Consider the following 55,060-nt stretch of genomic DNA (forward strand, 5'->3'; position numbering starts at 1 on the left):
CGGCATGTGGGGCCTTAGCTCAGCTGGGAGAGCACCTGCTTTGCAAGCAGGGGGTCATCGGTTCGATCCCGATAGGCTCCACCAGATCCGGTTCGATCGCCAAGCCCATTGGGTGGGTTTGGCCGTCCAACCGGACGAGATTTTGACATCGTTCAGAGAGATACAACATCAGTATCGCCGGTCTCCCGAGTAGGGGAAGACCTGGGGTTCGACCCCGCAGGCGATATTGTTCCAAGTCTAGTACAACTGACCGCGACGACCTTCGGGTCATCGCATGGGAATGTACATGCTTCTGACATGGGAAAGAGCCTTGCTCTTTCCGGATCAGATCAAGCGCGAAAAGGGCGTTTGGTGGATGCCTAGGCAGCAAGAGGCGATGAAGGACGTGATACCCTGCGTTAAGCCATGGGGAGCCGGGAATGGGCTTCGATCCATGGATGTCCGAATGGGGAAACCCACCTGACATTCTGCTATTGTTATCCTTCGGATATGAATAGTGGGGTGAGACAGGTATCATTACCCTGAATACATAGGGGTTTTGAAGCGAACCCGGGGAACTGAAACATCTAAGTACCCGGAGGAAAGGAAATCAACAGAGACTCCGCTAGTAGTGGCGAGCGAACGCGGACCAGCCGATCTCCGAAGAGTGACTGGAATGGCCTGGAAAGGCCAGCCACAGCGGGTGACAGCCCCGTACAGGAAGCTCCAGGAGACATATCAAGTAGGGCGGGACACGTGAAATCCTGTCTGAAGATCGGGGGACCACCCCCGAAGGCTAAGTACTCCTTGCTGACCGATAGCGAACCAGTACCGTGAGGGAAAGGTGAAAAGCACCCCGACGAGGGGAGTGAAACAGTACCTGAAACCGGACGCCTACAAGCAGTCGGAGGGTCCATGAGACCTGACGGCGTACCTTTTGTATAATGGGTCAACGACTTGGTCTCACGAGCAAGCTTAAGCCGGTAGGTGGAGGCGCAGCGAAAGCGAGTCTTAAAAGGGCGTCGAGTTCGTGGGATCAGACCCGAAACCAGGTGATCTAGCCATGAGCAGGATGAAGTCAGGGTAACACCTGATGGAGGTCCGAACCAACACCCGTTGAAAAGGGTCTGGATGACTTGTGGCTAGGGGTGAAAGGCCAATCAAACCTGGAGATAGCTGGTTCTCCGCGAAAGCTATTTAGGTAGCGCCTCGGACGAATACCTCGGGGGGTAGAGCACTGCATGGATGATGGGGGCCCACAGCCTTACTGAGTCTAAGCAAACTCCGAATACCCGAGAGTACTATCCGGGAGACACACGGCGGGTGCTAACGTCCGTCGTGAAGAGGGAAACAACCCTGACCTGCAGCTAAGGCCCCCAATTCGTGGCTAAGTGGGAAAGCATGTGGGACGGCCAAAACAACCAGGAGGTTGGCTTAGAAGCAGCCATCCTTTAAAGATAGCGTAACAGCTCACTGGTCTAGATAAGCTGTCCTGCGGCGAAGATGTAACGGGGCTCAAGCCACGAGCCGAAGCTCAGGATGCACAGCAATGTGCGTGGTAGCGGAGCGTTCCGTGATATAGCTCCATGTCTCTTCATCCCTCGGATGCGGAGACAAGGAGCTTTCTGTGAAGCCGGGCCGTAAGGCATCCGGTGGAGAGATCGGAAGCGAGAATGTTGACATGAGTAGCGACAAACAGGGTGAGAGACCCTGTCGCCGAAAGTCCAAGGGTTCCTGCTTAAAGCTAATCTGAGCAGGGTAAGCCGGCCCCTAAGGCGAGGCCGAAAGGCGTAGTCGATGGGAACCAGGTTAATATTCCTGGGCCAGGAGGATGTGACGGATCGCAGGTGTAGTTCGGTCTTATCGGATTGACCGGGCTGCTGAGCGGTCCCTGGAAATAGCCCTCCATCAGACCGTACCCCAAACCGACACAGGTGGACTGGTAGAGAATACCAAGGCGCTTGAGAGAACCACATCAAAGGAACTCGGCAAAATGCCTCCGTAAGTTCGCGAGAAGGAGGCCCCGTCTGTAGGCAACTATGGGCGGGGGGCACAAACCAGGGGGTGGCGACTGTTTACTTAAAACACAGGGCTGTGCGAAGCCGCAAGGCGACGTATACAGTCTGACGCCTGCCCGGTGCTGGAAGGTTAAAAGGAGGAGTGCAAGCTCCGAATTGAAGCCCCAGTAAACGGCGGCCGTAACTATAACGGTCCTAAGGTAGCGAAATTCCTTGTCGGGTAAGTTCCGACCTGCACGAATGGCGTAACGATCTCCCCGCTGTCTCTGATGTGGACTCAGCGAAATTGAACTGTGTGTCAAGATGCACACTTCCCGCGGTTAGACGGAAAGACCCCATGAACCTTTACTATAGCTTCGCACTGGCATCAGGATTGTGATGTGCAGGATAGGTGGTAGGCATCGAAGCGGGGACGCCAGTTCCCGTGGAGCCAACCTTGAGATACCACCCTTCGCCATCTTGATGTCTAACCGCGGCCCGTTATCCGGGTCCGGGACCCTGCGTGGTGGGTAGTTTGACTGGGGCGGTCGCCTCCCCAACAGTAACGGAGGCGCGCGATGGTGGGCTCAGACCGGTCGGAAATCGGTCGTCGAGTGCAATGGCAGAAGCCCGCCTGACTGCAAGACTGACAAGTCGAGCAGAGACGAAAGTCGGCCATAGTGATCCGGTGGTCCCGAGTGGAAGGGCCATCGCTCAACGGATAAAAGGTACTCTGGGGATAACAGGCTGATGATGCCCAAGAGTCCATATCGACGGCATCGTTTGGCACCTCGATGTCGGCTCATCTCATCCTGGGGCTGGAGCAGGTCCCAAGGGTATGGCTGTTCGCCATTTAAAGAGGTACGTGAGCTGGGTTTAGAACGTCGTGAGACAGTTCGGTCCCTATCTGCCGTGGGTGTAGGAGACTTGAGAAGAGTTGCCCCTAGTACGAGAGGACCGGGGTGAACGATCCACTGGTGGACCAGTTGTCGTGCCAACGGCAGTGCTGGGTAGCTATGATCGGACAGGATAACCGCTGAAGGCATCTAAGCGGGAAGCCCCCTTCAAAACAAGGTCTCCCTTGAGGGCCGTGGAAGACCACCACGTCGATAGGCCAGAGGTGTAAGCGCAGCAATGCGTTCAGCTGACTGGTACTAATTGCCCGATAGGCTTGATCTGACCCGGTAACAGCAAGGCTCAATAAGCCAAAGCTCTACCCCAGATCAGAAAGCAATAGACCCGGAACAAGCAAAAGCCTGATGTTGTCGTTTCTTCTCCGGTCTGGTGGCCATAGCACGAGCAAAACACCCGATCCCATCCCGAACTCGGCAGTTAAGTGCCGTCGCGCCAATGGTACTGCGTCTCAAGACGTGGGAGAGTAGGTCGCCGCCAGACCTGAAAAGAAACGAATATCCCTCAAAACGATCAAATCAAAACCGACGCGGGGTGGAGCAGCCCGGTAGCTCGTCAGGCTCATAACCTGAAGGCCGCAGGTTCAAATCCTGCCCCCGCAACCAGACTTTCTAAAAAGATATCAAAGACTTCAAAGCCGAGCATAACGCTCGGCTTTCGTCGTTCCAAATTCTTGTCAACACCTGGTCAACGTTTTACGAGCCCCCCATCGGCGGGGCGGACAAACGCCGCCGGAGCCATCTGTCACTTCGGAAGATCCTCCCGAAACCGGTCCATCTGGTGCATCCGCTCGTGCAGGATCGTCACGATGCCGACGTCCCCGTTCGACAGCCGCCGCCAGTACACGAAATGATGCCCGTGCCGGAAGTAGAAGCCTTCGATCCCGAACTCGGCCGGGATGGGGTGCGACGCGACGCCATGGCTGTCGATCTTGTCGAACGCCGCGAAGAGCTCGGTGATGTAGCGATCCGCCTGTTCCGCGCCCCAGCGGTCGCGCGTGTAGCGGTAGATCTCGTCAAGCCGCAGCGATGCAGCCTCCTGGACGCGGACGGCCACGCTGTCAGCCCTGGTTCCGGGCGATCACCTCGGCCGCCGTCACCGGGCGATAGCTTTCCTCCGGCGCAGCGAAGGCGCGCGTCAGCTCTGCCTTCAGGCGATCAAATGCCTCACGCTCCACCCGTTCCTTGTCGCGCCGGATCAGGTCGCGGACGTATTCGCTGATGTTCTCGTAGGACCCGTTCTCGCCCACGTTCGATGCCACGAACTCGCTCAGCGCGCCGCTGATGCGGACCGTCATCGTCGTGGTCTGGGACATGGGGACCTCCGTCTGTTGTCTTCAAGATACGCAAGAATGAATGCGCAGGCAAGATTGGCTTCGCGTCGCGCGCAGCGCGAGGTTGAGTTGCACGCAGCCGCAGACAGCTTCCTCGCGCCCGGCGCGGTCTCGCATCTGGCCTTGGCCCATCGCCTGTGGCAGCATCGCCGCATGATCGCATTCCGTCCGCTGCCTGATGACCATCCCGACCTCGCGCATTTCCCCTTGCTGCGCGCGGCGCTGCTCACCTTGCGGTACGCGCAAGAGCACGGCGCCATCGGTCTGACGAAATCGAATGCCTTCAAGCGGGTCTTTGTGCATTGGGCGGTCGAGGCCTTCAACTGGCCCGGAAAAAGCGCCGAGGAGATGTTCCGCTACAACAAGGTGATCAACGAATACGAATTCCCGCCGCTCGAAGTGCTGCACGCCCTGCTGACCGGCCTGCGCCTTGGTCGGCATTACAAAGGCGAATTCAAGGTCACCAAGCGCGGGGCAGAGTTGGCGCAGGCTCCGGGGCAGCTCTTCGCCGCGCTGATCCCTCACTATCTCTTCGAGATCGACCATGCCTCCTACGCGCGTTTCGACGAGTGCCCCTTCGGCACATGGGACGTCTGGATGAATGTCATCAATGTCGAGGCGAACCTTGGCACCACCGAGCGCAAGCTCTTTGCCGCCTTTTACGGCGAGGAGCAGGATTGGGACACGCCCGGTTGGCGCGACATGGCCGCCTTCTCCTCGTGCGTGCTGCGTCCGCTTGAATGGGCGGGCCTTCTGATGCAACCGCGTGAGGCGCAGTACGGCGCCACCACGCGCGAGGTCTTCAAGACGCCCCTCTGGCGCGCCGCGCTGAAACTCGACACCGATCAGATGTTGCGGCCGGTTCTGGTGCAGTGACTTTTGCTTGGCCTCGAGGGCAGGGGGCGCCGGTCGGACCTGCAAGACGGGCCTCAGTAATCGGTTTCCAGATAGACCCCGGCACAGTCATAGGCGACGGCGGCGGCCGTGACGCCGGTGTTCAGGAAGAGCCGCGGCGAGAGGAATTGCGTGTTCGCGGGCAAGTCGGCGGTGATCTCCTGTTCGAACACCGCGCCTGACACCTCGTCGACGACGCGCACCCAGACAGAGCTGCCATTCGGCGGCGCTGCGATGAAGAGGGTGAGCACGCCGCCGGTGGCGATGGCGAAGCTCGCCCCCATGTCGGTGAGCGTCGGTGCCCCCGAGGCATCATTCGTCACCATCTGCCAGCGCGTGTGTGTCCCGCGCTGGAAACCGATGCCGATGCAGGTGATAGCAGTGGCGAGCGTCAGGGTGGTTGCGAGAGCGGCCGTTGATCCGTAGAGGCCGAAGAACCCCATGCCGGTCGCCTGCAGGGTCGTGAGCGAAATCCGCGTGACGAAGGTCCAACCGCCCAGGCCCGCCGCGTTGCCGCGCCAGCAGGCCCAGCCTGCGGAGCGCTGGTCGGCGACCGAGTCTGCCACTGCGGCCGAGGTCAGACGCCAGCGCCGCATCGAAGCGGCGAGGTTGGTCGAGGCCAGTGTGGGATGCGAGACGGTGCCGACCGAGGTGAGCGGCAGCCCCTCGGCGGTGATCGTGGTGCTGGTCGAGGGCGACCAGTTGGCGATCCGGTTGACCCCGAAGTGTGGCTGGAGGGGGAAGTCGCGGCCCGAGGGGCGCATGACGTCGATCCATGGGGCGCCTGCGCGGTTACGGGCGTAGACCGACGCTTTGCCAGCGGGCGGCGGGGGCGGGGCAATGGTCAGTCCCGGCAGGACCGTGGGCTGCGGCAGTTCCACCTGGCCGCTGGTGCGGTCGATGCGGATCGCGTCGAAGAAGGCCGCGCCGTCCGGGCTGACCTTGATGCCGAAGTCGTCGTTGCCGAGCAACCCGATCAGCGCCCGCGCCGAAAACCCGGTCTTGAAGGCAAAGGCCGCGTCGTTCGCGGCCGCGGCCTTGTTGACCGTCGCCTCGATCCCGGCGCCTGCGTTGTTCAGAAGCACTGCGGGCGTGTTGACCGAGAGCCGGTTATAGGTGTCCGCCGTCGCTCCGCCGAGTCCGAGCTGTTGCGCGGTAAGGTTTGCCTGGGGCATGCCCACCTGCGTCACGGCGTTGGCGAAGGTGACGGTGGGCGTGTTGATGACGGTCGTGCCGCCCGCGCCAGCCGTGGCCGAGCCAATGTTGACGACCGTGGTCGATCCAGATGCACCTCCGGTCCCGAGGTTCACGGTCTTGGTGACGCCCGTTGTCGTCGCCCCGGTGCCCAACCCATAGGTGGCGGTGCCTGTTGCCGTGCCGATCGAGGCGCTGGCGGCCGACACCGTCACGGTCCCGGACGCTGTAAGCGTGCCCGAGAAGGTCTTGTTGCCGGTGAAGGTCTGGGTACCCGCCAGGATCGCGAGTTCCGACGAGGTGTTCGGCAGTGTGAAGCTGCGCGTCGTCCCGGTGCTGATCCCCGACAGCGAGAAGGTCGCCTTCTTCGTCGGATCGGCATCGTTGACGAGGCTGAAGATGGCATCCGACACATTGCTCGGCTCGCCCACGACCTCCCAGGCGCTGCCGCTCCAGGCGAGGAACAGGCTTTCGGCCGCGACCCAAGTGAGCCAGCCGGGGCGCGGCAAGAGGCGGATCCATGCGCCGTCCACCCAGAAGGCCACATTCAAATCCCACCCGGCCCAAAGGCCGGTCGCGCCGGGGGCCACGAGGTGCCGGTTTCCGTCGGCCGGGCTGGCCGGGGGCGCAGTCCGCGTGCGGTCGAGGACCGAGAGTTGCACCATGGCATCGAGCAGCCGGAGGGCCTCGTTGTGGGTGACATGCTTTTGCGCCTGCGCCGCCAGAAGGTAGGGCAGGCCCAGATGGGTCGTGGTGTCTGACATGGGGATTCCCGTGGGGTGGGATCAGAATTGCAGCGTGACCGCGGCGGGTGTGCCGCGCCCGAGGCGGTTCGAAAGCTGGAAGATGCGGAGCGCCAGTGTCTGGCCGGGCCCGAGCAGCGCGCCCCAGTCGGTGATCTGCTGCGCGGCGGTATAGAGGGCGGAGGTCGTGGTGCTGGTCAGCGTGCGCTTGACGGTCGTCCCGTCGAGGATCTGCACATCGTAGCTTTCCAGGTCTTCGGCCAGCGGCACCTCGACCTGTTCCCAGGCATCGGCGACCAGCGCACGGGACCGCCGCGTCCAGCGGATCGTCAGATCGCCCGGGCTGCGGGCGGTTCGCCACGGCTGCTCGACATGCACCGGCGCGAAGGGCAGGAGGCCCCGCCCGGTCGGGGTGAAGCCCAGCGCGGCGAAGCTGTCGTCGTTGACGGCGCGCGCGGCTGGTCCCACACGCCAGTTCCAAGGCAAGCCAAGGTCAGCCTCGGCAATGGGCTGCGAGGCCAGTGTGGTGTCCAGTACCACCACTCGCGCCCCGGCAGGGGTGGGATTGCCGATGGCATGTTCCGTGCCGCGCTGGCCGCGGAGGAGGCGGGTCAGGCGATAGCGGCCAGGGGCGATAAGCTCTGCAGCCCCCGCCTGGACGATCTCCCAGACGCCCACCGCGGCCTCGATCGCCAGCGCGTTTGCGCCGCCGAAGAGGGCGACGTCGGTGACACTCTCCAGCGTTCCCGAAAGCAGATCGACCACCAGCGCGTTGCCCAGATCGAAGCGCGAGGTCGGCCCCGGAAAGAAATCGAAGGCCAGCGTGCCGATCCGCGCCCGACTGCCGAAGGTCGTCAGGAGGTTGAACCCGTCTGTCGAGGCGCTACGGAACACCGCGATCTCGCCCGGCCATGGGCTGGCATAGGCCGCGATCCAGGGGCGATGCGCCGCAACCTCCTCGCTGATCTGCGGCAGATCCAGCATCACCACCTCGGGCGTGCCGAAGACGACGGGGCTCGCAACATTCGCGGGCCGGGGATCGCCGGGCGGCAGGTCATAAGCAGCGCGGTCCTGGCGCACCGCCTCGACGCCGCGCGCTTCGGCATCGGCGATGGAGGTGAGGCGGAATTCCATCTCGCGGCCGTCATGTGCAAGGCGGATCACATCGGCCGGATCAAGGGCCAGCTTTGACGGCGGCAGGCGGAAGGTGGCGCTTTCCCGGCCGATCCAGGCCTCCATCAGCGCGCGGCGGCACCGGCGTTCGGCCTCCTCGGGCGGGATCGCCATCGGGAAGGACTCGAACGCGATGCGGGTCGTGTCAACGGTGATGCGCCGCGCCTCCACCTGCGCCGCGTCGTAATCCTCGTCTGCGCGGGCGACCTGCCACTTCAGCGCCTGCGGCAGTTCGGTCTCCTGGCCGCGTGTCAACTCGAAGGCCTCGCCCTCGCGGTTGGCAACCAGATCGTCGATAGCCAGCGTGACGACCGAGGCGCGGCCACGCATCACAAACCGGATCACGCCTTCGGTCTCGATGGCGTCGAAGCCGAAATGCCGGGCCAGCGTGGAAATCGATGCACGAGGGCTTTCCAGCGCCCCGATCACATAGCCCTCGACCGCGCCCCAGAGGCCGGAGACATCAATGAGGCTTTCCGCGAGCCCGGCGCGCAGGCAGAGGTTGCGCACAAGCGCGGCGAGCGAGACAGCGCCGAGCCGTCCGGTGAGCCAGTGGCCGAGCCGCCAGTTCGCGCCGTCCGTCCAGACGCCGGTCAGTTCGGGGAAGAACGGATAGGGCCGCGCGTCCCAGGTCCAGGCGGCGCATTCGGGAACATGCACCATGCGGCCGCCATAGACGGGCGAGGTCGGGTTATTGGCCGGAGTTCCCCACCAGAGATAGCTCGCTTCCAGATAGGCGCGCTGGAGCGCGTCATCGCGCCAGCCGCGGGAAAAATGCGGCGTGGCGCTCTCGGACGACTTCGGGTCGAAGAAGACATTGGGCTGGTTCGTGCCGCGGTCGATGGCGGGACAGCCGAGTTCGGTGAACCAGATCGGCTTCGATTGCGGCACCCATGCCGTGGGCGGGCCGCTCTCGATCCCGCTCGGGCGGTTGAGATGCGCGTTCGACCACCAGGCGCGCAGATCCTTGGTGCGGAAGACCCACGGCTTGCCCGCAGCGCCATCGGTGATGGGCGTCCGTAGTTGCGCCGACCAGTCGGCGGCGCTGGCATAGAACCAATCGAAGCCCTCGCCACCGGCGATGTTCGCTTGCAGATAGCCGCGGTCATAGATCGCGGGCCAGCCTTCGATCGCGTCCAGATGCTCGAACCCGTCGCGCCAGTCCGACAGCGGCATGTAATTGTCGATGCCCACGAAATCGATGTTCGCATCCGACCAGAGCGGGTCGAGGTGGAAATAGACATCCCCCGTGCCGTCCTGCGGATGGTGGCCGAAATACTCCGACCAGTCGGCAGCATAGCCGATCTTCGTGCCCGGCCCGAGGATTGTGCGGACGTCGGCCGCGAGGGTCTTGAAGGCCGAGACGGCCGGATAGGCGCTGGCGCCTGAGCGGATCGACGTGAGGCCGCGCATCTCCGAGCCGATCAGGAAGGCATCGACCCCGCCCGCGGCGGCGCAGAGATGCGCGTAATGCAGCACCATCCGGCGCAGGCCCCAATCACCGGGCGAGCCGGTGAAGGTGATGGTCTCGCCCGACACCGCGAACTGTGCCGGGTTGGCCGTGCCGAAGAAGCTTGAGACCTGCGTGGCCGCCGCCGCGGTCTTGTCCACGGTTCCCGCGGAACCTGCGGCCGGGGAGCAGGTAATCCGGCCGCGCCAGGGGAAACTCGGCTGACCGAGCGTCGCGGCGTTGTCGGAATAGGGATCGGGCAGTGTGTTGCCAGGCGGCACATCCATCAGCAGGAAGGGATAGAAGGTGACGCGCAGCCCGCGCGCCTTCATCTCGCGGATTGCCTCAACCACCGCGAAATCCGCAGGCGTGCCGCCATAGACCGGCCGATCCTCGGCGTCGCGGCTCACGAGATGCGCATTCGTCCGCGTCACGCCATTGACCGTCCAGACCTTGGGGCTGGTCGTCTTGGCCGCCACCTCGACGCCGGGCTTGATCGCGCAGTTTCCAGCGCGCAGGTCATTGCCAAACCAGGCGACGACGAGGCTGATGCTTTCGACCGCCGGCGCCAGAGCCTGCAGCCGGTCGAGCGCCACCACCATGTCGGCGGTGTCGGAAACCGCGTTCAGGTTCTCGGCCACTTGCGCCCCGGTCTCGCCCTTGCGGATCGCCTCGGTCGCATAGGTGAACTCGCCCGAGGCCGGGATAAGAGTGACGGCACGAGTCAGCCCCTCGGCGGTGTCGGGATCGGCCAGCGGGCGGAACACCTCGAAGCTGAGTTGCGGCAGGCGGTTGCCGAAGGTGGCCAGCGCCAGATCCTCGAAGACGACATAGGCCGTGCCGCGATAGGCAGGCGTGTTGGCCGCGCCCATCTTCGCCGCAATGAAGGGATCGGCGGTCTGCACTTCGTCGCCCGGATACCAGCGCCACGTGATGCCGGTCATGTCGAGCGGCTTGCCATCAGCCCAGATGCGGCCGATGCCGGTGATCGGCCCCTCGCAAAGAGCGACGGCAAAGGACGCATAGTAGAGATATTCGGTGGTCTTGACCTTCCCGCCGCCCCCGCCCTTGCCGCCGCCTTGCGTCGTGGTCTTCGTCTCTTCACGGAAATCAGTGGACCAGAGGATGTTGCCGCCGATCCGCATCCGCCCGTAATGGCGGGGGATCACCGCGCCTTCGGTGGAGGAGGTGATGCGCAGCGTGTCGAGCCGCTGACCCTCGATCCGTTGCGCAGGCGCGAGCGAGGAGACGATCCAGCTGTCGACGACAGACCCCACGGTCGAGCCGACAAAGCCGCCGATGACGGCGCCGGAAAGGCCAAGGATCGTGCCGCCGAAAGCCCCGCCAATGGCGGAGCCGACGGCGCCGAGGACAAGGGTGGCCATTGGGATTCTCAGCGTGCAGGGAACAGGAAGGCGAAAGCGATGCGCCGCCGCCATGTCGGTGTCAGCGGTTCCTCGATCACGCCGAGGCGTTCATAGGCGTGCAGGAAGGTGTCGGGGCCGGTGAGGATGCCGACATGCTTGGCGATGGCGCGGGGCCTCATGCGGAAGAGGATAAGCGCGCCAGGCAGGGCATCATCCGGGGCAATCTCGGGCATTATGCGGCGAGCGCCCTCGGCCAGAACCTCGCGCGGGCCCATCTCGCCCCAATCCCGGCTGTAGGGCGGGATCGGGAAGGGTTCCGGCCCGACCACCTCGCGCCAGACGCCGCGCGCAAGGCCGAGGCAATCGCAGCCCACGCCCTTGAGGCTCGCTTGGTCGTGGTAGGGCGTGCCAAGCCAAGAGCGCGCGACGGCAATGACGCGGACCGGATCGGCGGGCGGGATGGGCGCGGTCACAGCACCGCTCCCTCGTGGCCGCCGTCCTTGGTTGCGTAACGGAGCACGGCATCCTGGCCGGGGATGTGCGGAAAACCCCGGAAGTTGGCGACATTTGCGAACTTCGCCCGGCAGGTTGCGAGGCTCTTGTCGCAGCCCGCGCGGATCGTGAAGGCGTCACCCTCGCTGATGGCCCGCACCGGAGCCTCCAGCAGAGTCAGGATTGCCACGCCCTCGACAAGCGTGTGCGATAGTACCTCGGCCTGCCGCCCGGCATTGGCGCCGCTGGTCCATTGGATCCGTCCATAGGAGAACCAGCCCGCGGCATAGGCTTGCAGCCCCTCGGTCGTGAAGGCGCGATCACGCTGTAATGCCGCCACCGTGCCGGTGCCGGTGTAGATCGGCGTTTCGGCATGGATGCCGCAGCGTCTATCGCCCAGCGCCGCGTCGCAGGTTGCCTGGAAGGTGCGCCCGACCGTTTGGCCGAGGACATGGGCAAGGCTCCGAACCTCAGCGACAAAAGCCAGCCGCCCGCGCCGGATCTGGCCGATGGCGCCCCGGCGCAAAAGCACGCGCTGCGCCGGGGCCGCCCAGTTCACCCGCCAGACCTCGACCATGCCATTGTCCCAGCGGCCATCGAGAATATCGGTCTCGGTGATCCGGTCGGAGGTCAGCACCCCTTGAGCGTCCTGCGCATCGACCGAGAGATCGGAGCCAGATCGGACCTCGGACGCCGTCAGCCCGCTTTCGGGCTCGAACGCGGTCCCATCGAAGCTGAGACTGCGGTCGTGGTCGGTGAAGCCGAAACTCACGCCATCGGCGCGGGTGATACGCCAGCACCATGCAAGCGTCGTGGTGCCTTCGTCGAGGTGGGATTGAAGGTCTGGCGGGAGGGACTTCATTTGTCCTGCCCGGCAAAGCCGCGCTCGATCCGGTCGCGCAGGCCGATGAGGCCGAGACCGAGGCTGATCAGCGTCATCGGCGCGGCATCGCCCGAGCCCGAGAGCAGCGCGACGAGGTGGGCCAGCGCGGCGAGTTGCCCCTGATCGGGCAGGAAGAGGGCGCCGGTGCCGGTGGCAAGGGCGAGGCACCCGGCCCACCAGGTCAGGGATTTGGGGCGAAGGTAACGCATCGGAGGTCTCCTTGGGTCAGAGGGGGGAAAGCAGCGCGAGGGCGTCCGCCTCGCTCAGCCGCCGCAGCGGGCGGGCGAAATCCACCTTTCCGTTGCGGTCGACCGACCAGACGGTGAGCGGCCCGGTGGGATAGCGGCCGTCGCGGAAGAGATCGCGCTCGGCCTCGCGCCGGGGCCGGATGGTGGCGGGACGCAGCCAGCCCATGAACGCCTCGGCCGCGGCGTCGCGATTGCCCGCGTTCAGGTGGCGGGTGAGGGCCGCCTTGGCGATGCCGCCAGTGTTGTAATGGAAGCTGACCAGCGCATCGAACTCGTGCGGGGCAAGCGGCACCTGCACCGCGCGCAGCACGGCCGCCTCGTAGCTCGCGATGTCAGCGCGAAAGAGGCGGAAGGCGTCTCGGATCGCGGCGGAGACATCCGCAGGCAGGCCGCGCGGCATCTGCGCCGGATCGGGCGGGCCCGCCGCCGCGGTGTGGCCGATGCCGAACGTCCAGATCTTGCGGACATCGAGATAGGGCCCGGGCACGATACCCTCGTGCCGAGCGAGGGCCAGAAGCCCCCGGTTTGTCATGTGCATGGGATCACCCGAATGTGGAGACGAGGAAGATCAGCACCGCGACGATCACGCCGATGCGCAGGCGATGGCGGAAGGCCTGGCCCGGATCGGCGGCATCGCAGCGAAGAATGCGGGCGCGGCGCAATAGCTCATGCATCGGCGTCGTCTCCCTTCCGGGCGCGCAGCCGGGCAAGGGCGACCTCGATGAAGGCCGGGCCGAAGACGCCGACGAGATAGGCGGCCGAGCCCGCCGCTCCCCCGGCCGGGATCGCCTCGGGCGGCAGGTCGAGCCAGCGCGCGACGAGCGCCATCGAGAGGCTCCCCATTCCGGCTGCGATCAGCCCGCCCAGCAGGATGTGGCGCAGCGCGTCGCGCAGGCGCATGCGCGTGGTCAGCGCGTTCGTGGCGCCGCCGAGCGCGCCCCAGGCGGCGAGGATCACCGCCGTCGAGGTGAGCAGATCGCGCAGCGCCGCGCCGACAAAGCTCGTGTCGTCATTCATGGCCGGATCTCCGTGAGGGGGATGGAGGGGATCGAGCCGAGCCGTTCGAGATCGAGGGTGATGTCGAGCGTGTCGGTGTCGAAACGGACGGGAACGTCGAAGTCGAAGCCCGCTGTGAGGGCGACGCCTGCGGCGGGCGCGGTGGCGAAGGTGACAAGGCCGGTCGCGGGTGAGACCGACCAGCCGGAGGCTTGCGGCACCCCGTTCAAGGCGATGGTGACGGTCCCGGCGACTGGCTTGGTGATTCCTCGCGTCCAGCTCTGCGCGCCGGAGCTGTAGCGTTTCGTCAGCTGAAACTGCGTCGTGCTGCCATCGCCGGTGCCGATCAGCTGATCGGTTGGGCCTGGGAGTTGCGAGGGCAGGCAGGATTTGAAATCGGCCCAGTCCTTGAAGCGGAAGCCATAAAGACGGCCGCTCCGCGCTTCGAAGAAGGCCACGACCGCCGCCAGATCGTCGGCGCGGCGGATGCCATAGGCGACGTCATAGCGGCGGCGCGAGTTGGCCCAGCTCGCGTTGCGCTCCTCGGCGCCTGAGGCCAGCTCGACGATCTGGGTGCGCCGCTCCGGGCCGCCCCGCGCCCCGCGGCTGATGTTGTCCGGAAACCGGATCTCGTGAAAGGCCATGGTTGATCCTCACATCCCACGGCGCCCGAGCGAGACGGCGCGGGCGATATCGGCGGCGACTTGGGTGCGGGACTGCCGGAAGCTCTCCGCGTCGCGCGCCATGATCGTGACGTTGACGGTTGGTGCGGCGGTGCTGCCGGTCGTCTCCGCCTCGCGCTTCGAGAGCACGCGTTCGCCGCGCTGCAAGATCGCGGGCACTTCGTCGGGAAGCAGACCGGCCCAGCCGCCACTGTGCATACGGGGCGCGCCCGCGAAGGCCAGCGCCGGAACCATCCGGCCCGGGCCCGCGGCACCGACCGTGCCGCCCGCGTGCAGGATGTTGGCGAAGATCCCGCCCGCGCCGCCCAGCGCACCGGCGAGCACATTGGCGAGGGGGCCCAGAACAAAGCGCCGCGCCGCGAGTTTGGCGAGATCGGCGATCATCGAGGTCACCAGATCGCGGAAGTCGAGCTTGCCGGTCTTCACGAAGCTGCCCACGGCCTCCTCGGCCGAGGAGAAGGCGCCGACGAGCGCAGTGCCGATATCGCCGCCGATGTCGCGCGCCTTGGCGGCATAATCGGCAAGCGCATCACTGGCGGCACGCCAGAGCGGCACCGCGCGGTCCGCCCCTTCGGCCGCGGCAGCGCCCGCGCCCCGCGCTGCCTCGGCGGTCTCGTCGAGTTCCGCACCTAGCCCGTCAGCGGCACCGGTCGCGCCGGTCAGAGCCGTTTCCGCATCGGTGCCGGTGCGCGTCACCGCATCCTTCAGCGCCTGCCAGGAGGCAAGCGGGTGCCCGGCCGCGTCAGAAAGCATGCCCGAGGCTTCGCGATAGGCCGCGGCGCGGGAGCGGGCGTCGTCGGCCATGGCGCCGAGGCCGAGATCGGGCGGTTCAATGTAACTCCGCCCGAGCGCCGCCGAGAAGGCATCGGCGGCCGCCGTGCCCGCAGCGGATGCCGCGCCTTCGAACGGATTGCCGATGCGCCCCAATTCTACCGAATCGAGCGTGCCGATCTTCACCCCGCCTTCGCCCACCGCCCAGTCGGGCAGAAGGTCCAGGGCGGCGTTCAGCGCGGTGATGAAGCGGTTGATGCGGGTGACCACGCCGTTCAGCATCGCCTCGACGCCCGAGATCAGCCCGTTCGCCGCCTGAAACGCAAAATCACCGATCGCTCCCGGCAGCTTGCCCCAGATCGCCACCGCCGCGTCATAGGCGCCTTGAAACACCGCTGCCGTGCGGTCGCCGAAGCCCACGACGCCTGTGATGGTGCCTTCAAGAGCCGAAAGAGCATCGGCCTTCAGCCCCTGCCAGCCCGCCGCCATCCGCGCCAGCGCCGCATCGAGCGCGAGGCCAATGCGCGACCAGACCTCGCGCGCCAGATCGGTAAGCAGCCGGAACGCCTCGCCCACGCCGCCGACCCGGGCCGCGAATTCGGAGAACTGATAGACGAGCTCGCCCACGCCGACGATCAGCGCCCCGATGCCGGTGCGAATGAGCGCGCCGCGCAGGACGACGAGCGCGGTGGCAAGGCCGCGCACGGAAAGTGCCGCCGCGGCAAGGCCCGCGATCCAGCGCGCGCCCATGAAGGCGGCGAAGGTCGCGGAATAGGTGGCGAGCCGCCCGAGGTTGTCGAAGACGAGGTCGATGGCGCGTCCGAGCGGGCCGCTGGCGCGCGCGGCATCGGCGAGCGCGTTCGCCACAGTTTCCAGCGCCGGTGCGACGGCGGCGGTCAGCCGGTTCGTCAGGCCAAGCCAGATCAGGCTCAACCGATCCAGCGCATCGCCCGTACGCTCGATCTGCGCCGCATCGGCGGCACTCACAGCCACCCCGAAATCGCGGACATCCTTTGCCGCATCGCGCAGCGTCGCGCTGTCGACCCGCAGAAAGGCAATCGCCGCCCGGTCGCCGAAAAGGTCCGAGGCCACCGCCGCGCGCTCGGCCTCGGGCACGAAGCGGTTGAGCGCATCCTGAATCGCGATGATGCGCTGATCGAGCGGCAGCGCCTGCAACGCGGCCGCCGTCAGATGCAGCCGCGCCAGCGCGCCGACCGCCGTGCCCGATCCCGCCGCCGCCTCAGAAAGCCGCGTCGTCAGCTTCTTCGTCGCTTGTTCGATCTCACCCATCGAGACCCCGGCCAGCTCGCCCGCCCAGGTCAGAACCTGCAGGCTCTCGACCGTGGTCTTGAGCGACGCGGCCATATCCGCCTGCGCGCCGATCGTCTCCAGCCCCGAGCGCACCATTGCCACGCCCGCAGCCGCGGCCGCGGCCGTCACTGCCGCGAGCGCCACCCCGGCCTTGCGTGCGAAGCCCGCCAGCCGCGTGTTCGCCAGCTCCATCTCGGAGGAAAGCCGCCCGAAGCCACGCACCCCCGCCTCGCCGATTCCTTCCAGTTCTGCGCGCACCTGCCGTCCGCCCTCCGCCACAAGGCGGACGGAAACGCGTTTTTCAGCCATCTTGATAGGTTTCCATCTGTTCGTTGAGTCTGCGCACCATCACCGCCTCGATCTCGGGCAGTGTTTCGGCGGCGATGAGCCTGTTCACGCCCAGCGCCTCGGCGAGGGCGAGTGCTGCGCTCATGTCCCAGCCGATCACCGCGCCGGGAACAAGCCGCAGCTGCCCGCCAAGGCGTTGCACCAGATCCCAGACCTGTGTGCCCTCGACCGTCTGCGGCCGGTTCAGTCTTGCGGGACAGTCGGGGCAGGGGCCTTGGCAGGCCGCGCAATAGCCTTCGCCCCCGCCGAAGGACCAGTCGGCGAGGGCGCGGAGGCGTTTTTTTCTGCGTCCAGCATCAGGCCGCGCGCGACGTAACGGGTCTGAAAGGACTCGAACACCGGCCAGATGTCGAGAAGGGCGTTGATGCCCTCGGGCGTCACCACCATCGTGGCGCCTGTCTCGTCGCCGACGCCCTCCCAGTCGAGAATGGCCAGACGCGCGAGAGCCTTGGCCATGGCAAGCGCCAGTTCCTCCTGTGTGGCACCCTCGGGCAGCGCGGCAAGGCCCGGATCGGCGCGCGCGGCCACCATCAGCGCGGTGGTCAGAGGCGCAAGCTTCAGGCGAAGGCCCGGGGCAAGGTCCAGCCATTCGGGCTGGTTCGAGAGGTTCAGACGGATCATGGGACGGCCTTTCTCCAAAAGAAAAGCGACGTGCCGGGGCACGTCGCTCAAAGGGCAGGGACTGGATGCTGCCGCGGCTCAGCTCATTGCAGGCAGCATTTCTTGAACTTCTTGCCGCTGCCGCAGGGGCAGGGATCATTGCGGCCGGTCTTGCCGGTGACGACGCCCTCGAAGGGATCGTCGCCCCGTGGGATCAGCGACGACACCACCTTCAGCCCCTGATCTGCCTGCCGCGCCAGAAATTCGGGCGAGAAGCAGTACCACGACGACAGTTCGGCGATGGTATCGGTGATCAGCTGGTTGCTGGGCATCTGGGTGAACCAGCCCGGATGCCCGGTGGACATCGTTTTGCCGAGAAACTCGGTGAAATCCTCGTAGCGGGCATAATCGGACGTGATCAGCCCGCTGTCGAAGACCGCGCGCACCGCGGTTTCCATCTTGGCCAGCCCAAGTGCCGCGATGCATTCCGCCCAGGGCCACCAGATCTCCTCGCCCGTCACCGTCGCGGTCAGATCGAAGAACTCCGTCAGAAACGCTTCGATCTGCGGCCGCAGGCCCGGGTTCTCAAGCGCCAGGATCACCAGCGTGTCGAACATCTCGCCGCGGACGTAGATGTCACTCGCATCGTCGAGGAGGATCTCGAAGATCGGTTGCAGATCGCCATCGAAGACCCCGGCCATGACACGCGCCGAGGCTTCGGTGATCGAATCCCCGAGGAGCGCCTCCAGAAAATCCGGCTCGCGCCGCAAGAGCCGCGCCAAGGGCCGATAGGCGCGGGGCTCGCGCCATTCAGCGAGCAGGAAGAAGACAAAGATGAACGCGTCCATGCCGTCGAGGTCGCGCGTGCGCGCCTGCTGCAGCCGGTCGATGTAGTCGAGAAACACCGGCACCATGGCCTCGCGCTCTTGCCGCGCCGCCTCGATCGCCGCGCGCGGCAAAGGCCCCTGGCGCTCGAATGTGGCCATGATTTCGGCAGGTGTCATTGGCAGCTCCTCTGGATCGGGACTCAGCTGGAGGAATATCGCCAAATTCTATCCGCCTCCACCGCTCGATGCGCTTCAATAGCTGGTGACGGTGTTGACGAGGACGGCGGTGCACATGCGCGCGGGGCTGGTGGCCTTTGCCGCCCGCCACTCGAAGCTCGCCTGAATGCCCTGCGGGCCAGGGATTTCGATGCGGGGCCGCGGCAGATAAACGGCATGGGCGGTGAAGGTGAAGCTCGCGTTGGCGCCAAGGCTCCAGGCGAATTCAAGCTCGCAGGGCGTGCCGTCGATGGCTTGGGTCACCAGCGTGCTATCGGCAAAGCGCACCTCGATCTTGCCGGTCAGCGCCGCCATGCCGGGATCGGCGCCCTCGATCTTGCCGTCGTTGCGGATCGTCTCGATCCGGTCGAGGCCGTTGGCATAGGTGACCTCGGCCGAGACGACATTGCCAAGCGCCACCCCGTTGCGTTTGACCGCGCCGTTGAAATGACCAAACCGTTGCAGCGCGAGCGTGGTCGGTGTGCCCGCGGCGGTGACCGTGTCGATGGCCTCGCCCTGCGCGATCAGCCGCACGGTTGCGGTGAGCAGCCCCGATCGGCTCATCTGCCAGCTCAGCTGATCGACCATGCAGCCGGTGTACATCGCGTAGCGCGGCACCTCGGGCATCGCCACTTCAATCGCCATCGAGGGCAGGGTCCAGTTCCCCGACTGAAACGTGTGGGTCTTGGGCGTGGTGCCGGTGGTCGTCGGCGCCCCGAAGGTGCCCTTCAGCCAAAGACCGAAGTTCTCGACGTCGATCGGCACCACGACATCGCCATCGGCGGTGAGCGCATCCTTGATCGGCGCCGTCGGGTCACGCCCTTGGCCCAGAAGCTCCGAGGCAATCAGCGGCTGTTCGGAGCCCAGCGAAGTGCTGGCAAAAGGCACCGTGCGAAAGCCCGTGGCGGGGGCGGGGCCATAGACGGATTCGAACGCAAGCGCCATCTGCGCCCGCGCCCCTTGGGCTCGTGCCATCATTCTCTCCTTGATGTCTGGGGTTTAGCCGAGCGGATCGGCGGTGGTGTACTGCAGAACGACCGTGATCACCGCCGCCTTCAGCGCCGCGGCGCCCTCGACAGGCAGATCGACCGGGCTCGGAGCCTCCGGTTCGACCCAGTCGCACAGGCCACCGAGCGTCCGGTCTGCGGCGAGCGCCGCGCCAATGGCGGCGATCAGATCGTCAAACGCGCTCGCCCGGCCGGGGCCCGCCTGAACGACGACCTCCAGCTCGGCGCGGTGCTGGTAGTGATAGCGCAGCGGCGAGAGCGTCACCTCAGGTTCACCCGGCTGTCCGTCGCGCAGGATGATCAGCCCGGCTGCAGGGATCCGTTCGGGCAGGACCTCGTCACGCAAGGTGAGGGCGGCAAGCTGCTGCAGCCGCGCGTGCAGCGCGGCGAGGACAAGTTCGCGGGTGGTGGGCATTTGCCACTCCAAGAATGTCAGATGTTCAGCGAAGGCTCCGGTCGAACCCGATAAACGTTATGGTGCTCATGCCTCAGCATGTTGACGGACTGGAGTGCTTCGGGTCTCCTAGGCTCAAAATGTGGAGTTCAACGATGATTGATGAACTAAAACGGTTCTTTGAGGATTACCCTCGTCAAGTCCTTCAGATGCGTGGTGTTAGCCCGGCTGATCTCCCCGCCGGTCTCATGGATCGCCTGCTGGATTATCGACATCGTCAGCTCGTCAACTTGGAAGATGCGCAGTACTTCCGGATCGACCCGGCTGCCTACTGGATGCTGACCAAGCTTATCTCCGAGATGAAGCGTGATGGGCTCGAAGAGCTTTACTCTCAGGTCATGCTTCCCTTTTCGACGATGATGATCGAGATCGCTGATAGTGAGCCAGATCAGGTGCTTACTGGTGTGGTTATTCAGATTGATGACGCAATTTTCACACAGCGTTTCATTTTGCGCAAAAACGATGTGGGCCCGAGTAACTGCGCAATAGTTTCAAGGGGGCTAAAGGCAGAGATAATTTACACCCCGACCCGTGAACTCTTTGACGCCGTCGGCTTACCCGTACCTGACGCCATGATTGAGGACGAGATTACTTGGAACAAGACGTTCCTCGCTTTGGCGGTCGCGATAGCCACTCTTCTGCGCCACGATGGCATGCTGAAAGTGGAAGAGGTGTCGCTCTACCCAAGGCAAACGAGGCGTCAAGCTGAACGATCCGGCAAATCGCTCCCAGATACCCTGATTTCAAAGATTACGCTTGGCAAAGCAGGTCGTGGCCAAGTGGAAGCGATGAAAGAGGATAACAAGGATGGGGTACGTCAAGGCATTCCCAGGAGAACTCATTGGGTTAGGGGGCATGCAATGCGCAGCAGATCGGGCCAGATTGTCTGGCGCATGCCTCATCTTCGAGGTGCAGGCCCAATGATCAAGCAGGTGCGGCACCTGACCGCCGAAGCGGTGACTGATACCGATGACACAAGTGACTTAACCAATGGCGGCTAAGCTGCTTGTAGCAGATATCCCCTTTGAGGAGTTTACCCCCCCCCCGCCACGATCCGCTCCTCCACCCCATCAATCGCCCGCTCCGCCTCCCGCGCGAGGTCAAGTCGCTTGCGGAGCTTGACTTGCGGCACGAGGAGGAACACCGGCATCGTCGCAAGCCCACGGCCGGTTTTCGAGCGGGATGCCACCGCGCGGCCCTTGCTGTTCAACCGCCCCTCGGCCACCAGAAGGCTCGGTCCGCTACGGCGATAGATGAAGCGCAGCCGCAGTCCGGTGCGGCGCTCCCATTCGCCGGGGGTGATGCGGCCGCCGCGGGTGGATTTGCCTGCGGCCGGGGTGGGGATCGCGAGCCAGAAGCCGTCTTTCGAGCGGATCAGCGGCCCCGTGTCATGCGCTCCGACGATCACCGGGGCGTTCGACCAGACGAGTGCCGCCGCGTTCAGGCTCGCGCTGCCCTTGGGATAGGTCGCAAGCCGGATCGAATTGCCAAGCCTTGTGCCGAGGCCCGCTTGCACGATCTGCCCACGCCAGGCGGATTTCAGGCCCGTGCCTGCCGCATGCATCGCCGCGCTCACCGTCTTTTCGCCCGCGCGGATTTCCTCCTGCATCAGCGCGACCAGGTCGGGGCGGAGCTCGAGTTTCAGCTTCATCGGGCCCCCTCCGGCCGCAGGTCCAGCTTCCAGATCAGCCGCTCGCGGTCGCGCAGCGGCTCGCCCTGGATCACGAACCGATCGGCGCCGATCACGATCAGATCGCCCGGGCGCGGCGCGGGGAGGTCGGCCACCCGCACGTCCACCACGGTCGTGTCGCTGACAAACCGCCCCGCGCCGAAGTCGGTGATCCGGTCGGGCGCACGGGCGATGACCCTGATCTGGCGCTCCTCCGCGGTGGCGGCCGTGATCCAGAGCGCGGGCGTCGCAAGGGAGGGATGCGCGAAGAGCCGATCCACGGCCGCGGCAAAGACAGTCACGGCGCGATGAAGCCCTGCGCATTCACATAGACCTGCGCGCCGGTGGTGATGCAGGCGACGTTCAACGCCGTGTTGGCCGTCGTGCGCAACGGATCGGCGAACTGATGGCTTTCCGAAAGCGTCATCGAAGCGGCAAGATGCCCGCGCCAGATCACCGTGGAGCCATCCTTCAGCACGACTTCCGTTGCCACCGTCCCCGCGTTCTTCAGTTGCAGCGCGGTCACGAACCGCCGCAGCCCGCCCCCGGCCGCTGCGCCCAGAACCACATCACTGGTGTTGGTGATCCCGCCCGCCGCGGCGGCAGAGCTCCATTCCAGTTCGGAGATCTGCCAGGGGCGCACCACCTGCACGCCCTGCACCGTGGTGATCAGATCGGCCACATCGCCGCTGGCGACGCTCGCATAGGCCGCCGTCACCGCGCGGGCGGCGACGATCACCGGGGCCGTCGAGCCGCGCGCGCCGTCATGGGCGACGGGGCCGACCGCCGTTGCCGTCACCACCGAGCCCGCGACCGTGCGCGCGGCAATCGCCTGTCCCTCGACGATCTGGCCGCGCCCGGCGGTGATTTCCGCGGTAAGCTCGGCATAGTCCTGGCAGTTGATGAAGGACATCTGCAGGCTGACCGCGGTCGGCGCAGCGGCGAGCGCAACCCGTCCCGAGCCTGCGACGTAGGATCCACCGAAGACCGTGCCCTGCAAGTCGATCTGGTTCGCGTCGATCACCGTCACGGTGAAGTTGCCGCGCGGCTCCGCCCCGGCATTCGTCACCCCGTTCAGATATTCGACCCAGACGAGGTTGCCGGTGGAAAACCCGTGCGCGGTGACGGTAAGCCGGATCACCCCGCCCGTGCCCGCAACCGCCCCGGTCACCGCCTTCCAGGCGGCATGGTTCAGGCTGCGCAGCCGCAGCTTGTAAAGCGCCGAAGGGTCGGGGATCTGCTGGTGGCGGACATAGGAATTGGCCCGCCCCGAAGTCGCATCGAGCGCACGGGAATGGACATAGGCCTCGTCCGAGAAGGGCTCGATCTCCAGAATGCTGGCGCTCGCGGTGGTGAGGATCGTCACCGTGGCACTTTCAAGCGGCGTCAGGCCCCCGTTCTGGCTGAAGTATCGCATCAGCGTGGCGGTGGTGCTGGCCGCGCCGCCGATATCGATGCCAAAGCAGTGCTTGCCATCGGGAAGGCCGCGGAGCGCATCGACCGAGACGGCTTCAAGGATCTGGTGGTTGTTCGCATGACGCGTGTTCACCACCCCGGCCATGGCGCGAAACGGGATGGTGAAGCTGTCCTTCAACAGAAGTTCGACGACCGCGCCCGCCGTGGTGCCCGAGGCGATGGTCAGCGTCCCGCCCGCGATGGTGGAGCTGGCGCCATCGGCCGCCGTGACCTGCCACAGATCGGCGAGCGGCCGGGTGAAGCTGTCGCGCATCTTCTTTTGCACCGACTTCACCTTGAGCATGTCGTCGAGCGCGTCATAGCCCGCAAGTTCCAGGGCGCCGCCGCTGCCGGTCAGAACGGCAATCACCACCGGCTCGGTCTCGGCGCGGGCATAGACGATGTCGCTCCGGCCAAGCCCGGTCAGGCACAGGGGCTCGATCCGGGCTGCGACATGGTCGGGCGTGCCGGGGGCGGGGAGCGCGGAGCCCACGTGCAGCCGGAAGGCGCCCACCCCGATCGGCGCGATCCGGCACTGCGCGACGCCCGTGGCAATCGCGGTGTAGGTGTCGGGGGAGAGGGTGAACTGCCGGGTCAGGCTGGGCATGGGGACCTCAGTTCGAGCTGTGGATCCGGACGGCGAGGCGCGGGCGCTTGTTCACCGGCAGGATCGAGGCTTCGGTCATCACGTCGATCCAGCGGCCCTTTTCGTCGAGATGCTGGCGGGCGTAGAGCGGCAGGCCGATGGTGTTGGCGGTCTCGAGCAGGTTCGCGGGGCCGCCATAGGTGGTGAAGGTGTCCATCGTGCCCAAGGGGAAGGCGATGCCCTCATTTGCCGGAACCAGCCGTTCGGGGACCTTGGTCGAGAGGGTCACGGTGCCGGAATATTCCTCGAAGAGGATGCCCCCGAAGGGGAAGTTGCGCCGCACATTCTCGCGCAGCGGCTGGGCGCCGGTGGCGGCGTAGAACTTGTAGGCATCTTCGGTCTTCGGATGCGCGATCAGCTTGTCGAAGAATTCGCGGCTGACGAGGGCATGGACCGAGGTCATCGCCTCGCCCAGAAGGTTGTCCTCGATGGCGCGCAGCACCTCGCGGACCTTGGCCTGCACGTTCGTGCCTGCGGTGCCCAGCACGAAGTCGACCGAGATTTGTGCCAGGCCAAATTCGGTGAAGTAGTTGTAGAGGGTGGTGCCCGCGCCGTCCTTCACGATGCCGCGCAGCGCGTTCATCTCCATGTATTCCCGCGTCTGGGCATGCTTGCGGCGCATCAGCAGGAGCTTGCGGTTCATCACTTCGACGAGCGGATCTGCCGCATCGAAGGCAGCGAGTGCAGGTTGCCCCTGGATGTCTGCGGGCAGGATCACGTCGTCATGCGGGATCCAGGGCAGGGCGAAGCTGCGCATCGAGCGGCCTTCCCGGTTGCCGACGGTGGCGGGGCCGCCAAGGGGGACGGAAGGCAGAAGGCTCAGGACGCCCTCGTATTGCTCGATGATGACCGCCCGCTGGCTGACCCCTTCGAAGCGGAAGAGGCCGATCTGGCCGAGGCGGGTGTAGAGGTTGGGCAGGATGTTGATGGCCTGCGTCATCTCGGCCAGCGAATAGCCGCCAGCGTCGAAGGGATTGCGCACGAGGGTCATGGGTTTGCTCCGGTGGTGAGGGGGATCAGACGCCGTCGCGGGCGATGATGCCGACGGCGGCGAGCTGGGTGAGCTTCGTGGTGATCTTCGTCGCGTCATCGACGCTGGCGTCATAGGCAAGGCCCGCACGCGAGACGATGGCCGGGCCGCGGGTGAGGACGACCCCAACGGCATCGGCGAGCGTCGCATCGACGGCATAAAGCAGCACGGCGGTCGCGACCTGCGCCCCGTCCGAGCCGCTCGCCGTCGCGAGCTTGTATTTGCCGTTCACGGTGATTTTGCCGAGCACCGATCCGACCGGATAGGGCATGCCCATCAAGAGCGTCACGGTCTCGCGGGTGTAGTTCGGGTTGACCTCGTATTTGAGGACATCGCCCATGCTGGGCGGATCCGTCAGGACGGGCATGGTTCAGTCTCCACGATGTTGGGGATGAGGGGCGCTGCGCGGTTGGGCGGGCGCGGAAGAGATCGGCTTCGGTATCAGTGCGAGGCGGCGGCCGACTTCCTCGCGGCAGCCACGATGGGGCTTTCCTTCGCGCCCGCGGCCGGGGCGGAGGCGATGATGCCCGCGGCATCGCTCCGCGCGGCGAGATCGGCCAGCACCTTGGCGCGCAGCGCTTCGGGCTTCACGCCTTTGGCGACGGCATCGGCGGCGTCGATCTGGATGCCAAGGCGCGCCGCCTGCGCGCAGACCTGCGCGACCTCGGCGGCTTCCGCCCGGATCGCTTCGGGCGACATCGCGGCCGCCGTGGTTTGCGGCGGTGCGATCGCCGCGGGCGAGGCCGGTTCCGGCGGGGTGCTGGCAGAAGGCTGCGCATCATCTTTGGGGGCAGTGGTCATCATCGGGCCCTTTCCCTTGGGGTTGGATTTGAGGGTGGCTGTGCCGCGGGGTGCGGCGGCGAAAGCGCGGAAGGCGGCAACCGGATCGGCCACCTCATCGGCGAGACCGGCGAAGACAGCCGCCTCACCACGGAACACGGCGGCCTCGGTGCCGAGCGCCCGAAGGGTGTCGAGGCGCCGCCCGCGACCCTCGGCGACGGTTTCGGCGAAGAGCTGGCGCAGGTCTTCCAACTCGCCCGCGATCCGGGCGCGGACGGACTCGGGCAGAGGCTGGTAGGGGTTCGCATCGACCTTGCGGGCGCCTGCGTGGATCAGCGTCACTGCGATGCCCTTCTGGTCGAGCGCCCCGCTCATGTCGCTGTGCATGGCCACAACGCCGATGCTGCCGACAGCGCCGGTGCGCGGCAGGATGATGCGGTCGGCCTGGGAGGCCAGCGCATAGGCCGCCGAGAGGGCGTGATCGGCGACGAAAGCTTGCACGGGCTTGACCTGACGCGCCGCGCGGATGCGGTCGGCGAGGTCGAAAGCACCGGCCACCTCGCCACCGAAGCTATCGATGTCGAGGGCAATGCCGCGAATGGCCGGATCGGCCAGCGCCGCCTGCAGCTGCGCCGCGATGCCCTCGTAGGAGGTCAGCCCCGAGGATTGGCCGATCCAGGCGCCGCGATGGACGAGCGTGCCCGCGATTTCGATGACCGCGATCCCGTCGACGACCGCGAAGGGCTGGCCGCCATTCCGCGCCTGACGGCTGGTCAGGTCGTCGCCAAAGAGCGAGGCGCGGGCGGGCAGGGTGGCGGCATCCCGATCTTCGGCGGCGATTTCCAGCCCTTCGATGCGGATGTCTCGCCCGGTGATCCGGGGCCCCAGCCCGGTCAGGAAAGCCAGCGCCTTGGCAGGATCGACCATCAACGGCGTGTTGAAGACCCGCTGCGCGATCTGGGTGTGGTGCATCATCCTTCCTCCGCGGGCTGGGGGTTTCGGTCCTCGCCGTCGTCTTCCTGATCACTGGCGTTCTGCTGATCTTGCTGCGGGCTTTCGGCGCCGCTCTGTCCTGTGCCGCCACCCGCCGCCTGCGCGGGCGATCCCGGCCGCCGGAAGTCAAGCCCGAGCTCCGCCTCGCGCTTGCGTTCGGCCGCGATTTCCCGGTCGACCTGTTCGGCGTCATAGCCGCGCTCGGCGATGGCCTGCGTGCGGGATTTGAGGCCCGCCTCGATCTGCAGGATCTCGGCCGCGGCATCCTTGGCGGGGTCGATCCAGTCCCATTTCGTCGGAAGCCAGTCACAGGCAAGGTATGCGCGCCGATCGATGGCAAAGCCGGGCAGATCGATGGCGCCCGCCAGCACCGCCATGTCCATCCAGCGCGTCCAGACGGCGCGGCAAAGCTGATAGACCATCACCGAATGCTGGAAGGCGGAGATGCGGCGGCGAAAGTCGACGAGCGCGATCCGCGTGTTCGAGAAGTTCCCCTTCGCCGTGTCGCCGGTCAGATAGCCATAGGGAACGCCCAGCGCGGCGCCGATCTGCAGGAGCGTGCGGTACTGGAACGGTTCATAGGTGGACCCGGAATCCGGCGTCGAAGGGGTGGTGACATCCTCGCCGGGATCGAGCCGCACCACCTGGCCCGGTTCCACCTCCAGATCGTCCTCTGCCGGATCGAGGGCGGTTTCCGGCGCGGGGGAGGTGATGAACATCGCGAACATCGCCGCGGTCTTCTTCCGCTCCAGTTCGGCATCGTCGTAGAGGTCGAGGGTAAACAGCTTCACTACGGCCGCGGCGAAGCGCGATACGCCCCGCAGCTGGCCCGCCTCGACCGGGTCGAGGATGTGGATCACTTCGGACGCGGGCACGCGCACCGTTTCTCCGGCCAGCCCGGGATCGGTACTGTCGCCCGGATGGCGTCGCAGGAAGTGGTAGGCGACGCGGCGGCCGATCCCATCAAACTCGATGCCCTGCCGGATCGACCCCGCCCCGGGCAGGACGCGGGTCATGTCCTGGGGCAGCATTTCCGAGGGCAGCATCTGCAACTGCATCGGCACGGTCAGCCCGTCTTCCGCCCGCCGCGTGCGGATGCGCAGGAAGACCTCGCCTGCCAGAAACACCTCGCGCGCGGCGCGGCGCTGCAGCCCGAAGAAGTCCGTCAGCCCCTCAGCATCAGCCTCGTCCGTCCAGGCGAGCCAGAGCTTCTGCAACTCCTCCTTCTTTGCCGCATCCGCGATCTTCGACGAGGGCTTGATGCCGTCACCGACGACGTGATTGGCGAAGGCATCGACCGCGTTCGCCGCATAGCCGTTGTTGCGCACGAGCCAGCGCGCCCGGGCGGTGATGGTTTCGCCCGAGGCCGCAATCAGCGTGTTCACATGCGCCCGCGTGGCACGGAACCCACGCATCCGGCGGTGGTACTGCGCCGCGTCAAACCCGCCGATGATGGACCCGAGCCGCGCGCGGAAGGCATCGAGCACCATGGTCACAGACCCTTCGTGGCGATGGTGCCCCAGCGGCGGCGACGGGCAGATGTGCCGCTTGCCGCTGCGATCCGCCCCTCAAGATCCCTGATCGCCGCCGCCAGTTCGGCATCCGAGCCGTAGGTCACGGTCTTGCCGTCGTAGCTGACGCTGCGCAGCCCGGCGAAGCGGGCTTCCTGCAGAGCCGTGAGCAGGGTCTGCATGCGTTCAAGGTCCATCAGTCCCTCATGAAGTTCGGGGTGTAGGCCCGCCGTCTCCGGCGCGGCGTGGTCAGGGTTCCGGCCTTGGGTTGGGCCGGATCGGGTGGTGCGCTTTCCGTCGCGACCGCCGCAGGCATGCGCGTTTCCACGCCCGCCTGTGCCTCGAGCCGCCGCCAGGTGGCCTCGTCCCAACGGTCGGCACCGAGGATCCACGCGGCGGCGCGGGCATAGACCCGGCAATCGAGCGCCTCGTTCCGTTCGCGCATCTTCTGCCATTCCTGATGGGCATAGCCGCGCTTGTTGCGGATGGTGACCAGCTGTTCGGCCACCAGCTGCTTCAGCCATTCGGTGTCGGCCCAGCCGGGCAGGTGGATCGTGCCGGGGGCATCCAACACCCCTGTGGCCCGTTCCTCGTCGGAGGGTCGCTCGATCCGCAGGAAGCGGTAGGTCTCCGCTTTGAAGGTCGCCGTGGCCACCGACCAAAGCCGCGCGCCGCGGCGCAGGCGTTTGCCGCCGATGGTGGCGTCGACAAAGGTCGGGCCCGAGACAGGCGCGGCGCGGTTGAAGCCCTCAAGCCCCTTCAGCGGCGCGACCTGTTCGAAGCCCACCTTGCGCGACCAGGCATAGACCGCCGCGGCCTCATAGCCGGTGTCGATGCCGAACCGCGCCACGGTCATGAAGGCGCCGTTCGCATGCTGCCAAGACCGGCATAGGAGCGCAGTCAGCTTGTCCCATGCGGCGGGATCGTCTGGCCCGCCCGGAATGACGATGTGATCGACGAGCCAGCTTTCCAGACCCCGGCCCCAGGCCCAGATGTCGACCTCGATCCGGTCTTTCTGGACGTCCGCCCCGGCGGTCAGGAACAGCCCCGCCATCGGCACCATGCCCACCTTCCAGGCCTCGCGCCGATCCGCCAGCCGCTGCCATTCCGGCGCGTCGCCCGACTCGACCCATGTCTCGCCCAAGAGCGTGTTCCGCGCGGCGCGCAGCATTTCTTCTGAGCCCTGCGCCGCCAGCCATTCCCGCGCGACGTCGGCCCAGCTCTTCCAGCCAAGCGGCGAATAGAGCGCCGAGAGGTGGAAGCCGATGGCCTTCGGATCGGTCGCAACCGCCGTCGCCCGCCATTCGCCCTTGGCCAGCATCTCGGTCTTGTGGTGCTCGGCGATGGGGCGTTCGCAGCCCTCGCAATGGTACGCCGCGGTCTCGGGTTTCCCCTTCGCCCAGCGCAGCCGGTCGAATTGCAGCCATTGCATGGTGCCACAGTGGGGGCAGGGCACGAAGTAACGCCTCTGGTCGGACGCCTCGAACTCGCGCTCGATCCGGCTCAGCCCCCGGATCGTCGGCGTCGAGACCATGAACACCTTGCGCCGGTGCGCGAAGGTGGTGGTCCGGGCCTCGGCCAGCGTGACCGGATCGCCTTCCTCGTCGGCCGAGGCCGGATAGGCATCGACCTCGTCGAGGAAGACATAGCGCGCGGGCATCGACCGCAGCCCGGTCGCTGAATTCGCGCCGGTCAGCACCAGGATGCCGCCGGGGAATTCCTTCGACAGCATCGAGTTCCCGGCGTCTCGCGACCGGGCAGGGCTGACCCGTTCCCGCAGCGCCGGGCTTTCCGCGATCAGCGGGTCGATCCGGCCGCGCGAGGACCGCTTTGCCATCTCGACCGTCGGCAGCACCGCCAGCATCGGCCCCGGCGCGTGGTGGATGACGAAGCCGATCCAGTTGTTGCCCGCTTCCGTGGCGCCCACCTGCGCCGCCTTCATGAAGCTGATGCGCTGCGCCGGATGGCCAGGCGAGAGCGCATCCATGATGGCGCGCAGATAGGGCGTGCGCGCGGTGCGATACCGCCCCGGCTCGGCCGAGGCGCGCGAGCCGAGCCAGCGATGCGCATCCGCCCATTCCGACACCGTCAGGTTCGGATCGGGGCGCAACCCCTGCCGCCAGACCCGGAGCAGATCCTCGGCACCGTCGAAGCCGAGGTCGAGACCCTCTGTCAGGTCGTTGTCGTCATCCGAGCGAGACCCGAAGATCGGCGAGGGCGTCGAGCTGCTCTCTGACATGGGCTTCCAGCACCCTCTGCAGGATCGCGGTCTCGATCGTCACCGATGCCCCGGATTGTCGTTCCACCTCCGCCATGATTTGCGCCGCCATCAGCGCCGCCACCCGTCCGGGCCAGGTCACCCAGGCGTCGCGCTCCTGCCGCGCGAGGCGAAACACCAGCGTTTCTGCCCGCGCGCGGTCGACGAGCGCACCCTTCTTCTTCTGCACGGCCAGCTGGCGCTCCTGCGCCGCGTAGACGGTGAGCGCCGTGCGCGCCTTGATATAGGAGGCGGTTTCGCCAAGCCCGCCCGGTGCCGCGTCTCCGCCCAAAGATCGACGCTGCTGGTCCGGATCCGTCATCTCGGCCCGCCGCACATCCGAGGCAGCGGCATTGATCGACCCGTCGTCATAAACCACCAGCCGCCCGTTCTTGCGCGCCTTCTGCACACCGCCGCGCGAGAGGCCGGAATGCGCCACATACTCGCGTTCGCTCATGCCCTTCATGGCGCCGTGATGCCTATCAAGATATTGAAGATAAAGGGGAAAATACAATCATTCCCGTTGATTGTCTTCCCCTCCGGAGCGATTCTGTTGTCCAACAACAGGCCGCATCGCGCCGATCCCAGGAGGGCTTCACCATGACCACGACCACCATCCGCATCGACTATTCCGCCTTTCCCGAGGGGTTCGATCTGAGCCGCCCGGACGCCATTGCCGAGGTCATCGAGCAGGCACTGCGCGAGAGCGGGATCCCGGCCGAGGCCTCCGACGTCCTGTCGCACCTGAAGATCGAACTGCCGACCGCCCAGCTTGGCGCTGCCAGCCGCACGCTGGCGGAGATGCGGCTGATCTGACCGGAATGATCAGAAAGCACTGATATTGCTGCGATTTGCCTACGATCATTCGCCCGACAGAGCGATGGTGTTGGCACCGGAACGATGCAACTCACCGAAGGATGCCCCGCCATGACCGCCCGCCGCGCCGTCGACAACTCCAAGGCCCTCGACGCCTTCATCGCCGCCAAGGCCGAGATCGACATGATGCTGGAGCGCCTGAAGGCCCTCAGCGACGACCATTTCGAGACCCACCCCGACGAGATCCATTGGGGCCATGTCGGCACGCTGAAGCACTACGCGGGCCTGCTGCGCCAGATCAGCGACAGCGCCTTCAAGTAAGGCGAACACGCCGCCTGACGCGCCCACAACGCGCGACGGCCGCCCCGCCCGGCAGCGCGGGGCTTGCCTCCGTAGAAGGCGCGCACAGCTCGCGCCCAAGCGCCCGGAGGCCCCGATGACCACCCCGTCCGACACCCAATCCCTGATCCTGTCCCGCGCCGCGACCCGGCCGGGGAACCTCGCCCTGCCGCTGCCCGAAGGGCTGGTCGGCGCCGCCGCCAAGATGGTGGTCGGCAAGATGATCGCCTGCGGCTGGCTCGAAGAGGTCGAGGCCAACCTTCGCCGTAGCGAGCCGATGTGGCGCGAGACCGGCGACGGCCACAGCACCACGCTGATCGCCACAGAGGCTGGGCTGGAGGCCATCGGGATCGAGCCGGTGGTGGCCAGCGCCGTCGCCAGCGTGCGGAAGGCGAAGCCCAAGGCGGAACCCGCGGAAACGCCCGACGACACCGCCACCGCGAAAACCGTCACCGTCCGCGCTGGCACCAAGCAGGCGCAGATCATCGCCATGCTCCAGCGGCCCGAGGGCGCAACGGTCGCCGAGATGGTCGAAGCCACCGGATGGTTGGCGCACACGGTCAGGGGCTCGATCTCTGGTGCCCTGAAGAAAAAGCTGGGTCTGCCCATCGCCGCGGAGAAGGTCGAGGGCAGGGGGACGGTCTATTTGCTTCATGGGTGAACCGAAGAGTGGGACCCAAAAGCCGTTCGTTAGGTGATAATTATCGACAGCGAACGGTAGGAATTAATCAAAGCCCCGGCATTGCTGCCGGGGCTTCATATTGGTGCGGGGTGGCGGATTCGAACCGCCCGGCGGCTTCCGGCCTTGGACCTAAGGGTCTGCCCTCGATATGTCGTTTGTCGTGGTACTCAATCGTTTCCATGGCCCCGCAGCGCCGCCAGAGTATCCAGTCCAGTTTTCAACGTAGTCTTCACAATTTTCATCATGATGCCTCCCAGATGCGAGTTGATGGTCAGAAACCAGTCAAAGCAGAGCCAGAAAACGACGAGCCACGAGACGACATCCCCGAAGGAGATACCCAAGGTCACCAGAGCCGAACCTTGAATTTCGTTGTTCTAGAATGGGAGTTTCGGTCTGGGTTTTCAAGGCCATCTCGTACACCGTCGGTCAGTTGGCGCGATCAGTCCCGACACGGTCAACCTCAAGACAAGCAGTCCTGGACGGTCTGCCTAGGGCAATTGAACCAATGAGGCGAACTGTACTAGCGTGTCTATCGCTCCGCTTTCCGCCCCGTCGCCATCTCCCACCGTCGCACGGCGACGTCGCAATAGACCGGGTCCAGCTCCACCGCGCAGCATCGTCGCCCAGTGCGTTCGGCGGCGATCAGCTGGGTGCCTGAACCGCAGAAGGGCTCGAACACCAGGTCGCCGGGGTCGGAGAAGGCTTCCAGCACCGCCTCGACCAGCGCCACCGGGAAGACAGCCGGGTGCGATCCCGCCGCGCCCAGCCCGCCCTTGTGGCGCATGATGCGGAAGACGCTGTCGGGGATGCGGTGGCTCTGGATCGCGTTGCCGGTGCCGGTCTTGCGGTGGACAGTGCCGTCGGCCCCGCGCAACCCGCCTCCGCCAAGGGTTTCGCCCGCGTGCTTGCTCTCCACCGTCTTGTTCGGCTTTCGCGGGTGGCGGTTAAAGTGGAAGATGAACTCGTGCGACGGGGCGAGGCGGCCGTTCCAGTCACCCGGTAGGCCCGGTCCTTGGTCCCAGACATACCAGCCGAAGCGCCGCCAGCCCTGCGCGCGCATCCAGTCGACCCAGCCGTCCCAGTAGGGAATCCACTCGCCATCGCGATGGACGAGGCCGAGGTTGACCAGCAGCTGGGCATCGGCGGTGACGGGGGCCGCGGCGAAGACGCCCTGCATCAGCGCATCCCAGTCGCCGACCTTCTCCTTCGCCGCGCCATAGTCGCGCTGCTGGGCGTAGGGCGGGGAGGTGAACATCAGCGCCGCCTGCGCCCCGTCCATCAGCCGCGCCACCACGGCCGGGTCGGTCGCATCGCCGCAGATCAGGCGATGATCGCCCAGCGCCCAGATATCGCCGGGGCGGGTGATCGGATCGGCCGGGGCCTCGGGGATGGTGTCGGCGGTGTCATCGTCGATGGACGCACGGTCGTCGGCATCGTGCAGCAGCGCGTCCAGTTCATCCTCGGGGATCCCGATCAGCCCGAGGTCGAAGTCCTCGGCCATCAGGCCCCGCAGTTCCTCGAGCAGGAGTGCCTCGTCCCACCCGCCCAGTTCGGTCAGCTTGTTGTCGGCGATGCGATAGGCACGGCGCTGTGCCTCGGTCAGATGGCCCAGCACGATCACCGGCGCCTCGGCCAGCCCCAGCTTTGCCGCCGCCAGGACGCGGCCGTGGCCCGCGATCAACTCGCCATCGGCAGCGACGAGGCAGGGGACGGTCCAGCCAAACTCGGCCATGCTGGCGGCGATCTTCGCTACCTGGTCGGCATCATGGGTCTTGGCGTTACGCGCGTAGGGGCGGAGGCGGGCCAGCGGCCACTGCTCGATCCTGCCGGGTAGGAGGGGCACATTCATGCCGCGAGCCGCTTGGCTTTCAGGGCGGCGAAGGTTTCGCCGGTTTCCGCCAGCACCGCCTCTTGGCCGGTGAAGGATTGCCAGCGCTCGATGGCCACATCGACATAGGCCGGGTTCAACTCAATCCCGAAGCACACCCGCCCGGTGGTTTCGGCTGCGATCAGCGTGGTGCCAGATCCCATGAAGGGCTCATAGACCGCTTGGCCGGGGCTGGAATTGTTCAGGATTGGCCGCCGCATGCATTCGACCGGCTTCTGCGTGCCATGCACGGTGTCGGCATCTTGATCCCGGTTGGCGATCTGCCACAGCGTGGTCTGCTTGCGGTCTCCGGCCCAATGACCCTTTCCCTTGGCGCGCACCGCATACCAGCAGGGTTCATGCTGCCAGTGGTAATCGCCGCGGCTGAGCACCAGCCGGTCCTTCGCCCAGATGATCTGCGACCGGATGGCGAAGCTCGCCGCCACCAGGCTATCCGCCACGGTCCCCGCATGCAGCGCGCCATGCCAGACATAGGCGACGTCACCAGGGAACAGCGCCCAAGCATCGCGCCAGTCGGCGCGGTCGTCGTTCAGCACCTTGCCGGTGCGTTTCGTCTTCGCGGCCCCCGCGGCATTGCGCCAGGAGGGATCGTATTCGACGCCATAGGGCGGGTCGGTGACCATCAGCAATGGGCGCAGATCACCGAGCAGCCGCCCCACGACATCGGCCGCAGTGCTGTCGCCGCAGATCAGCCGATGCGCGCCCAGCTGCCAGAGATCGCCCGGCACCGACACCGGTGACACCGGCAGTTCCGGAACATCGTCCTCGCCCTCGACCGGACCATCGCCGCCCAGCGCCTCCGGATCCCGCAATAGCGCGTCGAGGTCATCGTCGCTGATGCCGAGCAGGGTCAGGTCGAAATCCTCGGCCAAGAGCCCCGCGATCTCGTCGCGCAGCATCGCCTCGTCCCATTCGCCCAGTTCCGTCAGCTTGTTGTCGGCGATCCGGTAGGCCCGGCGCTCGGCCTCGTCGAGGTGGCTGAGCCGGATCACCGGCACCTCGGTCAGCCCGAGCATGGTCGCGGCCAGCACGCGACCATGGCCCGCGATCAGTTCGCCGTCGTCGGCCACCATGCAGGGCACGGTCCAGCCGAACTTGGCCATGCTGGCGGCGATCTTCGCCACCTGGTCGTCGCCGTGCATCTTGGCATTGCGGGCATAGGGGCGCAGCCGGGCAATCGGCCAAGATTCAACCTGGCTCGGCGCGAAGACGAGGTCCATGGGGTGGGGCTCGGGATGTGGGGGAGGAAAATGAAAAGCGCCCGCGAGGGGGTTCCTCCGGGCGCAATTCTTCGATGATCAAGAGGTAGGTCAATGGGGGCACATCTGTCAACCGAAAAAGTAACGCGGATTCAACGGCTTCTCAGGAATTGGCTTTCCGGGTGGCTTCCCGCCAACTGGCTTCCCCGAAGGTGGCTTCCCTGGCTTCCCGCCGGGAATCCACCACGGCCAGATCGTGATTCTGCAAGCCGCTGATCTGACTCAGGAATTCCGGCTACGGGTCGCAAGGTGGCTTCCGCCTGGCTTCCCCGGTGAAACTGCCTGACGCTAGCGAACCGCCGCGCTGCGCCCCCCCGCATACGTTCAGGGCCGGGGAGGAACCAGAGGAGGGGGGCGTTCAATCGAGAACAATTTGCTGGGGATTCCAGAATCGCACTGCGAATACGCTTGGCCGACGAAAAAGGCTAGGCAGGCAGCTACTTGTCGGAACCCTCAAGGAAGAGATTGCAGCTCACATGCGCAACCGCGAGCTCTTCTCCGGAAGAGTGCGCATGGTGCGACAAGAAGGACCATTTGATGGTGTGGTCAGAAGTATGTCCCTGCTGACGGCATGGTAAATCTTCATCCATCTTTGCCCTAACCGATTTTACCAGCTGCGCGATGTTGCTCTTCCTAACGTAAGAAAGAACAACGCCTCTCCCTTCTCTACCTGTTGTGTATCGGCTTAGGAGCTGTTCTAGCCCACTTATATGATAGCTTGGTCCATCATGAATTTTGGCTTCAAAGAGTTTCTTTCTCACGGGTGTGCAATGGTCCAAATATACAGTGATGTCCACATGGCCATTCGAGTGTGCTTCTTGAAGCACTGTCACGCCAGGCATTTTAAGCGAGGCAGCGAACACACCTGACAAACCCACTTCGTCTAGAACGGCAAAGTTCTTCTTATTCACTTCCAGATGATCGACTGCTTCCCCTATAAAGGCATCATAGGCATTGTCGAACTCATCATCTGTGCTGGCGCAAACGAGATCAACGAAATTCGGTGCCTTCTTCATTAGCAACTCTGCAAAAGCGAGGGCTGAGTTCGGGTTCACAGTCACCGCGTAAACCCTTCCATGAACTCCCACCTTACTTCGAAACTATTCGCCCAGTTTCGCCATTCTGATTTTGTAATCCTACCTTGCTTCCAAGCGGCCATCATTTTGAATAGGTCGGCCAAGCCCGCCGTGCTGGTCGACCCGGAAACTGGAAGCAGCCTCATGCGCAGGAGTGGGGGCTCATAGTCTGTCAATGCCGAAACAACGGACAGACCTTGGATCACTTCGCATGATGCGGCACTTGCAGCAGATTCAATATGCCTTAGCTGGAAAAAATTCCTGTTTTCTTGCTGCGCCTGTTCAAACAGTATTTGGCCTGCCTTAACCATATTTGGCATGTCACTAAAGTGCTGAAGGAGCGTGCCCTTGAGCGCATTCGGAAACTGATCACTGTTGAACAGTGGCAAGTTTGCACTCTGCTGTTCCAGGTCCCACTTCTGACTCGCTAGGCCATTGATGGCCAGTCCGACCTTGCCTGGATCATCTACCAGCAGATAGCGCCACGTCCCGTATCCGCCTGTGTGGTTTACGGCTTCGACCCAGCGCTCAGCTGCCTTTGCCTTCGCGTCTGCATCGTCATTAACTCGACCTTTGATCTCGACGATTACGTTCAGACCTTTGTCGGTTACGACAATGAAGTCAGGGACATATCGAGAGACAACACCTCGATGTCGGTAAGGAATAGTGAAGCCAAGCCTATCGTTCTTGACCCAGCGCTTTACCCCAGGATGACTATCGAGAAGGAATGCAGCACTCTGTTCCCATTTCTCAGTATCGGCCACCATCGCGTTGAGGTGGCATCGATTGACTGGGTAGACTGGCTTTGTCGAATGAAAATCGACGTTCAAGGTGCTTCCGCGCCCTGCTGCACCAGTTGGAATGACCGCGACCTCGCGCTCTCCCGTCTTCGAACCTTTCTTGATTGCCTCAAGCAGGGAGCTGATCGCAGCCTGCATGTACTCGCCTACCAACAGCAAGTCTCTTGGTAGACTGTCACCCTTTAAATCGAGCTTCTCGTCGAGGAATCGCTTTGATGCGAACGCAACCTTCGGAAATAGCTGCTGAACCGGAACAGCTTCTGCGCCGTTATCGGCTTGCCAACGAGCACAGACCTCCCGAGCGAGTCTGAATGCCACCTGTTGATCGCGGAATCGCGCCCGCCAATCTCTCAGGGACAACACGGGTCGCTCACCCGGTCCGAAAACGGCGAGCGAGCCGTCCGGTGAAGTCAGCGGCGTCAGCTCCACCGTCTGTGGGATCTTCATTGGATCGATGGTGACCTTTGACACCTTGGACCAGTCGACATGAACATCGAAATGCCCCGTCTGATGGTATCCGGACACGACCGGGAATGTGATTTCGTAGTCTGCTTTCTCGGGGACGGAGAAGATGTGATTGGGGTCGGGTTGGGGCGGCTGCGGGCCGACTGGTTTGACTTTGAAGGGGATCAGTTCGAACGGAACCCCAAAGACCTTTGCCGTTTCCTCGGCAAACATTTGGGTTTCTTCGTTCAACGCGTAGCTCTTGCGCCGCAATGCCCTGCCGACCACCTGTTCGCACAGGAGCTGTGACCCGAACGGCCGCAAACCAACGATGTGCGTGACCGTGTTCGCGTCCCATCCTTCCGCCAGCATGGCGACTGAAACGATACACCGCACATCGCGACCTGGCGGTATGCGCTCATCGATCCACTTTATCGAACCGTCATTTTCATCGCTTGCGACCTTGTCATTGTGCTTACGGACCAGTTCGGACCAGTCTTCAGGGATCCTGCCTCCCGGCCAAGTCGCCTTGCCCACGGTGTCGAGGATGAACCGGAGGCGTTTGGTCTCGTCTTTCGAGCCGCCGTCCTCGATGTCCTCCATCACCTTCGAGTCGATCCGGACCGTTACTTCCTGTCCGGGCGCGTTCCTGAACCAGCTGGGCGCGACGCCGTAGCTATCGTTGCCATTACCCAACCAACCGTGGACCTCTTTGGCGACCGCCGTGTCGCGGCAGACCACGATGAACACGGGCGGCACCGGGTGCTTCTGCTGCTGCTTGGATTGCTGCTCCCACTCCGAAAACCGCTGGTACCATTCTTGAGCGAGCAGATTGATCGGTGCCGAGGCATAGTTCATCACGATCTCGGGCGTGATGTTGGTGCCGAGGCCATCTTCCTTGGCTTTCGCCTGCACCCACCGCCAGATGTTGAAGTAAGCGGCTTCCTCCGCCCCCGATACATCTCGGGCGGGTAGCTGCGGGATCTTCACGAGGCCCGATTCAATGGCGTCGAGCAGACTGAAGTCCGAAACGATCCAGGGGAAGGGCTTCCCGACCTCGTTGCCTGATCCCTGGATGTAGAAAGGCGTTGCCGAAAGATCGACGCACAGGTTGATCCCGCGCCTGCGGCCGCCGCCAGCCAGCTTGTTGATCCTGTCCAGCGCCTCAACCCAGATAGTCGCTTCCCGAGCGTTCTTGCTGGCGAGATCTTTGTCCTCGTCGAGGCTTTCCTCGCTTGCCGCATCGCCGCGACGATAGGCGTGGTGGGCCTCGTCGTTGAAGATCAGCCAATGCGGACTCCGGCCTTTGCCGCTGCCCAGCTCTCGGCGGACACGCTTGAACCATGCCGGATCGGACTCGAAGTACTTCGTCTCCACGCTTTCGTTGGCCTTGCCAGCATTCTTGACGACCTCGACCGCTTCCCCGGTTTTCACGACCTTGGCGCTATCGCCGTTGACTGTGTTCGTCTCCTTTTTCGCCAGGCGATGCCAGTTGGCGATCATCACCTCGCCGCGGCGCAGCTCTTCCATACGGTGCGGCGGGACGAGTTGGCGCGTCCGGTAGAGGCTGACATCGCCCAGCGCAGGGTCCAGTTCTTGCAGCCGCTCGCGGATCGTGACGTTCGGACAGACTATCAGGACCGTGTCCGAAAACCGGTCATCGCGGGGTGAGGCTACGCGGTTCAGGATCGACCAGGCGGCCAGCATGCCCATGACGGTCGTCTTGCCGCTGCCCGTCGCCATCTTGCAGGCGTAACGAATAAAGGCGCGGACACCGGCCGCCTTTGCCTCCAGCCCGGGTTCGTCCCGAGGAACTTCGGGAACGCCCTTGCGGTAAACGTCTTTGGCCTCGACGAGAAAGATGATCGTTTCGGCCGCCTCGATCTGCGCAAAGAACAGGCGTTGCATGCGCTGATCGCTGCGCCAGAGTTCCAGTAGTTCCCGTGTCACAGGCGACGCGCCATCATAGGCCACGCCACCGCTGTGGATGCCTGCCCGCCAATCCTTCACGCGACCGCGGATCGCGTTGACGATCTCAAGTTCGACCTCTTCGCCCGCCTGGCTTTCGAACAGCTCCGCCTGATTGCGGTCAGGGCGGCCGCGGCCGGAATGTTCCGGCACGCGGTAGAAATAGCTCGCACGGCGCCGACCCTCTGCCTTGTAGGGGGGCTTGGCCTTCTCGATCTTCCAGTGAACCTGCGGTTCCCGGAACGGCGAGTTGATGATGACCGGCTGATCCTCGGGGATCGGTTGCGGTGCGTCTTGTTCTGCGGCAACGGACATCAGACGGCATCCTCTTCGCCGCGGGTCGCCATCAGCTCGTTGCCGCGCTCGTCGATCACCTTGACCGCGATCCGCTTCTTGTCGCCCAGCGCGAAGGGCTCGCTGACCGTCCCCGCAAGGTGCGACCAGACGCTGTCCTCGAACTGGCCTTTCAGCGATTTCTGCAGGTTGTCCCAGGCGCTGGTCTTCGGGAAGAACACCTGGCTGGCATAGAACGCCATGCCGTTGTGATTGGTGTCGAGCATCCAGCAGGGCAGGTTTTCCGCGTCGATGTGATCCGTGTCCATCAGATGCGGCATGAAGATGTCGAGCCCGCGCAGCTCCACACGATAGAGCGGCGTGCCATCGGCACGTTGCCCTGCCTTCTTCAACCGCACATCCGGCAGGCCGGTAATCGAGAAGATTTCGCTGTTCTTCGACGTCTTCAGCAGGTCCGACATCACCACATCCGGCGTCACCGCGATGTAGGCCGTCGGGATCTTCATCTTTTCCAGAAGCTCACGAGCTTTGGCCTGGATCGCAAAGCCGAACAGGAACAGCTGACTAAAGCCCTGCTGCATCGCCTCCATCGCGGCGTTGAAGACGTAGTCGGATCCGATGGCGCCGTCCTCCGGGCCGAAGGCGATGGCGATGGTTTTCTCGCTGCCGTTCTTTGCCACGGCCTCGGCATGCAGATACTCGCGGTCGGCCAGTGGGCGAACGTTGTCTAGTTGCAGCGTCACGTTCCCGGGCAGGCTCAGCGATTTGCTTTGGCGCAGTACTTCGGTCATCCGGTCAAGGTAGGCGCGCGGACTGGAAGACTGGGGCTGCGCGGACGTCCCGTCGGTATCGTCCTCCATGCTCATCGCAGCCTGAATAGTGGCCTCGACCGTGAAGGGTCCGCAGACCCTCGTGATCTTGTCGTTCACTTCGGGGCGGTCGACCAGCACCTCCATCTTGGGGTCTTCATCGTTAGCCACTTTCTTGAGGGTTATGCGGGGCACAAGCCCTCCAGTTTCGTCGCCTTTTCTGTTCTGCTTTCGCTCGTAAACAAATCCACCGGCAGGTCCCTTCGAAGGCTCTTTGAGGCGGTACCAAGGGAATGCAGTCGTTAGAAGGCGCTGCCTTGCCAAGGCGATGGGAACGCGCGACGTATCGACCGTAATCCAGCGCCGACCCCAGCGCTCGGCTACCAATGCGGAGGTGCCAGACCCGCAGGTGATATCAAGAACAAGGTCTCCTGGTTCCGTTGTCATGTGGAGACAGCGCGTGATTACCTTTTCTGCGGTCTGAACGACGTACATTTGATCTTCGGTAAAGCTGCCAGTTCCTGTGTCCATCCAGATATTGTCGAGGTAGGTTAGCGGATTGTCCTCCAGCAGTAGAATTGTTGAGAGGTTGGTACCACTCCACCAGAGGCGCCCCTTCTCAGCAAGTTTATCCATCTCTTTGCCGGGTTCTGGATCATAACTCCAGTGACGGTTTCTCGCGCAAGGAACCTCGATGCCTTTGAAATTGTATGGCTTGCTCCGCCCCTCTTGGTAACCCTGCGAGGTAATCGGACCAAGCCTTCCGATCTTCCATCCCGTTGGGATAGGGTCTTCGCCGGAGATTTCTTTTTCCGTCATCTTTCGCATGTCAGACAGGTCGGGTGAAAAGATCGACGTGTATTGCTTGGCGCCGACATCGCCGGGTTTCTTGGGGCGCGAAAGTGCGGTAAATGCCTGACGTTCGATGTCCTTTGCGTAGACTACAAGGTAATCGCACACGGAGGGAATGCTGTCTGTGGATTGAGAGCTGGTTTTAAAGAAGGCGATCTGCCCAGCATAGTTTTCCGGACCGAAGACCTCATCGAGGATTTCGCGCACATGATGAAGATTGTCGTCGGAAATTTGGACGAATACGCTTCCTGATTCCGATAGGAGCTCCTTCGCGAGGAGCATCCGATCTCGAATGAAAGTCATGTATGAGTGAAGACCGAGTTCCCATGTGTCCCGGTAGGCTTTCACCATCTCGGGCTCGCGGATCATGTGCTCGTCCTTACCGTGGTTATCTTTGACTGTTTTGTCCCTCACGAAGGGCTGGAAGTTCGAGCCAAACTTCACGCCATACGGGGGGTCGAAATAGATCATCTGCACCTGGCCACCCAATCCCTCGTATACGAGGAGCGAGTTCATCACCTGCAGCGAGTCGCCAAGGATCAGGCGGTTGGTCCACGGGCCCTTGTGCTCGTAGGCATCCAGCCGGTCGGCAATGTCGAGGTCCAGATCGCCGAACAGGTCCAGCGTCTGCCCGCGCGCCTTGTGGGACTTCAGTGTTTCGAGGATCGCCGACGTCGAATGACGTTCGTGCACGAACAGGGGCAGCGTCGGCACGCTGATCTGCTGCCGTTCCGCCTTGCCTGCCCAGTTCAGGAAGGGCTTGGTCAAGCTGCGCAGCCGCGCCGCGCATTGCGACAGCGACGTGAACCGCTCCTCCGTCCCCTTCCAGACCTGTGGCTGGGCAAAGACCGTGGCCTCGCCCTTTTCAGCCGCATCCGCCACCAGGTTCAGCAGCCACTCCGCAAACGGCCGCTCGCCGTTCTCGTCCCATGCCAGTTCCGGCGCGAGGCTGGAGTCGTAGCGATAGGTCTTTGGCGGCTTGCGATGCGAGAACTGCGCCTCGACCCCGACATCGGGACGCAGAACCGCCTGGTCGGCATGCGCATAGGCGCCAGACCCGGCCGAGGATGCGATTGGCGCAGCTTTGGGCTTGGCAGGCTGCTGTGCCTTGGGCGCGTCACCATTTGCCCTTGCGACCGAGCCACCCTGACCGCGCCCTTTGGTAAGCACGCCTTCGGCGATCATTTGGTCACGAACCTCGTGATAGTCCTCGTCCGTCAGATCCGGCAGGTTTTCGCGGAGCCGTGCGATCAGGGCACGATTGCCGATGGTGGAACCATCTTCGGGGATAAGGGACAGGACAAGATCACGCAGGGAATCGGACATCGGGAACCTTCGGGGACATCAGCTATTGCAGCGAAGCTAAGGACTTTTCATGGAAATTACAGCCCAAAGTTGACTTGGTCAGTAGGTCGGGAACCTCGTCAGGGCGGCACTTCGAGCCACCCGCTAGACGAGCGAGGTGGCGGGGTAGCCGCGGAGACTGATTGGACAAATCATGGCGCCCGTGCAACCCCTTCATTCCCCCGATCCATGATTTGCACGAGCCTCAGACATGCGATTTGCCATCCATAACGAGTCCCGAATTGAAGCAGCGCCCCAAGCGAGGGGTTTATGTCCCGGGTGTGGCGCTGAGCTCGTCGCCAAATGCGGCAACGTCAAGGTCTGGCACTGGGCACATAAGGGGCAGCGGCACTGTGACCCCTGGTGGGAAAACGAAACCGAATGGCGCCGCGCATGGAAGAACAACTTTCCTACTGACTGGCAAGAAATTCCTGCTCGCGACCCAAAAGGGGAGTTGCACATCGCGGATATCAAGACGCCGCACGGGCTGGTGGTTGAATTTCAGCACTCCCACCTCAAGTCGGACGAGGCACTGCAGCGCACTGCGTTTCATCAGAACATCATCTGGGTCGTGGACGCCATGCGCCGCAAGACCGACGCCAGCCAGTTCATGCGGGCAAAGTACGAGGGGATGCGGCACGATACGAAAGACGGTGTCGTCGACCAGCTCTGGCTTTACTCTGCCCGACTGCTCAAGGAGTGGACAAAAGTGGGTGTAATCACCGCCTTTGACTTCGGCGGTGAGAAGGTGTGGTTGCTTCGACGCGTGCGTTCGGATTGGATTTACGGGTTCGAATATCCAAAGACCAAGCTGATCGAGCATATCTCCGAGGGTAGCCCATTCCCAGACGTGCTGTTCGGAAAGCCCGGGCGCTAACGGACCCTCCAAGGAGACACCTTCGGCATCGCCGCCGTCACCTCGACCTCGCGCAGCATGCCGCCCGCAATCAGCCCGTCCCGTACCCAGCCCAGCGCCTGCCACCAGTCGTCATATCCACGCCGCGCGGCGTCGATCTGCTGTGGGTGGGGGGAGAAGGTGACCGGGCAGGCTAGGATGTCGATAGTCTTCCACGTCGCCCGTGCGCCCGCGCCACGCACGCGGATGCGCTCTGTGCCCACGACGATGGACCCCGCATGCGTGCCATGCTGGTTCTGCTTGACGATGGTCGGCACGCAGCGTGGGACGGCGCCGGGCATCCAGTCCGGGGTCAGCCCGGCGCGGGCCAGTTCCGCGACGCGGATCGCCATGCGCTTGCCGCCGAGGCTGTCGGGGATCCCGGCGACGGTGGCAGCGATCACCTCGGCGTCCTCGTGGGTGTAGCCGCCGATCTTGTGCTGGCCGCCGTCGATCTTGCAGCCCAGCACGGCCCGTTGCAGCAGGACGTATTCCAGGCCGAAGCCGAAGCCTTCCTCGGTGACATCCGGGGGCAGGGGCAGTTCCAGCTGCGCTTGTTCGATCCGGAATGCCCATTCCAGCGCCGCCTGCACGCCCAGCGCGCGCTTGATCCTGGTGCCGCTGACGCGGCCGTGGAAACTCATGGCTGCAATCCTTCAAGGAAATTCATCTGCGCCGGGCGCTGGGCCGCATCGGTCGGTCGCCAGATCCACGGGCCCGAGGCCATGGGCAGCTGCGAGAGAGCGCCACGCATGTGCTGCTGCCAGAGGGTGAACTCCGTTGCCGAGCAGGCGCAGAGCGCGTGCCCGATGGGCCAGCCCATCAGCCATCCGACGAAGAGCGGGTTCAACCGCCGCCGTGACCGGCCCTTCAGGATCCGCCGCGAGACGACGCGCCCATGCGAGGCAATCATCGAAGCCCAAAGCGGGCGCGAGATCGGGGCGTGCGGCGAGGACCGCGGTCCATCCGGGAAGGTCGCCGGGGCCGGGCGGGTGAAGCCCTGCTCCGCCCGGTAGTGCAGCAGGTCCATCCGGGACTTGCCGTCGCTGCGCGTGATGCTGGCCTGGCTCGACCCCTTCCAGTTCTGCGCGGCCGGGGTTGGCCAGTGGTTCGGCAGAGCCTTCGCGATGCCCAGCGCCAGCGCCTCGGCCTTCCGGGTAAAGTCGCTGTTCCCGGCCGGGTTGTAGCGGCCGGTGCCGGGATGCAGGCTCATCGGTGTGGGCCAGGATGAAGATGCGGAGGCGCTCGTGCGGCGCGCCGACCTCTGCCGCCGAGAACAGGCCCGCCGCAGGCATGTAGCCCAATCCCCAAAGCTCTCGCAGGACGGTCTCGAGGCCGAGGGTGACGTGCCCGGCGACGTTTTCGAGGAAGACCCATTCGGGGCGGCACTCGCCGATAACGCGGGCGACATCGGGCCAGAGGTGGCGGGGATCGTCGGCGCCGCCGCGTTTCCCGGCCGCGCTGAAGGGTTGGCAGGTATAGCCTGCGAGGACGGCATCGAAGGCCCCGCGGAAGGGGCGGGCATCGAAGCTGCGCAGGTCGGTCCAGATCGGGGCCGGGGCGAAGTATTCGGAGTGCTGGGCCGCGATGAGGACGGCGCGCGGCCAGTCCTCCCATTCGACGAAGGCGCGGGTGTGATAGCCGGGCTCGGCGAGCATGAGGCCCAGATCAAGGCCTCCGCCGCCCGCGCAGAGGGACAATCCGTGCCGGGGACGTGACACCATGCCATTCACCGCACCCCGCGCTCGCGCAGGCGTTCGGCCGTGACCAGCCCCCGGGCCAGCATGGCGTCGCGCATCGTGTTGCTGATCGCGCTGACCGGCAGATAGCGGTCGGAATTGACCAGATCGGCGTAGAAGGCAGGCAGGTCGGTGATCGGCTTCGCGGCCGGGGCGGGGGCCGCCTTGGGCTTTCTGCGCTTCCGCCCGGCATCCTCGACCTTGCGCTTGGCCGCCCTTTGCATCACCCGGTCCAGCGCCTTCGGGCCATCGGGCGGATCGGGGTGTTCCTGGCGGCTGGCCTCGGCCGTGGCGATGATCTCCGCCTCGGTCAGCCCCAGCTCGTCGCGCCAGCGCAGGACGTGCAGCCGGGGCGGCCAGCCTTGCCACCAGCCGGGCAGGGCGGCGGGGTCGAGGCCCAGCGCGTCGAGCAGCGCCTCGAACATCTCTTCGGAAATCGCTTCGCGCGCTTGCGCGCTCTCCTCTTCCTTTACTGGTTCTCTTAAAGGTTCCCTTACAGGGTTAGTGTCCGAAATCCGGACACGGCTTTCGGCATTTTCCGGACACGGGTCAGCCAGAAAATCGGACACGGCTCCGGCACAACCCCCGTGTCCGAAATCCGGACACGGCAGCGCATCGGCCATGCCGTCACCAGCACAACCATCGGCATCGTCGACGCTTTCTGCGCCGTCGTCGTCACCGTGTCCGATTTCCGGACACGGCACCACAGCCCCGGGTGTGAAGCCCGGCTCAAACTCCAGGATGTAGCGGGTGGGCAGCTGTCGCTTGGTCACAGGATCGAGCCGCGGCACGCGCCGCAGCAGACCCACGGCCTCCAGCTGGGCAAGGTGATCGTTCAGCGTGGACCGGCTGATCTCGCAGTCATGCGCCAGCCGGTCCTGCGAGGGGAAGCAGCCATAGTCGGGGTTGAACCGGTCGCAGAGGTGCCAGAGCACGATCTTGGTCGTGGGCTTCAGGCCGCGCTGCTTGATGGCCCAGTTGGTGGCCTCGTGGCTCATGGCGCGGGCCTCCGCGGGGCAGGGGCGATGCGCGTGGTGAAGCCGTGATCGGCCAGCGCACCCAGCGCGTCGTCGAGACTTCGCACCAGCGCCCAGCCGAACCCCTGCGGCTGCACCGCATCGCGGAACGCCTCCTGCTCCGGTCGCAGCCGCCCCTTCGGCGCCTTCAGTTCGAGGAACAGGACACGGCCGTCGCACAAGACCATGAGATCGGCGAACCCGGCATGGACGCCCATGCCGACGAGGATCGCCTGGTGCTTCGCCCCGCGGGGCCCGGCCTCGGTTACCTCGTTGGCGCAATGGTGAATGATGGCCGAGCGGGGCAGGGCGATGCGCAGCGCCTGCACCACGGCGCGCTGCAGATCGGCCTCGGGGGTACCACGACGTTTCATTGCGCGGTCCTCCCTTGGTCTTCGCGCTGGGCGCGGGCGACGGGCCGCCGCGCATCGAGCACCAGCAGCAGGCGCTGGGCGTCGGCCCGCTCGGTCGCGCTCTCGCCATGTGTGGCGAGGACCGTGCAGGCGAGGCGGAGCAGATGGTCGCTGTGATGCGCGGCATCGGCGACGACGGCGCGGGCCTCGGCCACGCGATCGGCGGGCCAGGCGGAATTGCGGGCCTGCACCATCATGCCCGCCCCCGCGATTTGCGCACCGGATGCGCCTGCTCCTGCGCCCGGATCCATTCCTGAACCGCGGCGCGGCGGTAATAGGTCTTGCGACCTATGCGTGTGCAAGGCGGACCCTGGCGGCGGGCTTCCCAGCGCGACAGGGTGTCGGCGGTCAGGCCAAGCGCCTGCGCCAGCTGTTCGCGGCTGATCCAGTCGGCCAGCAGATCAACAATCTCCGCGTCGGGTTCGGTCTGGATGTCTTTCATCGGCTGCTCCCTCGTGTCCTGCGCCTCTCGGGGTCAGGAGCAGCGAAGCAGAGCGGCGAGGCCGGAAAACAGGCGGAAGGTGGAATTGCCGGTTCCGGCCTTCTTCCGCCACTGTTTTCATTGGAGGAAATTTGAATTCGAGCCGCTGACGGGGAATTTCAGGTCGCCGGGCAAGGGCCAAAGTGCGACGTCTTCCGGCTGCAATTCCGGTGCGCTGGGTCGCTATCGCCCCGGTGGCCCACATTGTCCTCGGTTCAACCGCTTTCGCCGGATTTGATGGGGGCGGAATTGGCGGAACCTGTTGTTCCGGTCGCCTCTGGGCGGGGTTCGGCGATATCCACAGGAACTTGTCGGTCGCCGCCGTAATTCACGGGTTCGTGAGTAAACACACGCGAGGCGTGTGCGTAAACTTTCCGGGAGCAGTCCACAAGAATCGAAAAACGAACATAACCAGACGCCAGTGCCGCAACCGGTATGGCTCTGGACTACAGGCGGTTTCACACAACGACTCGCTCCGCACCCGGTCTCGCCCACGTGCCTCCGCACGGCGGGTCATTTGTAACCTGCCCTCTCGCGGCTTTTGCCGCGGGATAGGGTTTGTCTGAAGGAGTTATCTGATGCCCCTGCCGCCTGTTGCCTTCTATTCGATCTACGAGATTGCGGTGCGCTGGGGATGTCACCCGGCCGACGTGGCGGGATGGGCTGCGGCGGGGCACCTGCAGGTGCTGGCGGGGATTCCTCCGGTCAGTTGCGGCGAGGAAACGGTCGCGGGAATGGTGCAGGTGCCGATCGCCGAGCTGATGCCGATGTTCCGGCGGATTGGCCCTAGCGACGAGCAGGCGCGGCTGAAGCGGGTGATGCCGCTGGGCAGCAAGTCCTGGCTCAAGGTCACCGATCCGGCCGAGGGGGTGCTGGTGCGGTCCTCCGATCTGTTGATCGACGCGGTGACGCTGCAGCAGTTCGAGGAGGACCGCGATCTGCTGCGGCGCCCGGCCTCCAGCATTGGCTCGGGCCCGCGATACGATTGGGACGCGATGTATGCATGGCTGACCTGGTCGCTCTTCGAAAAGGGCGTCCCCGAGACCCAGACTGCGCTCGTCACATTGGTGCAGGAGTGGTTCGTGCAGAACTCGAAATCGGGCGAGGTGCCGGATGAAAGCACGATCCGAAAGCGGCTGACCTCGCTCTGGCGCAGGTTGCGGGGCGAAGATGCCGCGTGAGGATCAGGCCGATTTCGGTAGGTTGAGATCATTTCGCCCGAGCCAAGAAAAGCACGGGCGCTTCTGTCAAACCGGTTCCCACCAAGTACGCCATTTTCGGACTGTTTTCCCGGAATTGCTCATCTGTTCCGGTGCATAACGCTTTACGTACTTTTTCCCGTCATGCTCAACAGTATCTCGAGATCGAGCGTTCGGGAACTTTTCGTTCAGGGCGCGCTCAAGTTCGGCTGCTGCTGCCGTCTGTTCGGGATCGACTTCTACAGCATCACCGAGGCAATCCCACCAGGTGTCCCATGTATAGACAGTCCGGCCGGACCGGCTCTTGGATCGGGGCTTCATCCGTTTGGAAAATCGCTTTCCATTCCAAACAACTTCCACGCCTTTGGCAGCATTTGGAAAGGCTTCATCCAGTTCGGCCGAGATGCGTTCGCGTTCTGTATATGGAAGGATCCCGAGCTTCTTCAGCTGAGCGGTGATCCGAGCCACCTCCTCTCGAGCAGCGGAGATTCGGCCATGATACTTGTCGAGATTTCCGGAAGTGTCTTCCCCATCCCGTTCCATGAGACGGTCCAGTTCTGCCTTCGCTTCTTCCAATTGCTGCAATGTGGGTTGTCTGGGCATCGCGGTGTTAGTCCAGTTCTTCGTGCGGACAATCAGATAGCAGCATCGTGGAACATAACGCCAGCCTCATCCTGTGCCGCCTCATGCACAAGGCGCGGCCGCGGGCGCAGGAGGCTAGCCACCGTGTCGACGCCCGCACGTAGCGGCGAATCCATCAGGTGTGCGTAGCGCTGGGTGGTCTGCATCTGGCTGTGGCCCAAGAGCTTGCCGATCATTTCCAGCGATGCGCCACCGCTGACCAGCAGCGAGGCGAAGGTGTGGCGCAGGTCATGGATGCGGACGTCGGCCAGCCCGGCATCCTTCTGCACCTTGGCCCAGAAGCGGCGGATTTCCCGCACCGGCTGGCCGACAGTGTCGCCGGGGAACAGCCACGGGTTGCCTCGCGGCACCACCAGCTGGCGCAGCCGCACGATGGCCGCGACGTCCTGCGAGATAGGCACACGATGGATCTTGCGCTGCTTGGTGGTCGAGGCGGGTTTCGACCAGATCGCATAGTCGAGGTTGAACTGTTCGAACCGCGCGGTGCGGACCTCGCCCACCCGGGCGCCGGTCAACATGCACATGCGGATAATGGCCGCTGCACGCTGATCCTCGGCGGCATCCAGCACGGCCGCCAGCCGTGTCAGCTCTTCGGGCGACAGGAACCGTTCGCGGGCATGTTCGATGCGCCGATGGAACCCCTGCGCGGGGTTGTCCGTCCGCCAGTCCCATTCCACCGCCAGCGTGAACATCTTGCGCAGCACCTCGCCCATGCGGTTGGCCCGGATCGGGGTGGGCTTGTGGCCCTGCAGTTTGCGGGCCCGGTTGTTGGGCTTCGCCTTGCAGGGTCGGGGACGCCCCTCGGCCACGAAATCGAGGAACTTCGCGACGTCGGACTTGGTGATCTCTGTCACCAGCCGGTTGCCCCAGGCCGGTTCGACCATTTTCTTTAGCATCGACACCTGGTCGCCCGCATTGGTCTTGGCGAGTTTCGGCAGATGCTCGGCGATGTAGCGGTCAATCATGTCGGTGACGCGCGGGGCCCCGCGCCACTCGTCGCGCGCCGCCAGAGGATCCTGCCCTTCGTCGATTGCGCGACGCAGTTCCTTGGCACGTTCGCGGGCGGCCGTGACGCTCCACTCCGGCCAGCGCCCGATGGTCATCCGCCGCTGCCGCCCGGCGTGCCGGTAGTCGATAGTGAAGGTCCGCGCGCCCGAGGCCTGCACCCGGGCGGCGAAGCCGATCACCTCGGTGTCGAAGATCTGATAGCTGACGCCGGGCTTCGGCTCAGCCTCGCGCAGGGTTTTCTCATTCAGTTTCAGTCTCTTGACCATCCATCCCGCCTCCTTGCCCGACGACACAGGCGTAGACCCGCGCCACTATCAAGTCGGATCACGGGCCGGGGACCGGAATACAGGCGGAAGGTGGAACTGGGTGCCGGGGGGAAATTCCGGACAAGAAGAGCAAGGGGTTGGGCGAACTGGCCCAGCGCGCGGGATAGGGAGCCGACGGAGGCACGCCGATAAAAACAGTCAGTCATTTGAGACCCAGCCAGCGCCCACACCCGACGGCGCCCCAGCCTCGGCAGATCGCATCATCCCGCGCCCCAGCGGCGCCGAGGCCGGAGACTTCGATGACCCATCCCGACCCACGCCAGCGCGACGCCCAGGGCTGCCGCAAGGGCAAGCGCCTGTCCGACTGCGGCTTTGACGAGGTCGAGCGGCGCGCGCTCACGCTCATGCGTCACCTCTTCGTCGGCGTGGCGCAGAACCGCCCGCCGGGCGGGCCCGAGGCCGTCATGCTCGCCCGAACCCTTCTGGGGCCTGCAAATGGCGACCAGGCCATGGCAGCGCTGCTGGCCTTCGTCCAGACCATGGCCCTCTCACGCGGCGAGCCCTTCCGCTATGCCAATCCCTTCTGCCCCGGCTGCGCCGCCCGGATCACGGCGGACGAGGAGCGGCTCGTGCGCGTCCTGCACCACGTCCGCCGCGGGCAGGAGGGCCGGGCGATGATCCATGCGCTGATGCTCTGCGAGGCCGGGCCGATCGGCCCGCTGATCGAGGCGGCCCACGAGGTTCATCGAGCCGCGGAACCCGCGCCCTTCGCCTGAGCGCGCGATCCTCCGACGGGAGAGGAGGTACCTCGGATCCGACCGATGATCGGCGGTGCCTCTGGCGCCACCACCCCCCGTGCCGGAGGCGTACCACTTCCGCGGCTTTCGATCCTAGACAGGCACAATGAGGGTGCGTCACCCGGCGGCAGCCGCCGGGTGACGTCGTCTCATTCTCCCGCCAGATCCTTCTGCACGGAGTGGCCGCAATGGACCGCCGTTGCCCCGGGCGCCGGCGTGCAAGTTTCGCCCTCGGCCAGCGCCTCGACGGTGAACCTTCGCGCGCAGCTGCGCGGTCCCCTCGGCGCGTAGGTAGAGCCTCCCGGTGCCGAACTTCTCCTTCACCTGCGCGACCCGGATGGCGTGCGCACTCGGGTCGGCTTCGGAGAGGCGGACGAGGCCGTCCAGAGCGGCGGCGAGCAGCCGCAGCCAGCCCGCTGGGCATCCGGCGATCTCTTCACCTCCGATGATGGCCGCAGCGTCGAGCTGGCGGCGAATGCGGCCGCCGAGCGCGCGGGCCGCCTCCGCATCGAGGGGCTCCTCATCGAAGGGGTAGGGCACCGCGGGTTGAAGCTACAGCGGGGCGACGCTCCACCTCCCGGTCCAGGCGGCCGCCGCCGCCTGCGCCAGTTCCGCCAGATCGGGCAGCGGGGTGTCGCTGCTGATGGTCTCGGATAGGGTGTGCCGCCGTCCCGGTCCGTCGAGCCGAACCGAACGGAAGATCGCGAACCGATCGTCGGTCATTCCGGCACCCGAATGCCACACCACCCCCAGCCGATCTCCTTCTCGACCGCCAGCAGATCGCTCACCCCGGACGACATCGCCGAGGAGGAGACGCTCCTCGAGCTCTACAAGGCCGCGCTCGGCATGGCCTGACCCATCCCGGCGCGGCCGGCGATCCGCGCAGCTTCCGTTCAACTCGCCCGGCGCCTCCGCGGCCCGGGCCCTTTCTCCCGAACCTGCGGAGCATTCCCATGAAGAGCAAATCCTCGATCCTGTCCGCGTAGCAGCAGGTCCTCTCCGAAACGGCGCGGTATCTTCCGTTCGGCGGTGCCACTTCGGAGGACCGGCCCGGCCTGTATCGCCGTGTTGCGCGCAGCTGCGGCGTGCCGGTCGAGGCGGTGCGCCGGGCGGTGGAGGCCTCCGGTGGCTGATCCCCTGCGCATCCTGATCGGCTGCGAGACCTCGGGCGTGATGCGCCGGGCCTTTGCTGCCCGCGGGCATGACGTCTGGTCCTGCGACCTCCTGCCGGCAGAGGACCGCTCGAACCGCCACATCGTCGGCGATGTGCGCGACCATCTGACCGACGGCTGGGATCTGCTGGTCGTGGCGCACCCGCCCTGCACAAGGCTCTGCAACAGCGGCGTCCGGTGGCTGCATGAGCCCTCGAAGCGCCTGCCCGAGACCTATGCCGCGGCGGAGCGGGAGGCCTACCTGCGCATGAGCCGTGAGGAGCGGCTGGCCTTCCTGTGGGCGGACCTCGACCGCGGGGCGGCGCTGTTTGCGGCCTGCTGGCAGGCGCCGGTGCCGCGCGTGGCGGTCGAGAACCCGGTGATGAACCCGCACGCGCGGGCCCGTCTGCCGGCGGATCTGCCGCGGCCGCAGACGGTGCAGCCGTGGTGGTTCGGCGAGCCCTTCTTCAAGGCGACGAGCTTCTATCTGCGCGGTCTGCCGCGGCTCGCCGCCACCAACCGGCTGACGCCGCCCCGGCCCGGCACGCCCGAGCACAAGCGCTGGTCTGCCGTCCATCGCGCACCGCCGGGGCCCAGTCGCTGGATATTCCGCAGCCGCACCTTCGAGGGCGTGGCCGAGGCCTGCGCCGACCGGTGGGGCGGGTGGGCCGAAGCGGAGGTCGCGGCATGTGGGTGAGGCTGCCGAACGTGGGCGGACAAGACGAGGAGATCTAGGACATGCGATCAGCCACCGTCACGAAGACCGCTATCAGCCGGGCAATTGCCGCCTGGAAGGAGTGCGGGCTGAAGGTCGGCGGGATGGAGATCACCAAGGACGGCACCATCCGCATCACGGCGGCGATGGACGACTCGGCGCCCGCGGCTCAGCGTGGTGGGCCGAAGCAGTGGCCGACCAGGTGATCGACGTGAAGCACAACTTCCCGGGCCTCCTGCGCGAGAAGCTCCCGTCCGGGGCCATCCGCTTCCGCGTCCGGGCCGAGGGCAACAAGCTGCTCCGCACCGCCATCCCGGTCGGGCCCGACCATGCCGACTTCTATCACCACTATACGGCCGCGCGAGAGGGGCGGCGCTGGGAGGGGCCGCCGCCCGAGAGCAAGGCGGTCGCCCATTCCATCCAGTGGCTGGTGGACAAGTATCTTGCGCACCTCGGGCGGCTGGTCGACGCCGGACAGGCCTCGAAGCTGACGCTCCAGCAGCGGCGATCCCAGCTGCGCAGGCTCTGCGCCATGCCCACCGACGATGGCGGCGGGATCTACGGCGAATATGACATGTGCGCGCCGCGGAGCGCCTTCATCGCCGCCCGGGACCAGTGGAGTGACAAGCCCGGCGAGGCGAACAACCTCATCAAGTCCGTCTCGGCCATGTATCGCTGGGCCATCGACGAGGCGGAGCTCCTCGCCGAGAACCCGGTCAAGGGCATCAAGAAGCTCGCCATGAAAGGCGAGGGGGCGGCGCCCAAGACGCCCGAGGATCTGAAGAAGTTCCGGGACAGGCATCCGCTCGGCACGACCGCGCATCTGTGGCTCACGCTGCAGATGTTCACGGCCTGCCGGGTCGACGACGCGCGCAAGCTCGGCCGCCGGCATGAGGTCGAGAGGGCAGGGGAGATGTGGCTGGACTCCCAGCCCGGCAAGAAGGGAAGCGCGCCGGTCTCGATCCCGATGATGGCGCCCCTCCTGCGGGCGGTCCGGGCGCAGAAGGTGCAGGGGGCGACCTACCTTCTGACCGACTACGGCAAGCCCCTCAGCACGGCCGAGAGCCTGCGCAACCGTGTCCGCAAATGGTGCGCGGCGGCCGGCATCGAGGGGAAGTCCTCGCACGGGATCCGGAAGGCGGTGGCTGAGCTCCTGGCGGAGGCCGGTTGCAGCCAGCACCAGATCATGGCGATCATGGCACATACTCAGGCGAAGACCTCGGAGATCTACACGAAGGGCGCGCAGCGGCGGTTGCTGGCGGCCGATGCCCTGGCCGCCCTGAGCGACATGGAGTGGTGATCGGGAGACGACCCGGCCCCTTGCGCCAGGCGATGGTGCTGCTTGGAGACCATGGCCCTGTGGGCACAATGACTTGTTGAACAGCTGCTCCCGAAGGACTGCTGTCTGCTGGGCGCAGGAAGCGGTCCCTTTGCCGATGCCCAGCCGCGCGCGACAACTTGGCGCATCCGGCCCGAAGCCGCCGGTCTCCCCTCCCTGCGCAGGCCTCCGAAGCGGCCAGTCGAGCGCGTTGCAGCGAGGGGACTGAGCCGCCCTCCGTGTCTGGGCTCTGACCTGTGCCGCGGGCTGCCTGTCCGTCCGCGAAGGGCTGGAAGCGGTCATCATGCTTCGAGCCTTCGTAGATCGCCCGAGCGCTGTTCGTTGCGGAGGGCGGGCTAAAAAGCGCCGCCTTCTTGGCCGGCCCAGGGCCGGTCTTGCCGACCCTGAGGGCGCGATCGTGTCCTCAAGGAAGCCGCTCGAGTGGCCGGAACCGCCCGTCTGCCGCCCGAAGTGTCCCACGGTCCCGAAAAATGGGACACCTTGCGTTGTTTTGACAGGATAAATACTGGAATGCTAGGCCCGGAGGGTCTCGAACCCCGCGGCCCGGGCGGCCGCCAGTTTCCGGCGCAGCGCCTCCTCGAGATCCGCCGCCGGGATGTGTGGATGGCC

At 65.2% G+C, this 55,060-nt stretch carries 53 protein-coding genes, 2 tRNA genes, 2 rRNA genes and 2 pseudogenes (1 of these 59 cut by a window edge); 16 read left to right on the forward strand and 43 right to left on the reverse strand.

The features are described from left to right. Positions 1-8 precede the first annotated feature (8 nt). The 4 genes from A9O63_RS11060 (at position 9) to A9O63_RS11075 (ending at position 3,493) form a co-directional block, all read left to right on the forward strand. A tRNA-Ala gene (locus A9O63_RS11060) sits at positions 9-84 on the forward strand. Positions 85-327: 243 nt separating this feature from the next. Then, positions 328-3,155: ribosomal RNA gene (locus tag A9O63_RS11065) — 23S ribosomal RNA — on the forward strand. A 101-nt stretch (positions 3,156-3,256) separates the two neighbouring features. Beyond that, a 5S ribosomal RNA gene (gene rrf, locus A9O63_RS11070) occupies positions 3,257-3,371 on the forward strand. Positions 3,372-3,416: 45 nt separating this feature from the next. Then, positions 3,417-3,493: transfer RNA gene (locus A9O63_RS11075), tRNA-Met, on the forward strand. 139 nt (positions 3,494-3,632) lie between these two features. On the opposite strand, the gene A9O63_RS11080 is transcribed toward A9O63_RS11075, so the two are convergent. Both A9O63_RS11080 and A9O63_RS11085 read right to left on the reverse strand, forming a co-directional pair. Next, positions 3,633-3,944, reverse strand: coding sequence for a type II toxin-antitoxin system RelE/ParE family toxin (locus A9O63_RS11080; protein WP_069331986.1), 312 nt, complete (start codon positions 3,942-3,944; stop codon positions 3,633-3,635). Positions 3,945-3,948: 4 nt separating this feature from the next. Further along, positions 3,949-4,203 carry a ribbon-helix-helix domain-containing protein gene (locus A9O63_RS11085; RefSeq protein WP_069331987.1) on the reverse strand — a complete coding sequence of 85 codons (255 nt, stop codon included), beginning with the start codon at positions 4,201-4,203 and terminating at the stop codon, positions 3,949-3,951. Between the two features lie 171 nt (positions 4,204-4,374). On the opposite strand from A9O63_RS11085, the gene A9O63_RS11090 reads away from it, so the two are divergent. Beyond that, positions 4,375-5,097 (forward strand): hypothetical protein, encoded by a 723-nt coding sequence (locus A9O63_RS11090; protein ID WP_069332038.1) that lies wholly within the window; start codon positions 4,375-4,377, stop codon positions 5,095-5,097. A 53-nt stretch (positions 5,098-5,150) separates the two neighbouring features. Here A9O63_RS11090 and A9O63_RS11095 read toward each other — a convergent pair whose 3' ends face one another. The 15 genes from A9O63_RS11095 to A9O63_RS11160 form a co-directional block, all read right to left on the reverse strand. Then, positions 5,151-7,073 (reverse strand): DUF2793 domain-containing protein, encoded by a 1,923-nt coding sequence (locus A9O63_RS11095; protein WP_069331988.1) that lies wholly within the window; start codon positions 7,071-7,073, stop codon positions 5,151-5,153. A 21-nt stretch (positions 7,074-7,094) separates the two neighbouring features. Next, on the reverse strand, positions 7,095-11,060 hold the full coding sequence (locus tag A9O63_RS11100) for a baseplate multidomain protein megatron (RefSeq protein WP_069331989.1): 3,966 nt from the start codon (positions 11,058-11,060) through the stop codon (positions 7,095-7,097). Between the two features lie 8 nt (positions 11,061-11,068). Further along, on the reverse strand, positions 11,069-11,503 hold the full coding sequence (locus A9O63_RS11105; RefSeq protein ID WP_069332039.1) for an NlpC/P60 family protein: 435 nt from the start codon (positions 11,501-11,503) through the stop codon (positions 11,069-11,071). Between the two features lie 8 nt (positions 11,504-11,511). Further along, positions 11,512-12,396: a DUF2163 domain-containing protein gene (locus tag A9O63_RS11110; RefSeq protein ID WP_069331990.1), complete on the reverse strand. Its 885-nt coding sequence runs from the start codon at positions 12,394-12,396 to the stop codon at positions 11,512-11,514. Continuing rightward, positions 12,393-12,626, reverse strand: coding sequence for a hypothetical protein (locus A9O63_RS11115; RefSeq protein WP_069331991.1), 234 nt, complete (start codon positions 12,624-12,626; stop codon positions 12,393-12,395). Before A9O63_RS11115 ends, A9O63_RS11110 begins: the two co-directional genes overlap by 4 nt. A 16-nt stretch (positions 12,627-12,642) precedes the next feature. Beyond that, positions 12,643-13,203 carry a lysozyme gene (locus A9O63_RS11120; RefSeq protein ID WP_069331992.1) on the reverse strand — a complete coding sequence of 187 codons (561 nt, stop codon included), beginning with the start codon at positions 13,201-13,203 and terminating at the stop codon, positions 12,643-12,645. A gap of 4 nt (positions 13,204-13,207) precedes the next feature. Then, positions 13,208-13,339 (reverse strand): hypothetical protein, encoded by a 132-nt coding sequence (locus A9O63_RS23550; RefSeq protein WP_268874928.1) that lies wholly within the window; start codon positions 13,337-13,339, stop codon positions 13,208-13,210. Further along, complete coding sequence (locus tag A9O63_RS11125; RefSeq protein WP_069331993.1) at positions 13,332-13,682, reverse strand: hypothetical protein; 351 nt, start codon at positions 13,680-13,682, stop codon at positions 13,332-13,334. The genes A9O63_RS23550 and A9O63_RS11125 overlap by 8 nt, the downstream gene beginning before the upstream one ends. Next, complete coding sequence (locus tag A9O63_RS11130) at positions 13,679-14,305, reverse strand: DUF2460 domain-containing protein (protein ID WP_069331994.1); 627 nt, start codon at positions 14,303-14,305, stop codon at positions 13,679-13,681. The genes A9O63_RS11125 and A9O63_RS11130 overlap by 4 nt, the downstream gene beginning before the upstream one ends. A 9-nt stretch (positions 14,306-14,314) precedes the next feature. Further along, positions 14,315-16,735, reverse strand: coding sequence for a phage tail tape measure C-terminal domain-containing protein (locus tag A9O63_RS11135; protein WP_069331995.1), 2,421 nt, complete (start codon positions 16,733-16,735; stop codon positions 14,315-14,317). Continuing rightward, positions 16,728-16,916, reverse strand: coding sequence for a DUF7697 family protein (locus tag A9O63_RS11140; protein ID WP_069331996.1), 189 nt, complete (start codon positions 16,914-16,916; stop codon positions 16,728-16,730). The genes A9O63_RS11135 and A9O63_RS11140 overlap by 8 nt, the downstream gene beginning before the upstream one ends. A 41-nt stretch (positions 16,917-16,957) precedes the next feature. Beyond that, positions 16,958-17,395: a hypothetical protein gene (locus A9O63_RS11145; RefSeq protein WP_069331997.1), complete on the reverse strand. Its 438-nt coding sequence runs from the start codon at positions 17,393-17,395 to the stop codon at positions 16,958-16,960. 83 nt (positions 17,396-17,478) lie between these two features. Then, positions 17,479-18,378 (reverse strand): DUF1186 domain-containing protein, encoded by a 900-nt coding sequence (locus A9O63_RS11150; RefSeq protein ID WP_069331998.1) that lies wholly within the window; start codon positions 18,376-18,378, stop codon positions 17,479-17,481. Positions 18,379-18,453: 75 nt separating this feature from the next. Further along, the gene (locus tag A9O63_RS11155) at positions 18,454-19,392 is read right to left on the reverse strand and encodes a phage tail tube protein (protein WP_069331999.1); all 939 of its coding nucleotides are present in this window, start codon (positions 19,390-19,392) and stop codon (positions 18,454-18,456) included. A gap of 24 nt (positions 19,393-19,416) precedes the next feature. Beyond that, positions 19,417-19,839 (reverse strand): acyl-CoA transferase, encoded by a 423-nt coding sequence (locus A9O63_RS11160; RefSeq protein WP_069332000.1) that lies wholly within the window; start codon positions 19,837-19,839, stop codon positions 19,417-19,419. Between the two features lie 134 nt (positions 19,840-19,973). Between A9O63_RS11160 and A9O63_RS11165 the strand changes: the two genes are divergently transcribed. After that, positions 19,974-20,879 carry a hypothetical protein gene (locus A9O63_RS11165; RefSeq protein ID WP_141703076.1) on the forward strand — a complete coding sequence of 302 codons (906 nt, stop codon included), beginning with the start codon at positions 19,974-19,976 and terminating at the stop codon, positions 20,877-20,879. Positions 20,880-20,911: 32 nt separating this feature from the next. Here the strand turns inward: A9O63_RS11165 and A9O63_RS11170 are convergent, their stop codons facing one another. From A9O63_RS11170 to A9O63_RS11215, 10 genes are all read right to left on the reverse strand, one after another. Then, a complete protein-coding gene (locus A9O63_RS11170) occupies positions 20,912-21,529 on the reverse strand; it encodes a DUF6441 family protein (RefSeq protein WP_069332002.1) in 618 nt (205 codons plus the stop codon). Beyond that, the gene (locus A9O63_RS11175) at positions 21,526-21,849 is read right to left on the reverse strand and encodes a head-tail joining protein (protein WP_069332003.1); all 324 of its coding nucleotides are present in this window, start codon (positions 21,847-21,849) and stop codon (positions 21,526-21,528) included. Before A9O63_RS11175 ends, A9O63_RS11170 begins: the two co-directional genes overlap by 4 nt. Continuing rightward, positions 21,846-23,609, reverse strand: coding sequence for a hypothetical protein (locus A9O63_RS11180; RefSeq protein ID WP_084295809.1), 1,764 nt, complete (start codon positions 23,607-23,609; stop codon positions 21,846-21,848). Before A9O63_RS11180 ends, A9O63_RS11175 begins: the two co-directional genes overlap by 4 nt. A gap of 7 nt (positions 23,610-23,616) precedes the next feature. After that, complete coding sequence (locus A9O63_RS11185) at positions 23,617-24,639, reverse strand: major capsid protein (protein WP_069332004.1); 1,023 nt, start codon at positions 24,637-24,639, stop codon at positions 23,617-23,619. Between the two features lie 25 nt (positions 24,640-24,664). Then, positions 24,665-25,045 (reverse strand): head decoration protein, encoded by a 381-nt coding sequence (locus A9O63_RS11190; RefSeq protein WP_069332005.1) that lies wholly within the window; start codon positions 25,043-25,045, stop codon positions 24,665-24,667. 74 nt (positions 25,046-25,119) lie between these two features. Next, a complete protein-coding gene (locus A9O63_RS11195; protein ID WP_069332006.1) occupies positions 25,120-26,430 on the reverse strand; it encodes a S49 family peptidase in 1,311 nt (436 codons plus the stop codon). Beyond that, a complete protein-coding gene (locus tag A9O63_RS11200; RefSeq protein WP_069332007.1) occupies positions 26,430-27,941 on the reverse strand; it encodes a phage portal protein in 1,512 nt (503 codons plus the stop codon). Before A9O63_RS11200 ends, A9O63_RS11195 begins: the two co-directional genes overlap by 1 nt. 2 nt (positions 27,942-27,943) lie before the next feature. Continuing rightward, complete coding sequence (locus A9O63_RS11205; protein ID WP_069332008.1) at positions 27,944-28,159, reverse strand: phage head-tail joining protein; 216 nt, start codon at positions 28,157-28,159, stop codon at positions 27,944-27,946. Next, entirely contained in the window at positions 28,159-30,201 is a 2,043-nt protein-coding gene (locus tag A9O63_RS11210; protein ID WP_069332009.1) for a phage terminase large subunit family protein, read from the reverse strand. Before A9O63_RS11210 ends, A9O63_RS11205 begins: the two co-directional genes overlap by 1 nt. Further along, complete coding sequence (locus A9O63_RS11215) at positions 30,149-30,685, reverse strand: hypothetical protein (RefSeq protein WP_069332041.1); 537 nt, start codon at positions 30,683-30,685, stop codon at positions 30,149-30,151. Before A9O63_RS11215 ends, A9O63_RS11210 begins: the two co-directional genes overlap by 53 nt. Positions 30,686-30,819: 134 nt before the next feature. Between A9O63_RS11215 and A9O63_RS11220 the strand changes: the two genes are divergently transcribed. From A9O63_RS11220 to A9O63_RS11230, 3 genes are all read left to right on the forward strand, one after another. Beyond that, on the forward strand, positions 30,820-31,035 hold the full coding sequence (locus tag A9O63_RS11220) for a hypothetical protein (RefSeq protein ID WP_069332010.1): 216 nt from the start codon (positions 30,820-30,822) through the stop codon (positions 31,033-31,035). A 111-nt stretch (positions 31,036-31,146) separates the two neighbouring features. Then, positions 31,147-31,356: a hypothetical protein gene (locus A9O63_RS11225; protein ID WP_069332011.1), complete on the forward strand. Its 210-nt coding sequence runs from the start codon at positions 31,147-31,149 to the stop codon at positions 31,354-31,356. 115 nt (positions 31,357-31,471) lie between these two features. Then, the gene (locus A9O63_RS11230; protein WP_069332012.1) at positions 31,472-32,035 is read left to right on the forward strand and encodes a DUF3489 domain-containing protein; all 564 of its coding nucleotides are present in this window, start codon (positions 31,472-31,474) and stop codon (positions 32,033-32,035) included. A gap of 550 nt (positions 32,036-32,585) precedes the next feature. On the opposite strand, the gene A9O63_RS11235 is transcribed toward A9O63_RS11230, so the two are convergent. The 5 genes from A9O63_RS11235 to A9O63_RS11250 all read right to left on the reverse strand — a co-directional run bounded on the left by A9O63_RS11235 (position 32,586) and on the right by A9O63_RS11250 (position 42,772). Further along, the gene (locus tag A9O63_RS11235) at positions 32,586-33,905 is read right to left on the reverse strand and encodes a site-specific DNA-methyltransferase (RefSeq protein WP_069332013.1); all 1,320 of its coding nucleotides are present in this window, start codon (positions 33,903-33,905) and stop codon (positions 32,586-32,588) included. Then, positions 33,902-35,164: a site-specific DNA-methyltransferase gene (locus tag A9O63_RS11240; RefSeq protein ID WP_069332014.1), complete on the reverse strand. Its 1,263-nt coding sequence runs from the start codon at positions 35,162-35,164 to the stop codon at positions 33,902-33,904. Before A9O63_RS11240 ends, A9O63_RS11235 begins: the two co-directional genes overlap by 4 nt. 476 nt (positions 35,165-35,640) lie before the next feature. Beyond that, positions 35,641-36,219, reverse strand: coding sequence for a hypothetical protein (locus A9O63_RS22795; RefSeq protein ID WP_141703077.1), 579 nt, complete (start codon positions 36,217-36,219; stop codon positions 35,641-35,643). A 41-nt stretch (positions 36,220-36,260) separates the two neighbouring features. Continuing rightward, the gene (locus A9O63_RS11245) at positions 36,261-39,806 is read right to left on the reverse strand and encodes a BPTD_3080 family restriction endonuclease (protein WP_205631838.1); all 3,546 of its coding nucleotides are present in this window, start codon (positions 39,804-39,806) and stop codon (positions 36,261-36,263) included. Further along, positions 39,806-42,772, reverse strand: coding sequence for a site-specific DNA-methyltransferase (locus A9O63_RS11250; RefSeq protein ID WP_084295810.1), 2,967 nt, complete (start codon positions 42,770-42,772; stop codon positions 39,806-39,808). Before A9O63_RS11250 ends, A9O63_RS11245 begins: the two co-directional genes overlap by 1 nt. Positions 42,773-43,001: 229 nt before the next feature. Between A9O63_RS11250 and A9O63_RS22800 the strand changes: the two genes are divergently transcribed. Further along, positions 43,002-43,667 carry a competence protein CoiA gene (locus tag A9O63_RS22800; RefSeq protein ID WP_069332015.1) on the forward strand — a complete coding sequence of 222 codons (666 nt, stop codon included), beginning with the start codon at positions 43,002-43,004 and terminating at the stop codon, positions 43,665-43,667. Here A9O63_RS22800 and A9O63_RS11260 read toward each other — a convergent pair. The 7 genes and pseudogenes from A9O63_RS11260 to A9O63_RS11290 all read right to left on the reverse strand — a co-directional run bounded on the left by A9O63_RS11260 (position 43,664) and on the right by A9O63_RS11290 (position 47,295). Next, positions 43,664-44,329 (reverse strand): hypothetical protein, encoded by a 666-nt coding sequence (locus A9O63_RS11260; protein WP_069332016.1) that lies wholly within the window; start codon positions 44,327-44,329, stop codon positions 43,664-43,666. The two genes, A9O63_RS22800 and A9O63_RS11260, sit on opposite strands and share 4 nt — an antisense overlap. Beyond that, positions 44,326-44,898: a DNA methyltransferase gene (locus A9O63_RS23370; RefSeq protein ID WP_069332017.1), complete on the reverse strand. Its 573-nt coding sequence runs from the start codon at positions 44,896-44,898 to the stop codon at positions 44,326-44,328. The genes A9O63_RS11260 and A9O63_RS23370 overlap by 4 nt, the downstream gene beginning before the upstream one ends. A gap of 52 nt (positions 44,899-44,950) precedes the next feature. Next, positions 44,951-45,409, reverse strand: a pseudogene (locus A9O63_RS23375) (DNA cytosine methyltransferase); the annotation flags it as partial. 5 nt (positions 45,410-45,414) lie between these two features. After that, positions 45,415-46,422, reverse strand: a complete 1,008-nt coding sequence (locus tag A9O63_RS11275) for a helix-turn-helix domain-containing protein (RefSeq protein ID WP_069332019.1) — start codon at positions 46,420-46,422, stop codon at positions 45,415-45,417. Continuing rightward, entirely contained in the window at positions 46,419-46,814 is a 396-nt protein-coding gene (locus A9O63_RS11280) for a VRR-NUC domain-containing protein (protein ID WP_069332020.1), read from the reverse strand. The genes A9O63_RS11275 and A9O63_RS11280 overlap by 4 nt, the downstream gene beginning before the upstream one ends. Continuing rightward, a complete protein-coding gene (locus A9O63_RS11285) occupies positions 46,811-47,050 on the reverse strand; it encodes a hypothetical protein (RefSeq protein WP_069332021.1) in 240 nt (79 codons plus the stop codon). Before A9O63_RS11285 ends, A9O63_RS11280 begins: the two co-directional genes overlap by 4 nt. Continuing rightward, positions 47,047-47,295, reverse strand: a complete 249-nt coding sequence (locus A9O63_RS11290) for a helix-turn-helix transcriptional regulator (RefSeq protein ID WP_069332022.1) — start codon at positions 47,293-47,295, stop codon at positions 47,047-47,049. The genes A9O63_RS11285 and A9O63_RS11290 overlap by 4 nt, the downstream gene beginning before the upstream one ends. A gap of 617 nt (positions 47,296-47,912) precedes the next feature. Between A9O63_RS11290 and A9O63_RS11295 the strand changes: the two genes are divergently transcribed. Then, positions 47,913-48,515, forward strand: coding sequence for a hypothetical protein (locus tag A9O63_RS11295; RefSeq protein WP_069332023.1), 603 nt, complete (start codon positions 47,913-47,915; stop codon positions 48,513-48,515). 66 nt (positions 48,516-48,581) lie between these two features. Here the strand turns inward: A9O63_RS11295 and A9O63_RS22805 are convergent, their stop codons facing one another. Next, positions 48,582-49,136, reverse strand: a complete 555-nt coding sequence (locus A9O63_RS22805) for a hypothetical protein (RefSeq protein WP_141703078.1) — start codon at positions 49,134-49,136, stop codon at positions 48,582-48,584. Positions 49,137-49,168: 32 nt separating this feature from the next. Beyond that, positions 49,169-50,449 carry a tyrosine-type recombinase/integrase gene (locus A9O63_RS11300; RefSeq protein ID WP_069332024.1) on the reverse strand — a complete coding sequence of 427 codons (1,281 nt, stop codon included), beginning with the start codon at positions 50,447-50,449 and terminating at the stop codon, positions 49,169-49,171. Between the two features lie 299 nt (positions 50,450-50,748). Here A9O63_RS11300 and A9O63_RS11305 point away from each other — a divergent pair, with 299 nt between their 5' ends. Beyond that, complete coding sequence (locus tag A9O63_RS11305; RefSeq protein WP_069332025.1) at positions 50,749-51,225, forward strand: hypothetical protein; 477 nt, start codon at positions 50,749-50,751, stop codon at positions 51,223-51,225. A gap of 573 nt (positions 51,226-51,798) precedes the next feature. Here the strand turns inward: A9O63_RS11305 and A9O63_RS23100 are convergent. Continuing rightward, positions 51,799-51,969 carry a hypothetical protein gene (locus A9O63_RS23100; RefSeq protein ID WP_167354619.1) on the reverse strand — a complete coding sequence of 57 codons (171 nt, stop codon included), beginning with the start codon at positions 51,967-51,969 and terminating at the stop codon, positions 51,799-51,801. 54 nt (positions 51,970-52,023) lie between these two features. On the opposite strand from A9O63_RS23100, the pseudogene A9O63_RS23650 reads away from it, so the two are divergent. The 4 genes and pseudogenes from A9O63_RS23650 to A9O63_RS11320 all read left to right on the forward strand — a co-directional run. Continuing rightward, positions 52,024-52,101 (forward strand): annotated as a pseudogene (locus tag A9O63_RS23650) (DUF2312 domain-containing protein); the annotation flags it as partial. Between the two features lie 270 nt (positions 52,102-52,371). Further along, positions 52,372-53,094, forward strand: coding sequence for a hypothetical protein (locus A9O63_RS11310; protein ID WP_069332026.1), 723 nt, complete (start codon positions 52,372-52,374; stop codon positions 53,092-53,094). Positions 53,095-53,135: 41 nt separating this feature from the next. Then, on the forward strand, positions 53,136-53,318 hold the full coding sequence (locus A9O63_RS11315) for a hypothetical protein (RefSeq protein ID WP_069332027.1): 183 nt from the start codon (positions 53,136-53,138) through the stop codon (positions 53,316-53,318). Further along, positions 53,303-54,412 (forward strand): site-specific integrase, encoded by a 1,110-nt coding sequence (locus A9O63_RS11320; protein ID WP_235836965.1) that lies wholly within the window; start codon positions 53,303-53,305, stop codon positions 54,410-54,412. The genes A9O63_RS11315 and A9O63_RS11320 overlap by 16 nt, the downstream gene beginning before the upstream one ends. Before the next feature lie 552 nt (positions 54,413-54,964). Here A9O63_RS11320 and A9O63_RS11325 read toward each other — a convergent pair. Further along, on the reverse strand, positions 54,965-55,060 hold the 3' portion of the coding sequence (locus tag A9O63_RS11325; RefSeq protein WP_235836966.1) for a methylenetetrahydrofolate reductase. 420 nt of this gene lie beyond the right edge of the window; the window shows 96 of its 516 coding nt (coding positions 421-516); the start codon falls outside the window, past its right edge; its stop codon occupies positions 54,965-54,967.

The organism is Cereibacter johrii, from assembly GCF_001720585.1.
Classification (GTDB): domain Bacteria; phylum Pseudomonadota; class Alphaproteobacteria; order Rhodobacterales; family Rhodobacteraceae; genus Cereibacter_A; species Cereibacter_A johrii.

Bases quoted from the DNA above. Each gene is read 5' to 3' on its own strand.
- A9O63_RS11085 (WP_069331987.1), bottom strand. From the start codon at position 4,203: ATGTCCCAGACCACGACGATGACGGTCCGCATCAGCGGCGCGCTGAGC.
- A9O63_RS11090 (WP_069332038.1), top strand. From the start codon at position 4,375: ATGATCGCATTCCGTCCGCTGCCTGATGACCATCCCGACCTCGCGCAT.
- A9O63_RS11095 (WP_069331988.1), bottom strand. From the start codon at position 7,073: ATGTCAGACACCACGACCCATCTGGGCCTGCCCTACCTTCTGGCGGCG.
- A9O63_RS11100 (WP_069331989.1), bottom strand. From the start codon at position 11,060: ATGGCCACCCTTGTCCTCGGCGCCGTCGGCTCCGCCATTGGCGGGGCT.
- A9O63_RS11110 (WP_069331990.1), bottom strand. From the start codon at position 12,396: ATGAAGTCCCTCCCGCCAGACCTTCAATCCCACCTCGACGAAGGCACC.
- A9O63_RS11115 (WP_069331991.1), bottom strand. From the start codon at position 12,626: ATGCGTTACCTTCGCCCCAAATCCCTGACCTGGTGGGCCGGGTGCCTC.
- A9O63_RS11120 (WP_069331992.1), bottom strand. From the start codon at position 13,203: ATGCACATGACAAACCGGGGGCTTCTGGCCCTCGCTCGGCACGAGGGT.
- A9O63_RS23550 (WP_268874928.1), bottom strand. From the start codon at position 13,339: ATGCATGAGCTATTGCGCCGCGCCCGCATTCTTCGCTGCGATGCCGCC.
- A9O63_RS11125 (WP_069331993.1), bottom strand. From the start codon at position 13,682: ATGAATGACGACACGAGCTTTGTCGGCGCGGCGCTGCGCGATCTGCTC.
- A9O63_RS11130 (WP_069331994.1), bottom strand. From the start codon at position 14,305: ATGGCCTTTCACGAGATCCGGTTTCCGGACAACATCAGCCGCGGGGCG.
- A9O63_RS11135 (WP_069331995.1), bottom strand. From the start codon at position 16,735: ATGGCTGAAAAACGCGTTTCCGTCCGCCTTGTGGCGGAGGGCGGACGG.
- A9O63_RS11145 (WP_069331997.1), bottom strand. From the start codon at position 17,395: ATGATCCGTCTGAACCTCTCGAACCAGCCCGAATGGCTGGACCTTGCC.
- A9O63_RS11150 (WP_069331998.1), bottom strand. From the start codon at position 18,378: ATGACACCTGCCGAAATCATGGCCACATTCGAGCGCCAGGGGCCTTTG.
- A9O63_RS11155 (WP_069331999.1), bottom strand. From the start codon at position 19,392: ATGGCACGAGCCCAAGGGGCGCGGGCGCAGATGGCGCTTGCGTTCGAA.
- A9O63_RS11160 (WP_069332000.1), bottom strand. From the start codon at position 19,839: ATGCCCACCACCCGCGAACTTGTCCTCGCCGCGCTGCACGCGCGGCTG.
- A9O63_RS11165 (WP_141703076.1), top strand. From the start codon at position 19,974: ATGATTGATGAACTAAAACGGTTCTTTGAGGATTACCCTCGTCAAGTC.
- A9O63_RS11170 (WP_069332002.1), bottom strand. From the start codon at position 21,529: ATGAAGCTGAAACTCGAGCTCCGCCCCGACCTGGTCGCGCTGATGCAG.
- A9O63_RS11180 (WP_084295809.1), bottom strand. From the start codon at position 23,609: ATGCCCAGCCTGACCCGGCAGTTCACCCTCTCCCCCGACACCTACACC.
- A9O63_RS11185 (WP_069332004.1), bottom strand. From the start codon at position 24,639: ATGACCCTCGTGCGCAATCCCTTCGACGCTGGCGGCTATTCGCTGGCC.
- A9O63_RS11190 (WP_069332005.1), bottom strand. From the start codon at position 25,045: ATGCCCGTCCTGACGGATCCGCCCAGCATGGGCGATGTCCTCAAATAC.
- A9O63_RS11195 (WP_069332006.1), bottom strand. From the start codon at position 26,430: ATGCACCACACCCAGATCGCGCAGCGGGTCTTCAACACGCCGTTGATG.
- A9O63_RS11200 (WP_069332007.1), bottom strand. From the start codon at position 27,941: ATGGTGCTCGATGCCTTCCGCGCGCGGCTCGGGTCCATCATCGGCGGG.
- A9O63_RS11205 (WP_069332008.1), bottom strand. From the start codon at position 28,159: ATGGACCTTGAACGCATGCAGACCCTGCTCACGGCTCTGCAGGAAGCC.
- A9O63_RS11210 (WP_069332009.1), bottom strand. From the start codon at position 30,201: ATGTCAGAGAGCAGCTCGACGCCCTCGCCGATCTTCGGGTCTCGCTCG.
- A9O63_RS11215 (WP_069332041.1), bottom strand. From the start codon at position 30,685: ATGAAGGGCATGAGCGAACGCGAGTATGTGGCGCATTCCGGCCTCTCG.
- A9O63_RS11220 (WP_069332010.1), top strand. From the start codon at position 30,820: ATGACCACGACCACCATCCGCATCGACTATTCCGCCTTTCCCGAGGGG.
- A9O63_RS11225 (WP_069332011.1), top strand. From the start codon at position 31,147: ATGACCGCCCGCCGCGCCGTCGACAACTCCAAGGCCCTCGACGCCTTC.
- A9O63_RS11230 (WP_069332012.1), top strand. From the start codon at position 31,472: ATGACCACCCCGTCCGACACCCAATCCCTGATCCTGTCCCGCGCCGCG.
- A9O63_RS11235 (WP_069332013.1), bottom strand. From the start codon at position 33,905: ATGAATGTGCCCCTCCTACCCGGCAGGATCGAGCAGTGGCCGCTGGCC.
- A9O63_RS11240 (WP_069332014.1), bottom strand. From the start codon at position 35,164: ATGGACCTCGTCTTCGCGCCGAGCCAGGTTGAATCTTGGCCGATTGCC.
- A9O63_RS22795 (WP_141703077.1), bottom strand. From the start codon at position 36,219: ATGAAGAAGGCACCGAATTTCGTTGATCTCGTTTGCGCCAGCACAGAT.
- A9O63_RS11245 (WP_205631838.1), bottom strand. From the start codon at position 39,806: ATGTCCGTTGCCGCAGAACAAGACGCACCGCAACCGATCCCCGAGGAT.
- A9O63_RS11250 (WP_084295810.1), bottom strand. From the start codon at position 42,772: ATGTCCGATTCCCTGCGTGATCTTGTCCTGTCCCTTATCCCCGAAGAT.
- A9O63_RS22800 (WP_069332015.1), top strand. From the start codon at position 43,002: ATGCGATTTGCCATCCATAACGAGTCCCGAATTGAAGCAGCGCCCCAA.
- A9O63_RS11260 (WP_069332016.1), bottom strand. From the start codon at position 44,329: ATGAGTTTCCACGGCCGCGTCAGCGGCACCAGGATCAAGCGCGCGCTG.
- A9O63_RS23370 (WP_069332017.1), bottom strand. From the start codon at position 44,898: ATGAGCCTGCATCCCGGCACCGGCCGCTACAACCCGGCCGGGAACAGC.
- A9O63_RS11275 (WP_069332019.1), bottom strand. From the start codon at position 46,422: ATGAGCCACGAGGCCACCAACTGGGCCATCAAGCAGCGCGGCCTGAAG.
- A9O63_RS11280 (WP_069332020.1), bottom strand. From the start codon at position 46,814: ATGAAACGTCGTGGTACCCCCGAGGCCGATCTGCAGCGCGCCGTGGTG.
- A9O63_RS11285 (WP_069332021.1), bottom strand. From the start codon at position 47,050: ATGATGGTGCAGGCCCGCAATTCCGCCTGGCCCGCCGATCGCGTGGCC.
- A9O63_RS11290 (WP_069332022.1), bottom strand. From the start codon at position 47,295: ATGAAAGACATCCAGACCGAACCCGACGCGGAGATTGTTGATCTGCTG.
- A9O63_RS11295 (WP_069332023.1), top strand. From the start codon at position 47,913: ATGCCCCTGCCGCCTGTTGCCTTCTATTCGATCTACGAGATTGCGGTG.
- A9O63_RS22805 (WP_141703078.1), bottom strand. From the start codon at position 49,136: ATGCCCAGACAACCCACATTGCAGCAATTGGAAGAAGCGAAGGCAGAA.
- A9O63_RS11300 (WP_069332024.1), bottom strand. From the start codon at position 50,449: ATGGTCAAGAGACTGAAACTGAATGAGAAAACCCTGCGCGAGGCTGAG.
- A9O63_RS11305 (WP_069332025.1), top strand. From the start codon at position 50,749: ATGACCCATCCCGACCCACGCCAGCGCGACGCCCAGGGCTGCCGCAAG.
- A9O63_RS23100 (WP_167354619.1), bottom strand. From the start codon at position 51,969: ATGACCGACGATCGGTTCGCGATCTTCCGTTCGGTTCGGCTCGACGGA.
- A9O63_RS11315 (WP_069332027.1), top strand. From the start codon at position 53,136: ATGCGATCAGCCACCGTCACGAAGACCGCTATCAGCCGGGCAATTGCC.